This window comes from Rhizobium giardinii bv. giardinii H152 (assembly GCF_000379605.1).
GTDB classification, from domain to species: Bacteria; Pseudomonadota; Alphaproteobacteria; order Rhizobiales; family Rhizobiaceae; genus Pararhizobium; species Pararhizobium giardinii.
The window spans coordinates 448,632-505,200 of record NZ_KB902578.1 but is presented as its reverse complement, the minus strand read 5'-3'; the positions used below and the strand labels follow the sequence as shown (position 1 = coordinate 505,200).

53 protein-coding genes (2 of these 53 only partly in view) are annotated in these 56,569 nt (G+C 61.9%); 22 read left to right on the top strand and 31 right to left on the bottom strand.

What is annotated here, in order from left to right; genetic code table 11:
- The 5 genes from A3AY_RS0102535 to A3AY_RS0102515 all read left to right on the top strand — a co-directional run.
- Window positions 1-1,351, top strand: partial view of a type I polyketide synthase gene (locus tag A3AY_RS0102535; RefSeq protein WP_018324108.1) — the 3' end only. Its footprint begins 6,239 nt before the window's first position; 1,351 of the gene's 7,590 nt are visible here — the last part of the coding sequence; its start codon lies beyond the left edge, outside the window; it ends in the stop codon at window positions 1,349-1,351.
- A complete protein-coding gene (locus A3AY_RS0102530) occupies window positions 1,348-2,763 on the top strand; it encodes an aminotransferase class I/II-fold pyridoxal phosphate-dependent enzyme (RefSeq protein WP_018324107.1) in 1,416 nt (471 codons plus the stop codon). The genes A3AY_RS0102535 and A3AY_RS0102530 overlap by 4 nt, the downstream gene beginning before the upstream one ends.
- A 52-nt stretch (window positions 2,764-2,815) precedes the next feature.
- Complete coding sequence (locus A3AY_RS0102525) at window positions 2,816-3,616, top strand: SDR family oxidoreductase (protein WP_018324106.1); 801 nt, start codon at window positions 2,816-2,818, stop codon at window positions 3,614-3,616.
- Between the two features lie 122 nt (window positions 3,617-3,738).
- Window positions 3,739-5,319: an LTA synthase family protein gene (locus tag A3AY_RS0102520; RefSeq protein WP_018324105.1), complete on the top strand. Its 1,581-nt coding sequence runs from the start codon at window positions 3,739-3,741 to the stop codon at window positions 5,317-5,319.
- 31 nt (window positions 5,320-5,350) lie between these two features.
- A complete protein-coding gene (locus A3AY_RS0102515) occupies window positions 5,351-6,646 on the top strand; it encodes a capsule biosynthesis protein (protein WP_018324104.1) in 1,296 nt (431 codons plus the stop codon).
- Between the two features lie 53 nt (window positions 6,647-6,699).
- Here the strand turns inward: A3AY_RS0102515 and A3AY_RS0102510 are convergent, their stop codons facing one another.
- The 10 genes from A3AY_RS0102510 to A3AY_RS0102460 all read right to left on the bottom strand — a co-directional run bounded on the left by A3AY_RS0102510 (window position 6,700) and on the right by A3AY_RS0102460 (window position 18,204).
- Complete coding sequence (locus tag A3AY_RS0102510; protein WP_018324103.1) at window positions 6,700-7,998, bottom strand: capsular polysaccharide export protein, LipB/KpsS family; 1,299 nt, start codon at window positions 7,996-7,998, stop codon at window positions 6,700-6,702.
- A gap of 153 nt (window positions 7,999-8,151) precedes the next feature.
- Complete coding sequence (locus tag A3AY_RS0102505; RefSeq protein ID WP_162709225.1) at window positions 8,152-9,165, bottom strand: KpsF/GutQ family sugar-phosphate isomerase; 1,014 nt, start codon at window positions 9,163-9,165, stop codon at window positions 8,152-8,154.
- Window positions 9,166-9,301: 136 nt separating this feature from the next.
- Window positions 9,302-9,766 carry an RrF2 family transcriptional regulator gene (locus A3AY_RS0102500; protein WP_018324101.1) on the bottom strand — a complete coding sequence of 155 codons (465 nt, stop codon included), beginning with the start codon at window positions 9,764-9,766 and terminating at the stop codon, window positions 9,302-9,304.
- 151 nt (window positions 9,767-9,917) lie between these two features.
- A complete protein-coding gene (locus tag A3AY_RS0102495) occupies window positions 9,918-10,148 on the bottom strand; it encodes a hypothetical protein (protein ID WP_018324100.1) in 231 nt (76 codons plus the stop codon).
- A gap of 497 nt (window positions 10,149-10,645) precedes the next feature.
- Complete coding sequence (gene secD, locus A3AY_RS0102485; protein WP_018324098.1) at window positions 10,646-13,177, bottom strand: protein translocase subunit SecD; 2,532 nt, start codon at window positions 13,175-13,177, stop codon at window positions 10,646-10,648.
- 106 nt (window positions 13,178-13,283) lie between these two features.
- A complete protein-coding gene (locus tag A3AY_RS34380) occupies window positions 13,284-13,712 on the bottom strand; it encodes a hypothetical protein (RefSeq protein WP_018324097.1) in 429 nt (142 codons plus the stop codon).
- A gap of 134 nt (window positions 13,713-13,846) precedes the next feature.
- Window positions 13,847-15,445, bottom strand: coding sequence for a 5-guanidino-2-oxopentanoate decarboxylase (locus A3AY_RS0102475; protein WP_040668076.1), 1,599 nt, complete (start codon window positions 15,443-15,445; stop codon window positions 13,847-13,849).
- An 8-nt stretch (window positions 15,446-15,453) separates the two neighbouring features.
- On the bottom strand, window positions 15,454-16,644 hold the full coding sequence (locus A3AY_RS0102470) for a pyridoxal phosphate-dependent aminotransferase (protein WP_018324095.1): 1,191 nt from the start codon (window positions 16,642-16,644) through the stop codon (window positions 15,454-15,456).
- Window positions 16,645-16,663: 19 nt separating this feature from the next.
- Complete coding sequence (locus A3AY_RS0102465) at window positions 16,664-17,329, bottom strand: TetR family transcriptional regulator C-terminal domain-containing protein (protein ID WP_018324094.1); 666 nt, start codon at window positions 17,327-17,329, stop codon at window positions 16,664-16,666.
- Complete coding sequence (locus A3AY_RS0102460; protein ID WP_018324093.1) at window positions 17,326-18,204, bottom strand: dimethylarginine dimethylaminohydrolase family protein; 879 nt, start codon at window positions 18,202-18,204, stop codon at window positions 17,326-17,328. Before A3AY_RS0102460 ends, A3AY_RS0102465 begins: the two co-directional genes overlap by 4 nt.
- Window positions 18,205-18,415: 211 nt before the next feature.
- On the opposite strand from A3AY_RS0102460, the gene A3AY_RS0102455 reads away from it, so the two are divergent.
- The 5 genes from A3AY_RS0102455 to A3AY_RS0102435 all read left to right on the top strand — a co-directional run bounded on the left by A3AY_RS0102455 (window position 18,416) and on the right by A3AY_RS0102435 (window position 22,897).
- A complete protein-coding gene (locus A3AY_RS0102455) occupies window positions 18,416-19,189 on the top strand; it encodes an ABC transporter ATP-binding protein (protein WP_018324092.1) in 774 nt (257 codons plus the stop codon).
- 26 nt (window positions 19,190-19,215) lie between these two features.
- On the top strand, window positions 19,216-19,998 hold the full coding sequence (locus tag A3AY_RS0102450) for a transporter substrate-binding domain-containing protein (RefSeq protein ID WP_018324091.1): 783 nt from the start codon (window positions 19,216-19,218) through the stop codon (window positions 19,996-19,998).
- 166 nt (window positions 19,999-20,164) lie between these two features.
- Complete coding sequence (locus A3AY_RS0102445) at window positions 20,165-20,890, top strand: ABC transporter permease (protein WP_018324090.1); 726 nt, start codon at window positions 20,165-20,167, stop codon at window positions 20,888-20,890.
- Window positions 20,887-21,726 (top strand): ABC transporter permease, encoded by an 840-nt coding sequence (locus A3AY_RS0102440; protein WP_018324089.1) that lies wholly within the window; start codon window positions 20,887-20,889, stop codon window positions 21,724-21,726. The genes A3AY_RS0102445 and A3AY_RS0102440 overlap by 4 nt, the downstream gene beginning before the upstream one ends.
- 1 nt (window position 21,727) lies before the next feature.
- Window positions 21,728-22,897, top strand: a complete 1,170-nt coding sequence (locus A3AY_RS0102435; RefSeq protein ID WP_018324088.1) for a M20 aminoacylase family protein — start codon at window positions 21,728-21,730, stop codon at window positions 22,895-22,897.
- Window positions 22,898-22,996: 99 nt separating this feature from the next.
- On the opposite strand, the gene A3AY_RS36945 is transcribed toward A3AY_RS0102435, so the two are convergent.
- A complete protein-coding gene (locus tag A3AY_RS36945; protein ID WP_018324087.1) occupies window positions 22,997-23,563 on the bottom strand; it encodes a transglutaminase-like cysteine peptidase in 567 nt (188 codons plus the stop codon).
- 452 nt (window positions 23,564-24,015) lie between these two features.
- Between A3AY_RS36945 and A3AY_RS0102425 the strand changes: the two genes are divergently transcribed.
- From A3AY_RS0102425 to A3AY_RS0102395, 6 genes are all read left to right on the top strand, one after another.
- A complete protein-coding gene (locus A3AY_RS0102425; protein WP_018324086.1) occupies window positions 24,016-25,446 on the top strand; it encodes a cytochrome ubiquinol oxidase subunit I in 1,431 nt (476 codons plus the stop codon).
- Complete coding sequence (gene cydB, locus A3AY_RS0102420; RefSeq protein WP_018324085.1) at window positions 25,436-26,440, top strand: cytochrome d ubiquinol oxidase subunit II; 1,005 nt, start codon at window positions 25,436-25,438, stop codon at window positions 26,438-26,440. Before A3AY_RS0102425 ends, cydB begins: the two co-directional genes overlap by 11 nt.
- A gap of 308 nt (window positions 26,441-26,748) precedes the next feature.
- A complete protein-coding gene (locus A3AY_RS0102410) occupies window positions 26,749-27,876 on the top strand; it encodes a hypothetical protein (protein ID WP_018324083.1) in 1,128 nt (375 codons plus the stop codon).
- Window positions 27,873-29,024 carry a DegT/DnrJ/EryC1/StrS family aminotransferase gene (locus A3AY_RS0102405; protein ID WP_018324082.1) on the top strand — a complete coding sequence of 384 codons (1,152 nt, stop codon included), beginning with the start codon at window positions 27,873-27,875 and terminating at the stop codon, window positions 29,022-29,024. Before A3AY_RS0102410 ends, A3AY_RS0102405 begins: the two co-directional genes overlap by 4 nt.
- A gap of 69 nt (window positions 29,025-29,093) precedes the next feature.
- A complete protein-coding gene (locus tag A3AY_RS0102400; RefSeq protein ID WP_018324081.1) occupies window positions 29,094-29,846 on the top strand; it encodes a cephalosporin hydroxylase family protein in 753 nt (250 codons plus the stop codon).
- A complete protein-coding gene (locus A3AY_RS0102395; RefSeq protein WP_018324080.1) occupies window positions 29,831-30,370 on the top strand; it encodes a GNAT family N-acetyltransferase in 540 nt (179 codons plus the stop codon). The genes A3AY_RS0102400 and A3AY_RS0102395 overlap by 16 nt, the downstream gene beginning before the upstream one ends.
- A gap of 51 nt (window positions 30,371-30,421) precedes the next feature.
- Here the strand turns inward: A3AY_RS0102395 and A3AY_RS0102390 are convergent, their stop codons facing one another.
- From A3AY_RS0102390 to A3AY_RS0102375, 4 genes are all read right to left on the bottom strand, one after another.
- Window positions 30,422-31,138 carry a WbqC family protein gene (locus A3AY_RS0102390; RefSeq protein WP_040668069.1) on the bottom strand — a complete coding sequence of 239 codons (717 nt, stop codon included), beginning with the start codon at window positions 31,136-31,138 and terminating at the stop codon, window positions 30,422-30,424.
- 117 nt (window positions 31,139-31,255) lie between these two features.
- On the bottom strand, window positions 31,256-32,413 hold the full coding sequence (locus A3AY_RS0102385; RefSeq protein ID WP_018324078.1) for a class I SAM-dependent methyltransferase: 1,158 nt from the start codon (window positions 32,411-32,413) through the stop codon (window positions 31,256-31,258).
- Complete coding sequence (locus A3AY_RS0102380) at window positions 32,410-33,270, bottom strand: phytanoyl-CoA dioxygenase family protein (protein ID WP_040668067.1); 861 nt, start codon at window positions 33,268-33,270, stop codon at window positions 32,410-32,412. The genes A3AY_RS0102385 and A3AY_RS0102380 overlap by 4 nt, the downstream gene beginning before the upstream one ends.
- Window positions 33,271-33,353: 83 nt before the next feature.
- Complete coding sequence (locus tag A3AY_RS0102375) at window positions 33,354-34,571, bottom strand: glycosyltransferase family 2 protein (protein WP_018324076.1); 1,218 nt, start codon at window positions 34,569-34,571, stop codon at window positions 33,354-33,356.
- A gap of 171 nt (window positions 34,572-34,742) precedes the next feature.
- Between A3AY_RS0102375 and A3AY_RS0102370 the strand changes: the two genes are divergently transcribed.
- Window positions 34,743-35,048, top strand: a complete 306-nt coding sequence (locus tag A3AY_RS0102370) for a chorismate mutase family protein (RefSeq protein WP_018324075.1) — start codon at window positions 34,743-34,745, stop codon at window positions 35,046-35,048.
- A gap of 96 nt (window positions 35,049-35,144) precedes the next feature.
- Here A3AY_RS0102370 and A3AY_RS0102365 read toward each other — a convergent pair whose 3' ends face one another.
- The 7 genes from A3AY_RS0102365 to mscL form a co-directional block, all read right to left on the bottom strand.
- Window positions 35,145-36,374 (bottom strand): class I SAM-dependent methyltransferase, encoded by a 1,230-nt coding sequence (locus A3AY_RS0102365; RefSeq protein WP_026203034.1) that lies wholly within the window; start codon window positions 36,372-36,374, stop codon window positions 35,145-35,147.
- Window positions 36,371-36,934: a dTDP-4-dehydrorhamnose 3,5-epimerase family protein gene (locus tag A3AY_RS0102360; protein ID WP_018324073.1), complete on the bottom strand. Its 564-nt coding sequence runs from the start codon at window positions 36,932-36,934 to the stop codon at window positions 36,371-36,373. Before A3AY_RS0102360 ends, A3AY_RS0102365 begins: the two co-directional genes overlap by 4 nt.
- Window positions 36,931-38,010 (bottom strand): CDP-glucose 4,6-dehydratase, encoded by a 1,080-nt coding sequence (gene rfbG / locus A3AY_RS34370; RefSeq protein ID WP_051108277.1) that lies wholly within the window; start codon window positions 38,008-38,010, stop codon window positions 36,931-36,933. Before rfbG ends, A3AY_RS0102360 begins: the two co-directional genes overlap by 4 nt.
- A 5-nt stretch (window positions 38,011-38,015) precedes the next feature.
- The gene (rfbF, locus tag A3AY_RS0102350; RefSeq protein ID WP_018324071.1) at window positions 38,016-38,786 is read right to left on the bottom strand and encodes a glucose-1-phosphate cytidylyltransferase; all 771 of its coding nucleotides are present in this window, start codon (window positions 38,784-38,786) and stop codon (window positions 38,016-38,018) included.
- 315 nt (window positions 38,787-39,101) lie between these two features.
- Window positions 39,102-40,094 (bottom strand): UDP-glucose 4-epimerase GalE, encoded by a 993-nt coding sequence (gene galE / locus A3AY_RS0102345; RefSeq protein WP_018324070.1) that lies wholly within the window; start codon window positions 40,092-40,094, stop codon window positions 39,102-39,104.
- 94 nt (window positions 40,095-40,188) lie between these two features.
- The gene (locus A3AY_RS0102340; protein WP_018324069.1) at window positions 40,189-41,355 is read right to left on the bottom strand and encodes a pyridoxal phosphate-dependent aminotransferase; all 1,167 of its coding nucleotides are present in this window, start codon (window positions 41,353-41,355) and stop codon (window positions 40,189-40,191) included.
- Between the two features lie 97 nt (window positions 41,356-41,452).
- Window positions 41,453-41,878, bottom strand: coding sequence for a large conductance mechanosensitive channel protein MscL (gene mscL, locus A3AY_RS0102335; RefSeq protein WP_018324068.1), 426 nt, complete (start codon window positions 41,876-41,878; stop codon window positions 41,453-41,455).
- Between the two features lie 241 nt (window positions 41,879-42,119).
- On the opposite strand from mscL, the gene A3AY_RS0102330 reads away from it, so the two are divergent.
- Complete coding sequence (locus tag A3AY_RS0102330) at window positions 42,120-45,614, top strand: PAS domain-containing hybrid sensor histidine kinase/response regulator (protein ID WP_018324067.1); 3,495 nt, start codon at window positions 42,120-42,122, stop codon at window positions 45,612-45,614.
- Window positions 45,615-45,774: 160 nt separating this feature from the next.
- Here the strand turns inward: A3AY_RS0102330 and A3AY_RS0102325 are convergent, their stop codons facing one another.
- Window positions 45,775-46,422: a response regulator transcription factor gene (locus tag A3AY_RS0102325; RefSeq protein WP_018324066.1), complete on the bottom strand. Its 648-nt coding sequence runs from the start codon at window positions 46,420-46,422 to the stop codon at window positions 45,775-45,777.
- 80 nt (window positions 46,423-46,502) lie between these two features.
- Window positions 46,503-46,928, bottom strand: a complete 426-nt coding sequence (locus tag A3AY_RS0102320; RefSeq protein ID WP_018324065.1) for a hypothetical protein — start codon at window positions 46,926-46,928, stop codon at window positions 46,503-46,505.
- 114 nt (window positions 46,929-47,042) lie between these two features.
- Between A3AY_RS0102320 and A3AY_RS0102315 the strand changes: the two genes are divergently transcribed.
- Entirely contained in the window at window positions 47,043-47,390 is a 348-nt protein-coding gene (locus tag A3AY_RS0102315; RefSeq protein ID WP_018324064.1) for a DUF952 domain-containing protein, read from the top strand.
- Entirely contained in the window at window positions 47,387-48,475 is a 1,089-nt protein-coding gene (locus A3AY_RS0102310; RefSeq protein WP_018324063.1) for a quinone-dependent dihydroorotate dehydrogenase, read from the top strand. Before A3AY_RS0102315 ends, A3AY_RS0102310 begins: the two co-directional genes overlap by 4 nt.
- Here A3AY_RS0102310 and A3AY_RS0102305 read toward each other — a convergent pair.
- The 3 genes from A3AY_RS0102305 to A3AY_RS0102295 are packed head-to-tail and all read right to left on the bottom strand — an operon-like array spanning window position 48,451 to window position 50,629.
- Complete coding sequence (locus tag A3AY_RS0102305; protein ID WP_018324062.1) at window positions 48,451-49,818, bottom strand: MATE family efflux transporter; 1,368 nt, start codon at window positions 49,816-49,818, stop codon at window positions 48,451-48,453. The genes A3AY_RS0102310 and A3AY_RS0102305 overlap by 25 nt on opposite strands.
- Window positions 49,819-49,857: 39 nt before the next feature.
- On the bottom strand, window positions 49,858-50,361 hold the full coding sequence (locus tag A3AY_RS0102300; protein ID WP_018324061.1) for a CAP domain-containing protein: 504 nt from the start codon (window positions 50,359-50,361) through the stop codon (window positions 49,858-49,860).
- 1 nt (window position 50,362) lies between these two features.
- Complete coding sequence (locus A3AY_RS0102295) at window positions 50,363-50,629, bottom strand: DUF6460 domain-containing protein (protein WP_018324060.1); 267 nt, start codon at window positions 50,627-50,629, stop codon at window positions 50,363-50,365.
- Window positions 50,630-50,792: 163 nt separating this feature from the next.
- Here A3AY_RS0102295 and A3AY_RS0102290 point away from each other — a divergent pair, with 163 nt between their 5' ends.
- The gene (locus tag A3AY_RS0102290; protein WP_018324059.1) at window positions 50,793-51,737 is read left to right on the top strand and encodes a class I SAM-dependent DNA methyltransferase; all 945 of its coding nucleotides are present in this window, start codon (window positions 50,793-50,795) and stop codon (window positions 51,735-51,737) included.
- A 203-nt stretch (window positions 51,738-51,940) separates the two neighbouring features.
- Window positions 51,941-52,573: a YitT family protein gene (locus tag A3AY_RS0102285; RefSeq protein ID WP_018324058.1), complete on the top strand. Its 633-nt coding sequence runs from the start codon at window positions 51,941-51,943 to the stop codon at window positions 52,571-52,573.
- Window positions 52,574-52,645: 72 nt separating this feature from the next.
- Here A3AY_RS0102285 and A3AY_RS0102280 read toward each other — a convergent pair whose 3' ends face one another.
- The 4 genes from A3AY_RS0102280 to A3AY_RS0102265 all read right to left on the bottom strand — a co-directional run.
- Window positions 52,646-54,856 carry an FAD-dependent oxidoreductase gene (locus tag A3AY_RS0102280; protein ID WP_026203032.1) on the bottom strand — a complete coding sequence of 737 codons (2,211 nt, stop codon included), beginning with the start codon at window positions 54,854-54,856 and terminating at the stop codon, window positions 52,646-52,648.
- A gap of 35 nt (window positions 54,857-54,891) precedes the next feature.
- Window positions 54,892-55,107: a hypothetical protein gene (locus tag A3AY_RS0102275; RefSeq protein ID WP_018324056.1), complete on the bottom strand. Its 216-nt coding sequence runs from the start codon at window positions 55,105-55,107 to the stop codon at window positions 54,892-54,894.
- A gap of 10 nt (window positions 55,108-55,117) precedes the next feature.
- Window positions 55,118-56,326, bottom strand: coding sequence for an acetyl-CoA C-acetyltransferase (locus A3AY_RS0102270; protein ID WP_018324055.1), 1,209 nt, complete (start codon window positions 56,324-56,326; stop codon window positions 55,118-55,120).
- Window positions 56,327-56,522: 196 nt separating this feature from the next.
- On the bottom strand, window positions 56,523-56,569 hold the end of the coding sequence (locus A3AY_RS0102265) for an acyl-CoA dehydrogenase C-terminal domain-containing protein (protein WP_018324054.1). The gene runs 1,750 nt beyond the window's last position; the window shows 47 of its 1,797 coding nt (coding positions 1,751-1,797); the start codon falls outside the window, past its right edge — the gene reads right to left on this strand; its stop codon occupies window positions 56,523-56,525.

Genomic DNA, 56,569 nt, shown 5'->3' with positions numbered 1-56,569 from the left:
GCCCTACCGCGCCTTCGGTTTCGACGAGATCGGCAACGCCTTCCGCCTGATGCAGAACGCCGGCCATATCGGCAAGATCGTCGTCCTGCCCCCCGTAGCAGGACGCGACGAGATCGCCAACCGGTCGGCTCGCCGCATGTCGGTCGACAGCCAAGGTGTTCATCTGGTCGTCGGTGGCATCGGCGGCTTCGGTCTTGCCGCCGCAAACTGGCTGGTGGACAAGGGCGCGCGCAATATCGCGCTCGCCACGCGCCGCGGCGTTGCGGATATCGAAACGCTTGAAGCGATCAAGCGCTGGGAGAACAAGGGCGTTTCGGCGACCGTTCACGCCTGCGACGTCACCGAAGAGGCAGCCGCCGACGAACTGCTCAAGACGCTGCGGCAGATCGGCCCCCTAAAGACCGTCGTTCACGCGGCGATGGTGCTGGATGACGCGCTGATCAACAATCTCAGCCGGGAACGTAACCGCCCGGTCATCGACGTGAAGGTCAAGGGCGCCGCAGTTCTCGACAAGCTGACGCGCGCCGATAGGCTTGAACATTTCATCCTGTTCTCGTCGGCTACGACGTTGGTCGGCAATCCCGGGCAGGCCAATTACGTGGCTGCCAACGGCTATCTCGAAGGCCTGGCTCGCGCGCGTCGGCTTGAAGGCCTGCCGGGCTTGGCCATCGGCTTCGGTGCGATCGCCGACAAGGGCTATCTGGCGCAGAACACTGACGTCAACGATCTCCTGTCCAAGCGCATCGGCAAGACGGCGTTGAAGGCGCAGGCCGCACTCGACCAGGTCGAGAGCTACATCCGCTCTGATCCGGGCACGGTCGATGCGGCTGTCGCCATGATCTCGGAGCTCGATTGGGCGGCCGCGCGCAACCTGCCGGTCGTTCGCAATACCCTGTTCGAAGTCATCCTGCGCACAGCCGACCAGCATTCTGCTGGGGGCGACGGCCAGACGATGGATCTCGTCGCGATGATCGAAGGCAAATCGCCGCAGGAAGCCGAAGACATCCTTTATGATCTGGTGGCTGGCGAAATCGCTGCTATCCTTCGCGTCTCGAAGGATACGATCTCCCGGTCCAAGGTCCTCAAGGAAATCGGCCTCGACAGTCTGATGGCCGTGGAACTCGGCATCAGCTTCCAGCAGAACACCGGCTTCGACATGCCGCTGAGCGGTGTGGCCGATAACACGACCGTCGGCGACGTCGCGCGCAAGCTCTATGACAAGGTCAGCAAGCGCGATCACGGCGGCGAAGACGATAGCGAGCCGGTAGACAACAAGATCGTCAGCGATCTCGCGCAACGCCACACCGGCAACGGTACCGGCACTGGCACGGAGAAGGCAGCGAGCCAATGAGCAAGGACGAGGAACGTCACAGCGTTTCGAAGATGAGCAGCAGCCTGAAGGAAAATCTGCTGGACCGGATGCGCAACACGCACCAGTCTTCGGAAAAAAACCGCATGGCTCGCTCGGAGCGCGACATTCCTCCGCCGGTTCGGCGCAAGCAGACCAGATTCGAGGACCTGCCGGAATACAAGCAGGTCCTGACGCAGAAGGCTGCGAGCGAACAGCTCGGCATCGCCAACCCGTTCTACCGGGCGCATCAGACGGCAGCGGGAGCGACGACGGTGATTGACGGCCGCAAGCTGATCAACTTCGCCTCTTACGACTATCTCGGCCTCAACCGGCATCCCCACGTGCTGTCGCAGGCGCGCGACACGATCAATGCCTTCGGCATCTCCGCATCGGCGAGCCGGCTGGTGGCAGGCGAGCGTCCGGCCCACGCCGAACTGGAGGAGCGCATCGCCGCCTTCTACGGCGTGGAGGCATCGGTCTGCTTCGTCAGCGGCTACCTCACCAATGTCGCGGCGATCAGCTGCCTGATGGGCCCGAATGACCTCGTGGTCCATGACGAGTTCATCCACAACAGCGCGCTTGCCGGCATCAAACTGTCGGGCGCCACCCGACGGCTGTTCAAGCACAATGATGCCAGCGACCTCGAACATGTGCTGCGCACCGTCGCGGGTGACTATCGCCACATCCTGGTGATCGTCGAAGGCATCTACTCGATGGACGGCGACATCGCCAATCTGCCGGCGATCATGAAGCTGAAGGCGGAATACGGTTTCTGGCTGATGGTCGACGAAGCCCATTCGCTCGGCATTCTCGGCCGCCGCGGCCGCGGCACGTTTGAACATTTCGGTATCGACCCCCGCGAAGTCGATATCTGGATGGGCACGCTTTCCAAGACGACATCGAGCTGCGGCGGCTATATCGCCGGAAGTGCAGCGCTCGCTGCCGTTCTCAAGGCGAGCGCCGGCGGCTTCGTCTACAGCGTCGGGCTTGCTCCCGTCCTGACCGCCTCCGCGATCGCAAGTCTCGACATTCTGGAAAGCGAGCCAGAACGTGCGGCCGCATTGAAACGCAACGGCGCGCTGTTCCTGAAGCTCGCGCAGGAAGCCGGTCTCGATACCGGCCTCAGCGGCGGCTTTTCCGTCGTACCGGTTCTCGTTGGTGATTCGTTGCGCGCCGTGCAGCTTTCCAACGATCTCCACGCCGCCGGCGTCAACGCGCTGCCGATCATTCACCCGGCCGTACCGGAAGGCATGGCGCGCCTGCGCTTCTTCATCACCAGCGAACATACCGAGGAGCAGATTCGCCAAACGGTGACACTGACGGCGGAGAAGCTGAAGGATCTCACCGAGCGGAATTTCGGCCTCGCGTCGATCGATATCCAGCAGATGATGAAGATGCTCGCCTCACGCTGAGCTGGCGAAACGAAAAACAACTACCGAAATTTTCCCGAGCCGGTCTTGCAGCATGACTCATGTGATCATTACAGGCGGTTCCAGCGGGATTGGCCTCACTCTCGCTCGGATCTACGCGTCCAGAGGTGCGCGCATATCCCTTCTCGCACGCACGATATCGGCACTGGAAGCGGCACAAGCCGAACTCAGCAAGAGCGGCAATGCCGACGCAATCCGCATCGAAAGCGCTGATGTCGCCGACGAAGGCCAGACCGCAGCTGCAATCGCCCGCTGCGAAGAAGCGTTTGGCCCCTGCGATATCCTCATCGCCTGCGCCGGCATCGTTGAACCGGGGCTGTTTGACGTGGTTTCGACGGCTGCCTTCGAACGCCAGATCCGGACCAACCTGTTCGGCAGCATCCATGCGGTGCGCTCGGTCTATGCCGGCATGAAGCAGCGCCGCACCGGCAGGATCATGCTGGTCTCCTCAGGCGCCGGCCTGATCGGCATCTATGGTTATTCCGGCTATTCCGCCTCGAAATTCGCCCTGCATGGCTTTGCAGAGGCTCTTCGTTCGGAAGCCCGTCCACACGGCGTGAAAATCTCCGTCTGTTTTCCGCCGGATACGGAAACGCCGCAGTTCGCCCGCGAATTGGAGCACCGCCCGCTTGAGGCGGCGGTGATCATGGGGCGTGTTGCTCCATGGACAGCGGATGCGGTGGCGCGTAGCATCGCACGCGCCATCGACAAAGGCCGTTTCGAGGTATTCTTCGGCTGGACGCTCTTGGCCCTCGGCCGCTTCGGCTCGACGGTGAAGCCCTTCCTCAACTGGTGGTTCGACCGCGCCATCCTGCGTATCAGCCGCCGCCAGTGAACAGGGCCGAGCCTGCTTGTGTATGGCGGAAATAGGATTTAAGTGTCGGTTGTCGCAGCGGGGTAAGCCTGCGGCGAGCAATAGATCGTGAAGGTATCCGTTTGGCGTCGACGTCGTTCCATATGCATGACTACCCGCTGACGCTGACCGTTTTCTGCTACGCCCTCTCTTGCGTGGTCATCCTGTTCACCGACAGATTTGCGCTTCCCAAACGCCAGCGCAAGAAGAACCGCCCGCTCTTCAGCCGCAGGCGTGCGGCAATGGATGTCCTCGCGCGGCTTCCAATCATTGCCCTGGTCTTTGCCGGGTTCTTTGCGATTTCCTGGCGCCCACTTTATGCCGGCGCCGGAACCATGAGCTTCTTCGTCATCTTCACAGGCATTTCGCGTGCGAAGTTCAAATTCATTCGCGAGCCCCTGGTCTTTTCCGACATCGCGCTGGTCGCCGACGTCTTCAAATACAAGTCGATCTTCTATGCGAACTCGCTGAACATCGTGTTCTGGACGGTCGCCTTCCTCTATGTGTTCGGCGTCTCTGGACTCTATATGTATTTCGAGCCGAGCCTTCTGCCGTCGAACGGCAAGCTCTTCTGGATCATCGTCATGATCCTCGTTGCGGATCTGCCGTGGCTCCTCCTGTTCTACGGCCCGGTCAACCGGCCGGTCGCGGACTTTGTTCAGCACCTGGTCGGCAAGCCGAACGTCAAGGTCAGCACCGTCCGCTTCGGCACCTTTGCTTCGGTAGTGTTTCACTTCATCATCTGGCTTGGCCGCCGGCGCGAAAAGATCATTGCAGACCTTTCCGAACGCTTTTTTGCCGCCGTCCAGGACTTGATCGGACATGACGCTGACAACAAGGCGCCGCTCATTGTCGTCTGGCAGTCGGAATCCTTCATCGACATGCGGCACTGCGGCGTCGACCACGTCAAACTGCCGACCATCGACCGCCTGCAGAAGCTCGCCGTGCAATGGGGCCGCCTTTCGACCGTTTTCGAAGGGGGATATACGCTACGAACGGAGTTCGCCGTGCTGAGCGGGCTCGTGCCCGACGATCTTCACATCGATGCCAGCTACCCCTATCTGCGGGCGAGTCACTATACGAACGTCGTCTGGCCGACGAAACTGAAGAATGCCGGCTGGGGCACGCATTTCATGCATCCCTACGACCGGACGTTTTTCCTGCGCCACAAGGCAATGCCGCAGCTTGGCTTCGAGAAGATGACCATGCTCGATGAATTCGATCATGACCCGGCACGGGATGGCCCCTATGTCTCGGACGCGGCACTGACACGCAAAGTCATCAAGGATGTCGAGAAACAGGATGACGCCAAGGGGAGATTTCTCTTCGTCGCCTCAATGGCAAATCACGGACCGTGGGAGCCCAACCGTGTCGAAGGGAAGACCGATCCGGTCGATATCTATCTGGAAATCCTCCAGCAGTCGGACAAGGCGCTCGGCGAGCTGGTGGATCATCTGAATGAGCTTGACCGGCCCGTATGGCTGGTTTTTTACGGCGACCATGCGCCGCTACTCAAATCCTTTGCCGATCCCTTCCGCGATCCTCGCACGGACTATTTCATCGTTCCCCTGGCTGCGGCCCGCAAGCCGCATCACAGCCCCGCACCCTCCCGCGACGAGGAGCCATGGAAGCTACTGGAGGCCATGCTCCGGCACGCCAAGCTCCACAAGGACGAGTTGCAATAGTGCCGGCGCGCTGTGTTGAAAGTCGCTGACGATGGGTTCGCAACAATTGTCGAGGCGTGTCTTCCTTTTCCTGCAAGGGCCATCATCGCCGATCTTTGCGAAGATCGCGGCGTGGCTGGAAGCAAGCGGACATCTCTGCTTGCGGATCAATCTCAATCCCGGCGACCAGATCTTCTGGCGGCGGAAGGGCAGTTACAACTACCGCGGCCGCGGCGGCGAGGCCTGGCGCTCCTATGCGGGTTCGTTCATGGACCGTCACGCGATCACGGACCTCATCCTGCTGGGCGAGGAGAGGCCCTATCATCAGCTTGCAATCGCAGCGGCAAGGGAACGCAACATTGCGGTGTCGGTCATCGAGATGGGCTACCTGCGGCCCGACTGGCTGACCCTCGAACGCGGCGGCATGTCATCCAACTCGCATTTTCCGGTCGATGCACAGCAGATCATCGAGGCGGCCCGCACCCTGCCCGAGCCGGATTGGAAACGACATTATGCGCAGAGCTTCCTTGCCGAAGCGAGTTATGACCTTCTCTACAATCTGCCGAACGTTTTCCTGTGGTTCCTCTTCCCGCATTATCGCCGCCACGCTCTCTTCCATCCGCTTGCCGAATATGCCGGCTGGGTAATGCGCCTTGCGGGCAGCGGCCGGCGCGAGAGGGAAGCAAGCCAGCTTGTCGATCGTTGTCTGGAAAGTGAAGCACCCTTCTTCATCTATCCGCTGCAGTTGCAAACTGATTTTCAGCTGCGCGCGCACTCGCCCTATAACGACCAGCGCGAGGCCATCGGCCAGATCCTGATATCCTTTGCCCGCCACGCAGCGCCCGATACCCAACTCCTGGTCAAGATACATCCACTCGATAACGGCCTCATCAACTGGCGAAAGCATGTGGCCGATCTGGCGGCCAGGCTCGACGTCGGGGAACGCGTTCACGTGCTCGACGGGGGTAACCTCAATGCGCTGCTGGAGAGAGCGCAGGGAACCGTTACAGTCAATTCCACCGTCGGCCTGCATGCCCTGCAGCTCGGAAAGCCCGTGAAAGTGCTTGGGGCCGCCGTATTCGATATCGCCGGGCTAAGCGACCAGGCGCCGCTCGAGCAATTCTGGCGCTCGCCCGAGCCACCGGAAGCCTCACTGCAGTCAGCATTTTTCCGCCTGCTTGCGGCGTCAATCCAGGTCCGGGGCAATTTCTATTCAGCCGCTGGGACCGATGCCGGTGCAGCGGCGATCGCCGAACGGCTGCACAACCGGTCACTCAACCAGCCCGGCGCTTTCATCGATCCGCCGCCGAGAAAAAAACCGGCGAAAATCGCACCTCCCCGGCACTGACGGTGCTCGACCAACCACATGTCACGCGCAAGCACGGCGCAGGACACCAGCGGTCATTTGTCGAAGGGATACAGAATCCGCCCGACCAATCTGAATTTCGGATTAGACAATTCCCGAAAGAACAGGATCGGATCTTCCCTGAAGTCCCGCGCATCGCGCGCGTGACCGATCCTGGCAATCACCGGTGACAAGAGCGGCGTCAGCAGATGGCGCCAGCCAAGAACACCATAAGGCCCCCAGGGTCGCCACCGTGGCCCGGACAAGCACGGTTCGGAAAGAACCTCGCCAGCTGAAAAATATCCCAGAATCCGCTCGACGGTTTCCTCGAAGGAAACCTCCCTGCCCGTGCGAGGATCGAAATAACGCGGGTAGAGGAGATAGGCGCCGGCAAATAATGCCTCGATCGAAAGCCGCCGTCCGCGCCGTGCATTGGGCTGGCGATCGTCCGTCAGCCCCCAGCCGGCATAAAAAGGGCATCCGTATGCGGTGACCTTTATCCCTCGCAACAGCGCCTCGAAGCCCGCGAGCGAGGTGATCGTATAGACATGATCGATTGTTTCGAAGGCCTGCGCCATGCCCAGGGGCTGGGCGAGGATATCACAGACATGCCGTACATCTTCCGGATTCGACTGCGCCAGGCGAACACGGTTCAGGATGTCAGGATGCGGCTTGTAGATGATCTGGGCGCCGGGATTTTCCTGCGCTGCGAGACGGACGAGATCGTTATTGGTTATCGGCGGCAGGCAGCCGTATTGGATAGAGGCGTCGTCCTCGACCTGGCCGATCACCAGCACCCGCTTGCCGGTCTTTGGACCATACAGATTCTCGATGTCCGTTTTCGTCCCGCTATTGTACTTGCTGACGCCCGTTTCAAGGAGAAGACGAATGCCCGCCGCTGCGCGCCGCAGAAGATCGGGAGAGCTGTCGAAGTCGTGAGTGGCGAGCAGCCGCTCCAGATCTGACGGTGTCCGGCAATCGAAATAGGCTGTTCCCGCGTCGAGTGCCAACGACAGCGGCGGCGTGCGGCTGGCATTGGCCTCAACCGAACGAATGAACCCGTCCTCGATGACAACGACAGGGATACCGTGTTCTTCCGCAAAGGCCCGCAAGCCCTTCGGCACCTTGAGGCCCCAGACAAAAATCTGCGGGCTGGCCGCCTGCAGGATCCGTGCTGCCCACTCCCTCCGGAAGTCTTTTTCCCGCACGTGCATGGGAACGAAGGTGAAATCGCGATCCGGGAAATAACGCTGGAAAACGCCCCGCTTCCACTCCTGGATTTGAAAGGCAAAGGTTTTAACTGCATCGCGTGGAGCAATCGACGCCTCCGGCGGCGGACCGATTGCCCGGTCCACCGGTCCAGGAGGGAAGGATTGAAGCCGTTCAGACAAAGATATCTGCTCGCAAATTATCCCCATTCCATATGGAGAACGGCGCTCTCATGTTGGCCGCCGTTGACCAAACCAAAGAGGCCGGCACGAAAGATCCGCCCCGGCTCCACGCACCACTTACGCGACGCCGGCGCGCAGCAAATCGTGGACGTTCAATATGCCGCGCGGGACCCCGAGGTCATCGACCAGAAACAACACCGTGACCTTCTGCGCCTGCATGAATTCCATCGCCGCGCTGGCCAGAGCGCTGCCCTTGATGACCCGCGGATGATGCGACATTACCGTATCGACCGTTTCGAGCAGTAGATCGTGAGACATATGCCGGCGCAAGTCGCCGTCGGTGATCACGCCGACCAGTTTTCCTGCTTCGTCGGTGATGCCAACGACACCAAACCCCTTGGATGACATCTGGATTACCGCGTCACCCATGGGACTGCCGAGCGGCAGGAGGGGGATCGCCTCGCCCGTATGCGCAAGCTCCTGCACCAGAAGCAGTTGCGAACCCAGTTTGCCGCCCGGATGAAAAGTCTTGAAGTCCTGCGCCGAAAAGCCACGGCGCTCGAGAAGCGCAATTGCCAGCGCATCGCCGACAGCCAGTTGCAGCATAGCCGACGTCGTCGGCGCCAGCCCGTGCGGGCAGGCTTCCTGTACCTTCGGCAGTGTGATCGCAACGCTGGAATTACGCGCCAGCAGGCTTTCGGAATTGGATGTTACCGACACGATTGGAACGTTGAAGCGCTTGGCATAGGTCAGCATATTGCCAAGCTCGACAGTCTCGCCCGACCAGGAAAGCAGAATGAGCAGGTCTTCCGACGTGATCATGCCGAGATCGCCGTGGCTCGCTTCCGTCGGGTGCACGAAATAGGCCGAGGTTCCGGTAGAAGCCATCGTCGCAGCGATCTTGCGGCCGATATGCCCGCTTTTCCCGACTCCGGATACGACGACACGGCCGTTGCGACGGGCGATCAGTTCAACGGCGTCGACCAGCGAGCGCGCAAGGACCTGGTCGGCAGCAAAGCAAGCGGCAAGCGCATTGATACCATCTACGGCAGTGGCGATGGACCGTCCGATCGATTCGGCGACAGCGCGTTCTTTCGGACTAGTCACGTCAACTTGCCTGAGACCCATCATCAACGCTCCAAGACTGAAAAGTAAGCATCGCTTATAGCGAGAGCGCTCTCAGATCAAATCAAATTGGCCAAATCATGCCCTTTTCCGGCAATTTCGCCAGGATAAGCGGCAAACCGAGGCACGTTGACTTTCAGCCTCAGCTTGCGCGCTTCGCAACGAGCTCATCTTCCGGGAGAATCGGTTGCCCCGGATTGTGAATGAAATCTTCCAGCGTCATCGTGTCGAGAATATCGGCGATGGCATCTCGGACCGTGGTCATCGACCGGCGGACCTCGCATGTATCCGGATCACGACAGTCGTCGCAGACTTCATAAGCTGTGCGGCTGGCACAGCGGATCGGAGCCAGCGGGCCATCCAGCGTGCGTACGACCTGTCCAATGCGAATATCGGAAGCGGGGCGCGACAGCGAGTAACCGCCGCCCGGTCCCTTCTTTGAGCGCAGAATACCTGCGTTCCTGAGCTCCAGCAGAATGGTATCGAGAAACTTCTTCGGGATATTGTTGCGGCTTGCAATTTCGGTAATGAAGGCGGTCTCGCCCGGATCGAGCCGGGCCAGATCGACCAAGGCTTTCAATCCGTACTTTCCCTTTTTCGTCAGCATCACGGTTCGCTCTGTTCACAGACAGGCGCTGAAACCGGCGCCTGTCTGCTGATTGTCATCACATAATCCGGCATACCACATGAGAAGCCGTGCCAATATACCGATTTAGTGAAAAGACGGCCAATCTGCGGTTTTCACGCAGATTTATTCCTCAGGCGACGGCATAGGCGCCCGATATGCCGGAAGACTGTGATACGGGCTGGCGCCCGCGCTGCGCGGCCATCAGACTGCGGACCGCTGCCCTTGCCTCGTCGGCCGAGCGGAAGTGCCGCGAATCGAGATCCCAGACATGGTATTTCACGGCGACGAACTTCAGCCGGCCAGCGTCCGGAACGACGACACCTACGGCTTCTCCGCCGAATTCTATAACCTGCTTGTTCATGGAATAACGCTCCTTCCGCGCTAAGGCGCGGATCATTCAAAATCGTGCACAAATTCAAAGAAGGACTGCTTGGATTCACATTCGCCAGAAGGGGCGAATGCAAAGGTCTTTCGTTGCGCGACAATAGGAACGCGTGCCGTGGAAGACGGCGATGCGGGCATTGGCAAACATGGCTCTCTCCTTCGGCTAGGACCCGGTTGGCGTTTTCCGGGGCAAGTTACAGACGACCGCTTCGGTTCAACCGACAGCGGATGATCAAAAAGTAGAATAGACCACCAATTTAGTCAATTACAATTGGTGAGTTTCGGAAAATAATACTCTTTCGTTCGCAATTTCCATAACATGCAGCAGATTATGTTCAAAAACTGCAGCCTTGAAGGATGGAAATCTAACGTCGGAGCATTCCTCTCGTCCATTCGTGGAGACTATGTAGGTGCCCGGTGGGACAAAAAAAGGGCAGCCGGGGCCGCCCTTTTGATCTTTTCGATTAAAAGCGATCAACTCTTCGCAGTTTCGATCCCTGGCGAGCGCGTCGCTTCGCGATCCTTCCACCAGCGGCTGAGGAAGAGCAGGATCGGGCCGCCGATATAGATCGACGAGGTGGTTGCGACGATCACGCCGAAGATCATCGGCCAGGCGAAGCTCTTGACGGCGTCGCCGCCCCAGATCGCCATCGGCACCAGCGACAGCGCCGTCGCCATCGAGGTGAAGATGCATCGCGCGATCACCTGGTTGATCGACATGTCGATCAGCTCGGAGAACGGCATCGACTTGTACTTGCGCAGGTTTTCACGCATGCGGTCGTAGACCACCACTTTGTCGTTCACCGAATAGCCGATCATCGTCAGAAGAGCGGCGATGGCCGTCAGGTTGAAGTCGATCCCGGTCAACGCGAAAAAGCCGATCGTCTTGGTGATGTCGAGAAGCAGCACCGCGATGGCGCCGACGGCAAAGTGCCATTCGAACCGCCACCAGATGTAGAACAGGATCGCCAGCATCGCGAGTGCGACGGCGAGGAAGCCCGAGCGGGCGAGTTCCGCCGAGATCGTCGGGCCGACGACTTCGGTGCGTTCGAAGCTCGCATCCGGCACGACCTTGGCGACCGTATCCTTGATCTTGTTGAGCGCAACCGTCTGCTCCTGCTCGCCGCCCGGCTGACGCTGGACGCGGATCAGGACCGATTGCCCCTGGCCGAATTCCTGCAGGGCCACCTCACCGATGTTCAGCCCTTCGAGCTCGTGACGCAGGGTTGCCAGTTCCAGCTTGCTCTTGGACGTCGTCTCCACCTGGATGCCACCGGAGAAGTCGATGCCGTAGTTGAGGCCAGGCGTGAAGAACAGGACGACCGAGCTCAGCGACAGGAAGGCCGACATGCCGATGGCGACGTAGCGGCCCTTCATGAAGGAAATCTTCGGCAGATGCGGCACGCCGCCGAACAGCGACGGGATCTCGAGCTTCTTCATCTTCCGGCGCACGACGACTTCGCGCATCAGCAGGCGAACAACGGTCACCGACGTGAACATCGAGATGACGATGCCGAGCATCATCGTGACGGCAAAGCCGCGGACCGGGCCGGTGCCGAACATGAAGAGCAGGATGGTACCCGAAAGCGTCGTGACGTTACTGTCGATGATGGTCGCATAGGCCTTGTTGAAGCCGATATCGAGCGCCTTCATCGCCCCCGCCCCGCCTTCCGTTTCCTCTCGGATACGGGCGTTGATCAGGATGTTGGCGTCAACCGCCATACCGATACCCAGGATGATACCGGCGATACCGGGCAGCGTCAGCGTCGAGCCGAGCATGCCGAGCACGCCGATCGTCAGGATGGTGTGCAGCAGCAGACCGACATTGGCGATCATCCCCCAGGCGCCATAAAGGACGACCATCAGCGAGACGACGAGGGCAAAGCCGGCCAGACCGGTATAAATGCCCATGCGGATCGAATCCGAGCCGAGGTTCGGACCGACGGAGCGCTCTTCGATGATGGTGAGCGGTGCCGGCAGGGCGCCGGAGCGCAACAGAGCCGAAAGAACGGTTGCTTCCTGGGCAGTGAAATTGCCGCTGATCTGGCCCTGGCCGCCCGGGATCGGTTCGTTGATGCGCGGCGCCGTCAGGACCTTGCCGTCAAGCACGATCGCGAAAGGCAGGCCGACATTGTCGCGGGTGATTTCGGCGAACTGCCGCGCACCCTGGCTGTCGAAGGTGAAGGAAACGATCGGTTCGTTGGTCTGCTGGTTGAATCCGGCCTTGGCATCGGCAAGACGCTCGCCGGAAATGGCGACACGGCTTTCAACCGCATATTTGGCGCCGTCGTTGGCGCCCGGCAGGATGTCGACGCCGCGCGGCGGCGTCGTCGTGTTCGGATCGACCGAGGTGTCGACCATATGGAAGCTCATCTGCGCGGTCGAGCCGAGAAGCTGGCGAAGGCGGGTCGGGTCCTGCAGGCCGGGCAGTTGGACCAGAATACGGTCGGAACCGACGCGCTGGATCAGCGGTTCGGCGACACCGACCTGGTCTACACGGCGGCGGATGATCTCGAGGCTCTGGTCGACGGCCGCGGTCATGCGTTCGCTGAGACCAGCCTCCGTCAGTTTCACCGTGATCGTGTCGTCGGCCGTCGCGACCTCGATATCGGAACTCGCCGTGCCGAAGCCGAGAGTGCCGACCGGTATAGCCAGTTCCTGGATCTTCGGCAGAACTTTGTCGCGATCCGCCTGATCGGCGATCTTGACGGCGATCGAGTCGCCGGCGATGCGGGCCGAAGAGGTCGGCACCCGCTCGGCACGAAGCGCGCCGCGGATATCGTCGAGCAGCGTGTTCAGCCGCGCCTTGCGCAGGCCGGCCGCATCGACTTCGAGAACCAGATGCGAGCCGCCCTTCAGGTCAAGGCCGAGCGTAACCGGGTTGACCGGCAGGAAGGCGGCATATTGCTGTTGCACAGCTACCGGCAAGACGTTTGGAAGCGCCGCGAGTATCCCGAAGAGGATAATCGCGACATAGGCCAGGACGGCCCATTTCGAAGTGCGCATGTTGAGTTTCCATTATAGCCCGCGTCCCTCCGGCAAGGCCCGGGACAACAGGGTGATGAATAAAAAGAAGACGCGCTGACGCGCAAACTGCCTGCGAGGGCAGCAATCAGGCGCTGAACGCCGGGGGGCCGCGAACGCGGGTCGCGAGGCCCAGTGTCCCAGGTATCGCCGCGCCGGTAAAAGCGATGATGGGCATGCTGCCGTAAGCTGCGGCTGAAACGAAGGCCGGCGTCGGCAAGACAAACGGCCCGGGCCCGCCGGGTGACGCCTTGCCGTCCGATCGATCCGCCATGAACCGAAGGTCGGCGACGGGAAAAGCACGTATCACCTGCCGCGACAGCGTCGTGTCGGACGTGCCGCTTTCGGGAATCGAGAAATTGCCGGCGCTCTGCTGCGCGGAAAAGCGTGATGAGAATATCTGTGCCGAGGCGACGAATTGCATGGCAAGTGCGGCCGCCAGAATCCAGAGCACCGCAAAAAGCTTGCCTGCCTGGCTGCGATCGATCCTGTTGCTGTTCGTGCCCATCAAGGACATCGTCCTTTCCGTTGGCGGCAGGTTTTCACTGCAAATCGCCGGACCGCGCGCCGATTCAGCGCGCAAGCGGGCTTAAAAACCACCAGACGTGGCCAAAGTCAAATCTTACCACCCGGTGCCGCGATTGAACATCCTCACGCCGTCACACCCGCCGTTCGCGTCTGATGTATTTCGATCAACGACGGACCGCCGCGTTTGCGTGCCTCGACCAGCGCTGCGACAAGATCGCCGGCCTTGGAAAGCCGCACGGCCGGCACGCCATAGGCCCCGGCCGCAAGCAGGAAATCCGGCGCCGACGGCCTGACGCCCTCGGGCGTGATCCCGGCCTCGACCATGTAGCTTTCGATCTCCTGATAGCCGTCATTGTTCCAGACGAGGAAGATCACATCGGCACCGGCATCCGCCGCCGAACCGAGTTCGGCCAGCGAAAACTGGATGCCGCCGTCACCGACGAGACAGACGACGGGTCTTCCGGGATCAGCCACGGCAGCGCCAACAGATGCCGGCGGCGCATAGCCGAGCGCACCGAAGCCGGTCGCCGAGTTGAACCAGGATTTGGCGCGCGGCGCATCGCAATAGAGATTGCCGGCATAGACGGCCTGGGTCGAATCGCCGACGATCGTGCAGTCCGGCAGGGCGTGATAGATGGCATCGATGACGGCCATCTCCGTGCGCATCTTCGCCGTCAGTTCGGCCAACGCCGCCTTGCGTGTTGCCGCCGCCCGCTCCTTGCCCTTGACGGCAGGCTTCGCCGTCAGGAACACCAGCATGCCGGCCGTCGCAGCCTTTGCGCCCGACAGGATCGACAGCGCCGCATGCGGGCCGCGCGCCAGCTGGGCGGCGTCGATATCGGTCCTGATCAGATTGCCGAGGATCGGAAAGCCGCCGTCGGCATACATGTCGTAGTCGGTCTGGCCCATTTCGGTGCCGAGCGCGATCACCAGATCCGCGTCGGAAATCAGCGATCGCACGGCCTTCAGGCTCGGGCTCGCCGGCACCCGCAGCGAATGGCCCGCCAGCATGCCGCGCGCATTGACGGTCATGACCACCGGCGCACCAATGCGTTCGGCCAGTTCCTTTATCTCCGCCTCCGCCGTGATCGCGCCACCGCCGCAGATGATGACAGGGCGCTGCGCATCACCGCACAGGATGGCCGCCTTCTGCAGGGTCTCGGCGTCGGCCCGCGGCCGAGTGGCAGTCGCCTTGCGCAGAGCAGGGATCGCAATCGAAGCGCTCATCACGTCGGTCGGGATTTCGATATGCACCGGCCCCGGGCGGCCAGAGGTGAGGATGGCAAAGGCGCGCTCGACGACGGACGCGAGATCAGCCGGATTGAGCAACGTCTGCGAATAGAGCGCCAGCGTCTTGATCATGCCGTGCTGGTCCGGCAACTCGTGCAGCAGGCCGCGGCCGTGGCCGAGCGAATCCCGCCGGTTGACACCGGAGATCACCAGCATCGGAATGGAATCCTGTCGCGCCTGCGCCATCGCCGTGATGGTGTTGGTGAGCCCCGGCCCGGTGATGACCAGGGCAACGCCCGGCTTGCCGCTGACGCGCGCATAACCGTCTGCCATGAAGCCCGCACCCTGCTCGTGGCGCGGCGTCACATGGCGGATCTTCGAGGCGGCAAGGCCGCGATAGAGCTCGACGGTGTGCACGCCCGGAATGCCGAAAACGACTTCGACCCCATTGGCTTCGAGCAGATCGACCAGCACCTCGCCGACAGTCCTCATCGTTTCGGTCACGCGCGGCGCTCCCTGGGCGAAAGAAGGCGGATCGCCAGCCTTGTGATGCGTCCGCAGGCTTTATCGATCGCCGTATCCGGTACCGTCAGGCTGACCCGGATGAAGTATGTTGCCTCCTTGCCGAAGGACGCTCCCGGCATGACCGCCACATGCTCTTCCTCGAGCAGCCTCCAGGCGAAGGCATCACCCGTCAGGCCGGTGCCGGCCACATCGACGAGGATGAACATGCCGGCTTCCGGCGGCAGCGGCACGATCCCGGGCACGTTCTGAAGTCCCTGCACGATCCGGTCGGCCCGCGCCTTGTAGGCGGTACGCATGGCGGCAGCCGTGCCGATCTCGTGGGTCAGCGCATAGGCCGTCATGTCGGCAATGAAGGGCTGGACGCCGAACAACATGGTTTCGGACACCGGCAGCAGCCGATTGGCGAAGTCCGCCGGGCCGATCGCCCAGCCGCTGCGGAAGCCCGGTGCGGCGTGCGATTTTGAAATCGACGAAACGACGATCGTCCGTTCGGCAAGGTCCGGATTGTCGAAGGGCGAGGCAAACGTGCCGCTGAGGATCAATTCCTCATAGACCTCGTCGCAGACGATCCAGAGGTCGTGCCTGCGGCAGACGTCGCCAATGGCTGCGATCTCCTCAACCGTCAGCACCGCGCCCGTCGGATTGTGCGGGGTGTTGAGCAGAAGCACCCGGCAGGCCGGGGTCACCGCCTTTTCGAGATCGGCCGCCTGCATGTGGAAACCGTGCTCGGGCTTCAGCGGCACCGTGACGCGGTGCGCGCCCGTCGACTGGATAACACCGTCATAGGTGGCATAGAGCGGATCGCCGACCAGCACGCCGTCACCCGCTTCGACGAGGCCGAGCATCACGGCAAACAGCGCCGTCTGCGTGCCGGGAAAACACAGCACGTTTTCCGCCGTCACGTCCGGGCGCCGCCTGGCGTAGCGTGCCGTCAACGCGCTAACCACCGATGGCTCGCCGCGACCGTTGGAATAGCGATAGCGTCCCGCATTCATCGCCCGCTGCGCCTCGGCAAGCAACGATGCATCCGGCGGCATGTCGGGCTCGCCGATGGTCAGCTGAATGATTTCGGTTCCGCTCGCCTGCATCTGCCGTGCGTGGATATGCAGCGCCCATTTCTCCGAGCCGAGATCGGCCAGACGGTCGGTGATCGATGAGTAACGCATGGCTGTCTCCTGCCCCAAATCAAGCTGTTGTCGCGTCGCCGGCCCGTTCCAGCACGGTTTTTGTCTCGTCGTCCGGGCCGAGCGGCAGGCCGAGCAGCGCCTCGATCGACGACAGCGCGATTGCCACCAGTTCGGCTTCCTCGAAGAGTTCGCCCGCAAGGCATCCCTCAAGCCACAGCCCGTCTATCATGCCGTTGATGGCAATCGCATGGCGGCGGCAGTCCGCTTCACCGGCCGGCCTTCCTTCCGCTTCGAGAAAATCGCGGATCAGCCCCTGCAGGTCGTTGCGAAAGCCAAGATAGCCGTCGCGGTGGATCGCGGCGAGTTCCGGGTCCACCCGCACCTGGCTGATGAAGGACGCCCATAGCGACAGGCTGTGACTGTCGGCGACCGGCGCGGTGAGATTGAGCGTGATGAATTTTCTCAGCCGCGTTCTCGGATCACCGGCAATGTCCGCCGCCTTGGCCGCGAATGTCGTCAGCATGAAGCGATAGGCCTCGGCCACCATCTGATCCTTCGAATCAAAATAGTGACGGACCAGCCCCGCCGTCACGCCTGCCCGGATGGCGATCGCGCGCACCGTCGCGGCCCTGAGCCCAAGCGCGGCGATCGTATCGAGCGTCGCCCGGATCAGTTCCTGCCGGCGCTCTCCCTCCGGCGCGCGATGGAACGTCCGGCGGTTCATGCAGCCCGCCTGAGGACCGGCCTTGTCAGGCAGGTCGGGCCGCCCTCGCAGGCGATGCAGAGCGCGTCGGCCTCGAAGGTCTCGACCTTGCAGCCTGCGGCTTCCATCGCCGCCTTGGTCTTGGGGAAACCCGCAACCATGATCACCTCGTTCGGACGGACCGGCAGCACGTTGAGGCTGAGCCCGTTGCTGGCATGGAATTCGTCGGCCGGCGCCTGGATCAGGGTGATGCCCCACTCCTTCAGCAACTGGTAGAAGGATGCCGGCAGCAGCGGCGCAAAGACCAGTGCCAGGTCGCGCGACAGCGGGCTCATCACCGACATCAGATGCAGGCAGGCTTCCTCGCCGTGCCAGAGCGGCAGGTCGTAGCCGAGAACGGTAATGCCGTGCGGCTCGAGCATTTCCGAGAGTTGGGCAATGCCCTCCTCGTTGGTGCGCACGCCGCGGCCGACGATCAGCGTCTCGGCATCGAGCCAGATGCAATCGCCGCCTTCGACCGTGCCGGGAGATTCGATGCGGCCGAGGATCGGAATGCCGGCCTTCTTGTAGGCTGCCTCGTGCAGCGCCGTTTCCTTTTCACGCAACGGCTTGCCCATGCGCAGCAGGATGGCGCCATGATCCGACATCAGCGACGGATCATGGGTGAACATCGCGTCCGCAAGCCCATCACCCTTGTCCTCCAGCCAGAGGATTTCAGCACCGGACTTTTCCACCAGGCTTGCGAATTCATGATACTGGCGCACCGCCTTCTCGCCATCGAATGTCGGACCATAGTGCCACTTCACCGGATCGGCAGAAGCAAGGCTCGCACCCGGCCGACGCATCAGCACGCGCATCAGATTGGCCGACATCTCCTGCGAACCATAAGCCGTCATCGTCTACTCCTCTTGGAATTTTGATCATGTGGCGGGGCTGCCAGAAAATGCAGCGTCGGAGTTATTATACGGTTGAATAATTTCCGCACAAGTGCCACGATGGCCTCCATGGAACAGCGTGACAGGCAAAAATGCCGCACGAAAAGAAAATCAGGGGAACTGTTTTCATGCGTTCGACACCGGCTCTCTGCCTCATCGGGGCAGATTTTTCATGACGAAACCAGCCCAGGCGATTGCGGTTACAAACCTCCACAAACGCTTCGGGCCGCTCGAGGTGCTCAAGGGTGTTTCACTGACGGCACATGAGGGCGATGTCATCGCCATCATCGGTGGCAGCGGTTCGGGCAAGTCGACCTTCCTGCGCTGTATCAACATGCTCGAATTGCCGACATCCGGCTCGGTGACGATCCATGGCGAAACCATCGCCATGAAGAAGGACGGCCATGGTGGCCTCATGCCGTCGGACCGCAAACAGGTCCAGCGGCTGCGCACCCAGCTCGGCATGGTCTTCCAGAGCTTCAATCTCTGGCAGCACATGACCATCCTCCAGAACGTCATCGAGGTTCCGGTCCACGTGCTCGGCAAATCGAAGGACGAGGCGATCGAAACGGCCGAGGCGCTTCTGCGCCGCGTTGGCCTGTTCGAGAAGCGCGATGCCTATCCGGCCTTCCTGTCCGGCGGCCAGCAGCAGCGCGCGGCGATCGCGCGGGCCTTGGCGATCCAGCCGCTCGTCATGCTGTTCGACGAGCCGACCTCGGCGCTCGATCCGCAGCTGGTCGGCGAAGTGCTGACCGTCATCGGCGACTTGGCCCGGGAAAAGCGCACGATGATCCTCGTCACCCATGAAATGAAGTTCGCGCGCAATGTCGCCAATCACATCGTCTTTCTGGCCGATGGCGTCATCGAGGAACAGGGATCGCCGGACGAAATCTTCGGCAATCCCCGGTCGGAACGCCTGAAAAAGTTCATCAGCTCAATCCACTAGTGCCTAACAACCATAAGGGAAACAGCATGCAACAGATGCTCAAGACCATCGCATTATCGCTCGCTCTCGGCATCGCTGCCGCCGGTGCCGCTTCGGCCGAACCCGTGAAGGTCGGCTTTGCCGCCGAGCCCTATCCGCCCTTTACCTCGCCTGATGCCTCCGGCAACTGGGAAGGCTGGGAAGTGGAATTCCAGAAAGCGGTCTGCGCCGAGGCCAAGCTCGACTGCGTGATCACGCCCGTCGCCTGGGACGGCATCATTCCAGCACTGACCTCGAAGAAGATCGACATCATCATCGGCTCGATGTCGATCACCGAGGAGCGTCTGAAGACCATCGATTTCTCTGACAAATATTACAACACCCCGACCGGTGTCATCGGCGCCAAGGGCGAAACCTTCGAGGCGACGCCGGAAGGTCTGAAGGGCAAGACGATCGGCGTCCAGGTCTCGACCGTCCATCAGGACTACGCCAACAAGTATTTCGGCGAGAACGGCGCGACGGTGAAGGAATACCAGACGCAGGACGAAGCCAACAACGACCTTGCCGCCGGCCGCATCGATGCCGTGCAGGCCGACGCGATCGCGCTCGATGCCTTCCTCAAGAGCGACCAGGGCCAGGACTGCTGCGACATGAAAGGCAACGTCAAGGACGATCCGGCCATTCTCGGCGCCGGTGTCGGCATCGGATTGCGCAAGGGTGAGGGCGAGTTGAAGGGCAAGCTCAACGCCGCGATCAAGGCGATCCGCGAAAACGGCACCTACAACACCTTCTCCAAAAAGTATTTCGATTTCGACATCTACGGCGGGTAACAGAGCTCAGTGACGGTTGTTAACGCGGGCCCCTCATCCGGCCTGCCGGCCACCTTCTCCCCGTAAACGGGACGCAGGGACAACCCGCAAACGCCGACATCCCCTCTCCCCGCCTGCGGGGAGAGGACTAGGGTGAGGGCAAACACGTGCGCGAAGATTGAGGTCAATGGCAGTCGACTCGTTCATAAACTGGGGTCTTCTCGCGCTCGAACCGCCCGGCTGGGGCGGCGTGCTGCTGCGGGGCCTGTTGAATTCGATCCAGATCGCCATCGGCGGCTACGCGTTTGGCCTCGCCCTCGGCGTCTGCGGCGCCTTCGGCAAGCTCTATGGCGGGCCAATCCTGCGCGATCTTATGGAATGCTACACGACGATCGTCCGGGCCGTGCCTGAACTCGTCCTCATACTCCTGCTCTATTACGCCGGCACCGACGCCCTCAATCACGTGCTCAACCTGGTCGGCATCGGCACCGTCGATATCAGCGGCCTTGCCGCCGGCATCTTCGTCATCGGCGTCGTTCAGGGCGCCTATTCCACCGAAGTCCTGCGCGGCGCGATCAAGGCCGTGCCGGCCGGACAGATCGAAGCCGCCCGCGCCTATGGCATGTCGCCATTCAAGGTCATGACGCGCGTCACCCTGCCGGCCATGCTGCCCTATGCGATCCCCGGTCTTTCCAATCTCTGGCTGATCGCCACCAAGGATACCGCCTTGCTTGCCGTCGTCGGCTTCTCAGAACTGACGCTCGTCACCCGACAGGCGGCAGGCGCCACAAAGGCCTATGTCCTGTTCTTCTGTGCCGCCGGTGCCCTCTACCTGGCGCTGACGCTTGTTTCGAATGTCTTCATAAAAATCATCGAGCGCCATTCCCGGCGTGGTTTCGTGGAGCAGGCATGACCGACGCCACGCCTCCCGATGTCACCACCCATGCCATGGCGATCCTGCCGGAAGACCTGCCGACCGCCGGCAGCTTCTTCAAGCCGCACCGCATCGTGCTTCTCCTCATTGCCGCTGCCCTCGTCTTCTGCGTCGTCTGGTTCATGCGCTGGGACTGGCTGCCGCAATATCTGCCGCGGCTCGGCCATGGCATTGTCGTCACCCTCGCCATGCTGTTCAGCACTTCGATCCTCGGCTTCCTGCTCGCCGTGCCGCTCGGGCTGGTGCAGGTGACCGGTCCCTGGCCATTGAAGACGCTGGCCAGCGGCTTCTGCACGATCATTCGGGGCACGCCGCTGCTTCTGCAGCTCTGGCTTCTCTATTACGGCCTCGGCTCGCTGTTCCCGCAGTTTCCGGCGATCCGCCATTCCTTCCTCTGGCCCTATTTGCGTGAATCCTGGCCCTACGGCGTCGCCGCCCTGACGATCTCCTTTGCGGCTTACGAAGGCGAAGTCATGCGCGGCGCCTTTGCCGGAGTGCCCTCCGGCGAGCTCGAAGCCGCCCGTGCCTACGGCATGAGCCGCTGGACGCTGTTTCGCCGCATCTGGCTGCCACGCGCCATCCACCGCGCCCTGCCGACGCTGAACGGCGAGACCGTATTACAGTTGAAGGCTACGCCACTCGTTGCCACCATTACGGTTATCGACGTCTACGCCGTCATCTCCAAGGTGCGGCAGGACACCTACATCACCTATGAGCCGCTTCTGCTTCTTGCGCTGATCTACATGTGCCTGACCGGCATTCTTGTCGTCGCTTTCCGCCACCTTGAAAACCGCATACCGACCCGTGGTGCCTGACATGACCTTGAACGTTACCCTCGCCAACTCCATGCCGGAGCTGGTCGCCATCCGCCACGATCTGCACGCCCATCCGGAACTGGGGCTGGAGGAAGTTCGCACCTCGAATTTCGTCGCGACCTGTCTGGAGGGGCTCGGCTACACCGTCACGCGCGGCCTTGCCAAGACCGGGCTGGTCGCCACGCTGAAGAACGGCGCCAGCAACCGATCGATCGGTATCCGCGCCGATATGGACGCCCTGCCGATCTTCGAGGAAACCGGGCTCGACTATGCCTCGAAAACCCCGGGCCTCATGCATGCCTGCGGCCATGACGGGCACACGGCCATGCTGCTTGGCGCGGCGCGCGCCATTGCCGAGCGCAAGAATTTCGACGGCACCGTGCGTCTCATCTTCCAGCCGGCCGAGGAGAATTTCGGCGGCGCCAAGCTCATGATGGACGACGGCCTGTTTGAAAAATTCCCCTGCGACGCCGTCTTCGCGCTTCACAACGATCCCGGCCTGCCCTTCGGCCACTTCGCCTTCCGCGCAGGCCCGGTCATGGCGGCCGTCGATGAATGCAAGATCACGGTTCACGGCCGCGGCGGCCACGGCGCCGAACCGCAAGACACCGCCGACCCGATCGTCTGCGGCGCCTCGATCGTCATGGCGCTGCAATCGATCGTCTCGCGCAATATCCACCCGATGGATCCATCCGTCGTCACCGTCGGCTCCTTCCACAGCGGCTCGGCCAGCAACATCATTCCCGCACGCGCCGAGATCGTCATCGGCATCCGCTCCTTCGATCCGAAGGTGCGCGACGAACTGGAACGCCGCATTCACCTCGTCGCCGAAAACCAGGCAACGAGCTTCGGCATGACCGCGACAGTCGATTACCAGCGCAGCTACGACGCGACGATCAACCACAAGGCAGAGACCGATTTCGTCCGTGACCTTGCCCTGCGCTTCGCCGGTGCCGACAAGGTCATCGAGCTCCCCCGCCCCTATATGGGCAGCGAGGACTTCGCCTACATGCTGCAGGCAAGACCGGGCAGCTATTTCTACCTCGGCTCGGCGACATCCACCAACGAAAAGCCGCTGCATCACCCAGCCTATAATTTCAACGACGACCTGCTGCCGATCGGCGCCGCCTTCTGGACCGAACTGGCAGAAGCCTATCTCACCCGCACATAAGACGAAAAAGGCCGCAGGAAGGGACATTCCTGCGGCAAGTCGGGACAGTCTTGGGCAAAAATCAGGATCGAAGCTGCTGCTTGCTCAGCGGGACAGCTGTCAGTCGAAGAAGCGGACCGGGCGCAACCCGGCGAAGCTGTAGCCGGTGTCGCGGCGCTTCATCACCGACGCCTGGCGGTGATCGAGAACGAACTCGCCGGACGACGTCGCGACGATCAGCACGGAATGGCTGCGGCGCTCCGGCGTCGAGACGCTGGCGACGCGCATGGCGCCCGCCGGCAGGCCGGCACGGATCAGCTGGCTGCGCTTCATCATCGCATGATCGTCGCCGGCGCCCGGCAGCGGATTGAAAGAGAGGAATTCGCGGCGCGCGCGGATATCCGGCATGACGCGGTTGACGGTCCGGTTGACCGAAGCCAGCACCGTGCGCAGCTTGCTCGTATAGGCAACGACGCTGCGGCCCGAGGCGCGGCAGTCATTGCCGTATTGCAGGCAGAAGAGCTGGCTGGAAAGCGTTGCCCGCTCGCTGAACTCGATGGTGCGCACCGGCATGGAAGCGCTGATGGAGCGAGCGGCGGAGGAAATGCTCATGGCTTGCGACGGCGCCACGGCCGCTCCGGCGATGCCGACCGACATGAGGATCGCAATGGAGATTCGTTTCAACATGACCCTGTCCCTGGTTTTGTTCCTCGCCTGTCCCTGTCCGGACAGCGTCGGTCTTATGTGCCGGATTCATTCCGGGCGGCGGGGAAGCGCATCATGCAGCGGAACCGTTTGGCGGGTTTCGTTCTCCGATAGGACGACCATAGGGATGACAGTTTGCGGGCCGCTTAAGCCGATATCTACAATTTTACGCAACTCGCATTTTTAAGAAAATCAGATTCAAAACACGCGTGTAGTTGATGAAAATGTGAACGATCGCCGCAGGCAAATGACGGAGGCAACTATGCCGCAGGCGAGAGATTGTCGCAGTGTGACACTATGGTTGCAGCCCTGTCATTGACCTTTCGCACCGCTGCCGCAGATTATGTCTCAAGGGTTCAGGCGCCGCGCATATCCGCCAGGCCAGAGCGGGCCGAGAGGCAAGTGACGGCGACCACCCTCGAAAGGATTGTGCCGTGTTCGACAGCTTTGACGCGACGTTGCTCGCTCGTATCCAGTTTGCCTTCACCGTGTCGTTTCACATCATCTTCCCGGCCTTCTCCATCGGCCTTGCGAGCTATCTCGCGGTGCTCGAAGCGTTGTGGCTGTGGAAGAAGGACCAGGTCTACATGGACCTGTTCAATTTCTGGAAGACGATCTTCGCGGTCGCCTTCGGCATGGGCGTCGTCTCGGGCATCGTCATGTCTTACCAGTTCGGCACCAACTGGAGCGTCTTTTCCGACAAGGCAGGGCCCGTCATCGGGCCGCTGATGGGCTACGAGGTGCTGACGGCCTTCTTCCTCGAAGCCGGCTTCCTCGGCGTAATGCTCTTCGGCCTGCATCGGGTCGGTCCGAGGCTGCATTTCCTTGCCACCTTCATGGTCGCCTTCGGCACGCTGATCTCGGCCACCTGGATCCTTGCCGTGAACTCGTGGATGCAGACGCCTGCAGGCTTCGGCGTGAACGAGGCTGGGCAGTTCATTCCGATCGACTGGTGGAAGGTCATCTTCAACCCATCCTTCCCCTACCGCCTCGTCCACATGGTGCTTGCCGCCTATCTCACCACCGCCTTCGTCGTCGGCGCAGTCGGGGCCTGGCACCTCCTCAAAAACACGGCACCCCGCCGCTCGCGCACCATGTTCTCGATGGCCATGTGGATGGCGACGATCGTCGCCCCGATCCAGATTCTCGCCGGCGACTTCCACGGCCTCAACACGCTGGAACACCAGCCGGCCAAGGTGATGGCGATGGAAGGCCACTACCAGAGCCATCTGCAAGGCGCGCCGCTGATCCTGTTCGGCCTGCCCAATTCGGCCGAAAAGCGGGTCGATTATGCGATCGAGATCCCGAAGCTCTCCAGCCTGATCCTGAAGCACGACCTGGATGCGCCGCTTTCCGGCCTCGACACCATCCCGGAGAACCTCCATCCGCCGGTCGCCGTGGTCTTCTGGTCCTTCCGCGTCATGGTCGGCCTCGGTTTCGCCATGCTCGGCATCGGCCTCTGGAGCCTGTGGTGTCGGTCCAAAGGCACGCTCGACAGTAGCGACCGGCTGCATCGCGCCGCCGTCTTGATGGGCCCTTCCGGGTTCGTTGCCGTGCTCGCCGGCTGGATCACCACCGAGGTCGGCCGCCAGCCCTATACGATCTACGGCCAGTTGCTCACGGCCAATTCGATCTCGCCGATCGCAGCACCCGCCGTCGCCGCCTCGCTGATCGCCTTCATCATCGTCTACTTCCTCGTCTTCGGCGCCGGCACCTTCTACATCCTGCGGCTGATGAAGCGCCTGCCGCGCGATCCGATGCCCGATCTCGAAGACGGGCCGATCAGGACTTCAGGCATCATGCCCGGCCCCGCTGCCGGCGCACATGCTGGAAGTGCGCATAGGAGCACGCATCATGGCCATTGATCTTCCGTTCATCTGGGCCGCCATCATCGCCTTTGCCGTGCTCGCCTATGTCATCCTCGACGGCTTCGATCTCGGTATCGGCATCCTCTTTCCGTTCTTTCCGGAAAAGCGCGACCGCGACGTGATGATGAATTCCGTCGCTCCCGTCTGGGACGGCAACGAGACCTGGCTGGTGCTGGGCGGCGGTGGCCTGCTGGCGGTCTTTCCGCTGGCCTATTCGATCATCCTGCCGGCGCTGTACGCACCGATCATCGCGATGCTGCTCGGCCTGATCTTCCGCGGCGTCGCCTTCGAATATCGCTGGCGCACCAAGCGCGGTGAATTCCTGTGGAACTGGGCCTTTGCCGGCGGTTCGGCGCTCGCGGCGTTCTCGCAAGGCATCGCCCTCGGTGCGCTCGTTCAGGGCATCCCGGTCGTCAACCGCGCCTATGCCGGCAGCTGGTGGGACTGGCTGACGCCGTTTTCCATCGCCACAGGCTTCGCAATCCTGATCGGATATGCCCTGCTCGGCTCGACCTGGCTGATCATGAAGACCACCGGCGCCCTTGCCGAAAAGGCCCGGAGGATTGCGCTGCGCACCTGCTTTGCCACCATCGCCGCCATGGGCATCGTCAGCCTCTGGACGCCGTTCCTCAAGCCGCAATATCTGGAGCGCTGGTTCGGCTGGCCGACGGCCATATTCAGCGTCATCGTGCCGGCACTGGTGCTGGGGTGCTTCGCTCTGCTCGTGACGGGCATCCGCGGCAAGCGTGACGCCCAACCCTTCCTTGCAGCACTCGGCCTGTTCGTGCTCGGTTACGCCGGCATCGGCATCAGCTTCTATCCCTTCATGGTGCCGCCGTCGGTCACCATCTGGGATGCGGCGGCGCCCGACGCGAGCCTTTCCTTCCTGCTCGTCGGCGCCCTCGTACTGGTGCCGATCATCCTGATCTACACTGTCTATGCCTATTGGGTCTTCCGCGGAAAGGTCGATCCCGAGGAGGGTTACCACTGATGACCGAGAACGGCCTGCCGAAAAAACTGCTGTGGTTCGTCGGCCTCTGGCTGCTCGGCGTCGCCACGGTCAGCATCGTCGGCTTCGCCATCAAGCTCACGCTCGGCGCGTGAGGCGCCGACTGCAAAGCCTCGCTCAAGTTTCCTGCGCTACCTCTCGATCACACGTCAGCAGGCAATGGCTTCCAGCGGGAGACAGGACCGCACCCTCCTCCGCGCAGAAGTCACTTGCCTGCTGATGTGACCATTTCCGGATTGGCTGCTCGCGGCGGCAGTCCGGCACGGACCGCCACAGGCACGAGGCAAGCCATGACCAAACTCTCAATCTGCATCCCCGTGGAAACCGCCGCGCAGGATGCCCTGCCGCTCGTGACCGCCATTCTGGAAAATCGCAGCGCGGACATTGAAATCGTCCTGGCAAAACCGGCGGATATTGCGCTTTCCGATGCGCTTCTCGGCGCGGTGGCCAGCGATGGACGCGTCAGGATCGCCGATACGGGTCGAGAGACGACCCGCCAGCTTCTGTGGCGCCACGCGGTCGCTGCGACGGCGGGCGACTGGGTGACGCTGGTCAATCCCGGCGATATGCTCGAAAGCGACCTGTCCGTCATGGTCACCTTTCTCGAAACAAGCTCGCCGGGCACGGATGCTCTTGCCTGGAACGCCTTTCAGATCGATCCCCATGCGGAACCGGGCAAGGCGAGCTCGGTCGCGATCCCGACAAGCTATCACATCAGTACCCTCGACAAGACGGCTATGCTGAAGGCTTTCTTCACCTGGGAAGGCAGCCTGAACAGCCCGAAGATGCCGTTCGGCCTCTTTCACGCCGCCATTCGCCGCCCGCTGGTGGATACCATCCTGCAGCAGCCCGAACCGCAGGACTGGTCCACGCCGGTGCCGCAATATGAATGGGCTGCCAAAGTCCTGCTGTTCGCCAACGAGCTGGCCTTCAGCGCCAGGCCGATGTCGGTGATCAGCACGACGCCTTTCATCCCCCGACCTCCGCTGCACCCCTGGAACTTCCCGTTTCATGCCGGCCTTGGCCTCACCGGTGCCGTGGCCGAAGCGCAGTTTCATGTGTTGCGCGAACTCGGTACCCCTTGGACCGGCGGCGGCCAGGCATTCGTGCGGGCACTGGTGATCGATTGCATGATGGAGACCGACCGGGCTTCCTACACGAACAAGGGCAATGCCTATTTCGCTGCGCTGACGGAGTTCGAGGGCGGCCATCTGGCGCCGCTCTTTCGTCCGGAATTCCACGAAGTGCGGGCAAAGGATACACGGCGCGGCCTGCATAACGGCGCGCTGCTGATTGACCGCTTCGTTGGCGGAGCCCAGACACCGGCAGAATTCTACGCGATCGCCAAGAAGATGATGGCTCCCATCGGTCTGATCTGCGGTGGCGCTTTGCGCGACAAAGACGGCAAAGCTGCATGAGCACTAAGAAACCGAGAATTTGCTACACCAAGCCCTCGATCACCGAGCTTGAGGTCGCCTACGCTGCCGACGCAGCCGCCAACGGCTGGGGCGATCGCTGCTATGACTATATCGTCCGGTTCGAAGACGGCTTTCGCAAGCATCTCAATGTCAGCCACGCGATCGCCACGTCGAGCTGCACCGGTGCCATGCATATGGGCCTTGCAGCTCTCGGCATCGGCCCGGGCGACCAGGTGATCCTCGCCGACACCAACTGGATCGCCACGGCAGCACCCATCGTTCATCTCGGCGCAACGCCGGTTTTCGTCGATATCCTGGCCGACAGCTGGTGTATCGATCCGGCAGATGCGGAACGCCATGTCACGTCCAAGACCAAGGCGATCATCGCTACCCATATTTACGGCAACCTCTGCGACATGGACCGCCTGCTCGATATCGGCCGCCGCCACGGCATCCCGATTATCGAGGATGCCGCCGAAGCGATCGGCTCGGTCTGGCACGATCGCCGCGCCGGATCGATGGGCCTATTCGGCACCTTCTCGTTTCACGGCACCAAGACGCTGACAACCGGCGAAGGCGGCATGTTCGTCACAAGCGACACCGGTCTCTTCGAAAAGGTCCTGACGCTCAGCAATCACGGCCGGGCCCGTGGCCAGATGAAGCAGTTCTGGCCCGACGAACTCGGCTTCAAGTACAAGATGTCCAACATCCAGGCTGCTCTCGGCTACGGCCAGCTGGAGCGCATTGAAGGCCTCATTGCCCGTAAACGGGAAATCCTGGCAAGCTATGCCGGGAAGCTCGCAGCCTGTCACGGCATCAGCCTGAACCCCGAGACAGCGGGCACGGTGAACGGTGCCTGGATGCCGACCGCGGTCTTCGACCGCGACATGGGCATTACCCGCGACATGCTGCGGCAGGCTTTCAGCGAAGCCGATATAGACGCCCGCATCTTCTTCCATCCGCTGTCCAGCTTGCCGATGTTCGCCGAAAAACGCGGTAACCGGAACGCCTGGGACATCCCGGAACGCGCCATCAATCTGCCGAGCTATCACGATATGACCGAGGACGAGATCGGCCGCGTGACCGATGTAATCCTCAGTCTGATCGACAGCCGTGCCGGCGAACCGCCCCTGGCGAAATCCGCTTGAAACAACGGCGCTTAGCCCGCCGCATCCACCGGCGAAACGCCATCCCGAAAGACAAAGGCGCACCATCACATGACAGTCAAAGACGATCGCCAGGAATTCGAAGCGCACAAGCAGGAAATGTGCCTGGCGCTTGGCAGGGACAACGACGCATTTCGCCAGTCCGTCGAGACCATCGTTGCGCTCGACAAATACGACTATTCCTATCTCTGGTCCTTTCTCGGCGTGCCGATCATCCAGATGCCGGCCGACGTCATGGCGACGCAGGAAGTCATCTGGGCAACGAAACCGGACGTCATCATCGAAACCGGCGTCGCACGCGGCGGCTCGATGATCATGATGGCGGCCATGCTGCAGCTGATCGGCAAGGGCAAGGTGGTCGGTGTCGATATCGAAATCCGCGCCCATAATCGCGAGGCAATCGAAACACACCCGATGTCGCCGTTGATCGAACTGATCGAAGGTCCGTCGACCGCGGCTGAAACGCTGACAAAGGTGAAGGCTTCCATTCCCCCAGGCGCCTCCGTCATGGTCGTTCTCGACAGCGATCACAGCCGCGATCACGTGCTCGACGAGCTGCGCCACTACGGCCCGCTGGTGACCGAGGGGCAGTTCCTCGTCGTTGCCGACACACTGCTCGGGCGTGTGGAAGCGGCGCAAACACCGACGAAGCGCTCCAAGATCTGGCATCCCGGTGACGAGCCACTCACCGCATTGAATACGTATCTTGGCGAAACCGACCGCTTCCAGCCTGATGATGTCATCAATGGCAAATTGGTCTTCTCCAGTTCCCCTGGGGGATACGTGCGATGCATCCGCAAATGATCGGGAGGCCAGCGGGTAGCGACGATCTTATCGTGCTTCGCCAGCCACTGGATACCGACTTCGATGTACTCGCCAGCATTCGCCGAGATCCCACGATCCAGGCGATGCTGATGGCGATCCCGGATGCGACCGACGACAATGCGGTGAAAAGCTGGATCGAGCGGCGGCGCAGCGACGGCGCATTCCGGGTTGTCGCTGACGCCACGACCCATGAGGCTCTTGGGTTTGTTCAAGTCAGCCAGATTCACCGCCGCAATCGTCACGGCTATGGCGGGCTCGCCCTGTTAGGCGGCGCACGCGGACGCGGGGGCGGCCATGCCACCGTGGCACTTTTGATGAAGCTTGCATCCGACGAGTTGGGTTTGTCAAAGCTTCTGCTGGAAGTCCGGGAAGACAATCTTGTCGCGCTCAAGGTCTACCGCGCAGCCGGATTTCGGCTCGTCGGCATCCTGGAAAACCATTTCCGCGATCGCGACGGCGAAACACACAATGTCCTGCTGTTGGAGCGGCTTCTGATTGGATAGCGGGCATGAGACCCGTTAACCTCCCAAATACTTGCCTCAGCAGACTTGCACTTACTGGATGAACTCTTTCCAACCGATCGTCCCCGAATGGATCATTCGTGCGCCCCCAACACCACAATTGGCCACCAGGTCCAACGCGGTCACATAGGGAGTGAAGTCGCCGTTCAATTGCGGGTAGGGTGTCCGCTCATACTGCATGTATTCGACGGAAATGCCCTTCTCTTCGAACAGGGCATGGTTCAGATAATTCCGTGCACCATGGCCGGTAATGTAGACCGTGCCCTCTAGATGCGAAACGATTTCGCAGACACGCTCGCTGCTTGAGCCCGGGACGGGCAAAGAGGTCGAACAGACGAAAGTTGGACGATCGAGGCCGAAATAGGCGGCAAGCGCGAGCATGGACTGGCGCGAGATATCGGCGACCGTTGCCGCTGCCTGGGTAAAGACGCGGTCCACCAGCGCCAGCATTTCGTCGCGGAAGGGCGCTTTCAGATAGGCTTGTCGCAGGATTTCCCGATGCTTGCCGCGCCAGTCGGTCCTGTCGTCCAGCATGACCTCGTCAATGCGCTGGCCGAAATGGTAGTCGCGCAGCGGCAGCGTCATCCAGTTGACGCCGTTGACACCCTTGACCTGGACCCGGTTGCTGAAGCTGCCCTTGGAATACTGCACGTCGTCATAGTGCACGAAGACATCCGCGAGCCGGATCTGCTCAAGCAGGCCCACCCAGGGAAAGTACATCGATTGCGAGATGACGATATTGCGGCTCATGATCCATTCAAGCGTTGCCAAAGGCCGCGCAAGCACCGCCACGGGCGCCTCTCTGCGGACATTAGAAGGATCGAAACTACAGGCGGAGCCTTTCCCGAGGCTGGCTACTGCCTGTCGTCAGCCCTCGATCCAGACAAGTTCCAGTCCGGGCCGGTGCAGCGCAGCCTGCCCTGCAATTGCCGCGCGAGCCTTCAGCGGATTGAGCCCGACGAAGACGACATCGACGTCTTCGTCGAGATTCGCCGGTGAAAGGACGGGGCGATTGAAATGCGTCGATCCCTGCAGTTTCGGGTTCTGGTCGAGAAAGACCCTGAAGTCGACATTCGCCTCGATGCGGCTGCAGATCCAGCTGCCGTAGAAGCCGGAGCCGTATACGGCAGCGCGCTTGCCGGAAAACTGCCTTGCCGCGCCATCGAGCTTTTTCGTGGCCTGTTTCCAGAAGGCGCAGATCTCCTTGGCCTTGTCGGCCGCCGCCGTTATTTCCCCGCGATCTTCCTCAATCACCACCGGTGCTTCGGACCGCATGGCGACCGCGAAGAACGCGCCGGGGAATGCCGTGCTGTCGATCGTCTCCAGCGCAAACCCCGACAAGGCAAGCGCGCGTTTCAGCGATGCGGTGCTAAAATGATTGAGGTGATCGGCGACAGTCATGTCGCCGGGATTTGCGGCAACATCCGGCATCGAGAGAAGAACGCGGCCGCCCGGTGCTAGAAGCGCGTGCAGCGTCTTCAGAAAGGCAACCGGCTCGGCGACATGTTCGATGACGAAATGGCTGATGATCGCCTGGAAACGCCCGGACCACGCTTCGGGGACAGAATAGGTCAACTGATTTTCCGGCGTAACCCAGCCGGTCCATGCCGGCATGTAATCGCGGCTGACGTCGAAGACATGTGGCTTGAGGTCCGGCCGTGCCGCACACATCTTGCGCAGCGTCGTTGCCTTGCCGGCACCATAGTCGAGAATGGCAGCACCCTGCGGCAGATCCATCAGGCGCAATCCGATCGTCGCCTGATGATCGGTGCGGTAGATCGGGCTGCCATCCGCCGCCACGGCAAAAATCTGGTCGTGATCGTCGGATTCGAGCGAAATCCGGTAGGTCGTATCGTAGAACGTCTCGATATCGGGCAGGTCGGCGCATTGGGCGTGGCCGCAATCCTCGCAGACGAAAACCAGAGTTGGGATATCGATGAAGGCCATCATCGAGGTCAGCGCGGGCGCCGAGGCTTCATACGCGACTTTTACGATTGGCGATGCGCAGACACGGCAGGTCGTCATGCCTCGACCTCGCCATCCGTTACCAGTTCGGGCAGCACCTTGCTGAAATCGACGCCGGCGGCAAAGGAGCCGACCCAGCCGATGCGGGTGCCGAGCGGATCGGCGAAATTGAAGTAACGGAACTGGACGCTCCAGCGCGGCATCGCCGAGACATTGTGCCCGCCCTGGTGCATGGTGAGGAAATCCATGAGGATGAGGTCGCCCGGCTGGGTGAGCGGCGCCACCGTCTCGTATTTCGCCAGCCGCGCATCGCAATTGTCCATGAAGAGCGCATAGGCACCGGTCTTGCCGAGGCCCGCATCGTCGCGATAGACCGGGATCAGCCCCTCGGCATGCGAACCCTCGGCAATCTGCACCGGTCCCATGTCCGGCGTCACCGGCAGAAGCGGGGTCCAGAAGACGATACCGTCGAGGCTGCGAAGCTGGCCGGGAAACTCCTGGTGCCACTGGGCTCGGAACTTTTCCTCGCCCGGATTGTCGATGCGGATGCCGTAGCCGCCGGCGGCAATGCCGGGGATAGAGCCGGGGCGCATGTGCTGGAACACCGTCTGGTTCACCGTCTTGGTGACAAGCTGCATGAAGGCCGGGATCTGCTTGACGGCATCATAGACCTCGCCCCCCCAGGCGCGGTTCTTGGCGATCAGCGCCGGATAGGCCTTGGTCATTGCATTCCAGGACGTGTCCGTCGGGGCATCGACATTATATTTCCGGCACATCAGTTCCAGGATGACGCGGATGCCTTCCTGGATCGGCGCGACGTCGCGCTGCGCATCGTAGAACTGCGGCAGCATCGTATAGCCCTTGGTGATGAAATCTTCCTTCGCCGAAGCGGGAATGAGTACTTCATTCTGAATCATGCTTTGCATCCTTCTCGCTGTCGGTACCAGGTCTGCCGTGGAGCGGGGCTTCCCGCAAATCTCCCAACCGGTCGTGCCTGGCCTCAGGCGGACTTGAAGTGCTCGTTGAAGTTCAGGTTCAGCGCTTCCTGACGCTCCAGCATCTGATTGACCAGATGGTAAAGTTCTGCCGGCGTCTCTACGCCGCCGATCTCCTCGTCGAGATAGAGATGGTTGTTGGAAACGCCGGTGAAGAACAGCGATCCCGTTGGCTCGACATAGTCAACTGGCTTGAAATGTTTCAGATATTTTCCGCCCTTCCATTTCCCGAAAGCGGCACGGTAGCCTGCGACAGTCCTGTCGAAGTCCTGACGACTTCCCATGATGCCACAGCTCATGCCGCAGGCTTCGGCAAAATTTGCCTCCCAGCCCGCCATCGGGCTGTAGCCGTATTGTGACAGGAACCAATGCTGCGTCTGCGCGATGCAGGCGGCCAGTCCCAAGGCCGAAGGAAAGGGGAAATGCTTCATGTGCGGGTCTTCATCAATGTTGCGCCCGGTCTCGATCATGAAAACCGCGTGCTGATCCTTGACCTTGTCGGTCAGCTTGATTTTCGCCGAATTGCTTTCCGCGCAGGAGCCGAGAACCGAGAAGGGGCGCTCCGAATAAAACATATGCTCGGCCGTCACGAGCACCTTGCAGACGTTCTCGAAATCGACGACCGGATATTCGCAGTACTTTCCACCGAACTTCGCCTTGATCTTGTCCATCACGCGCTTGGAGACCGCGCCGTGATAAAAGCCGAAGGCCATGTTGGGGGTCGCCGTGTTTCCTTTCCAAGAGAAGAACTCCTGATACAGCCACGCCCGTGGCAGCCTATGCACGTCGGTGCCAAGCGGTGCGGAAACGTTGCAGTGGTTCGGACGATTGCCGGGCCAGTTGTAGGTTAGGCGGCTCCAGACGAATACGTCGACGACGTTGTGCTCCACCTGCGAGCGGCTGATAAGGTCCACCACATTGGCATCGACGTAGTCATCGTCGCCGATCATGCAGATGAATTCGCCAGTGGCCACCTCGACGCAGCGATCCCAGTTGTCCACCATCGAAAACACCCGGTCACCCGACGGGAGATATTTGACGCGCGGATCGGCAACAACGTCTTCCATGAAGCTGTTCATGATCGAAGGGTCGTCGGAATTATCGGCGAAGATATATTCGATATCCGTTCTGAGATTCATCAGCAGGCTTCGGATCGTTTCCTGGAAATACCGCTGGCGGTTACGCGAGGGCACACAAATCGTCAGTTTCGGCTGGGCGAACATGAAATTTCTCCGTTTGCCGCACACTAGAGGCGAGGGCTTTCGCGAGGCTTGCCCGCGACCGTTTGGCCCGGCATCGGGTTTTCAGCTTTTCAGGAGCCGGATGGCTTGATAAGCAGCGTCGAGAACGGCCTGCCCCAAGTGGCCCGCAAGACATGACCCCGGAGACCCCATATGCAGAAAAGTCCGGCAGATTGCACCTCGATGGCGGATATCCGCGCCGAGATCGACCGGCTGGACAAGGCGTTGATGAGCCTGTTTGCCGAGCGCTGGGCTTATATCGACCGGGCGGCCGAGATCAAGAAACCTGTCGGACTGAAGGCAGACATTCCCGCGCGTGTGAATGAGGTTCGGCGCAACGCGCGAAAAAACGCCGAGAAAGCCGGCCTCGACCCCGACTTCTACGAGGATATCTGGGCGCGGCTGATCCAGCATTCGATCGAGCACGAGCAGGTCGTGCTCGGGGAAATCGAAAGATGAAAATCGGCGGTCAGCCGATCTCGGCAATCGGCGTATCTTTCTTGGTCACCGGCATATCCACGGCAACCTGAGGCAGGACGCTGTTCGCATCCTGCGCTAGGGATGCACCTGCAGCGTCGGAACCGCCGTCACGAACTTGCCACCCCAGTCGCTGATATACGAAAGCTGCTGTTTGATTTCGGTCTGTAGGTTCCATGGCAGGATAACCACCCTTTCCGGTTTTTCGGCTTTCAGGACGTCCTCCGTGACAACCGGAATGCGGCTGCCGGGGAGCAGCGTTCCCTGCTTGGCCGGGTTCTTGTCGACGACGAACTGGAGGAGATCGGGTTTAACGCCGGCGAAGTTGAGGAGCGTGTTGCCCTTCGCCGCGGCACCGTAGGCCGCCACTTTCAGGCCCGCGCGCCTGCTGTCGATGAGGAACTCAAGGAAGCCGTCGCGCACGGTCTGCGCCGCCTCCTGAAAATTCGCATAGAAGGCATCCTCGAGCATGCCGGCCGCGCGCTCGGCATCCAGCGTTCTGGCGACGGCTGCCGTTTTCGCATGTTTGCCTGTATCGCTGCGCTGCGCGAACACGCGCAGGCTGCCGCCATGCCAGGGCGTCGTCTCGACGTCGAAGACGGAAAGACCGTTTGCCTCGAACACGCGCGTCACGGCCGTCAGCGACAGATAGGAATAGTGCTCGTGATAGGCCGTATCGAACTGCGCCTCGCGCACCATATTGAGCAGGTGCGGGAACTCGAACGTGGCAACGCCGTTCGCCTTCAAGAGACGCGCGAAACCTGCGACGAAATCGTTGATGTCGGGCACATGGGCCAGCACGTTGTTGGCCGCCATCAGATCGGCGGAACGCCCCTGTGCCGCCAGTTTATCGGCGAGGTCGGCGCCAAAGAATGCCTCGACGATGTCGATGCCCTTTTGCCGGGCAGCCGCTGCAGTACTTGCGGTCGGCTCGATGCCGAGACAGCCAAGGCCGCGCTGCCTGGCATATTGCAGCAGATAGCCATCATTGGCCGCGACTTCGACGACATGCGAAGCCTCCGTCAGGCCGAAACGGGCCTGCATATCGGCGACATACTGCTCGGCATGGGCAAGCCAGGAGGTCGAGAAGGAGCTGAAATAGGCGTAGCTCGACGAGAAGAACGTCTCACGATCGGCGAAGTCTTCCGTCTGCACCAGCCGGCATTCCCGGCAGCAGCGGATCACCAGCGGATACCAGAGTTCCGGCATGTGGCGGTTGGCAAGATCGACATAGGAATTTGACGGCGGCGCGGTGCCGAGATCGAGGAATGGCACCATATGCGTCGATCCGCAGTGACGGCATCTCATGCGGCAACTCCGCGATAGTCCGGTGACAGCCAGGGATGCGCTGCATCGCGCGGCGATAGATTGATCACCCGCAACGGCCAGTCGATACCAAGCGCCGGATCTTGCGGGTTGAGCCCGCTTTCTGCCGCAGCGGTGTGGGGATGCGAATGGGCATAGATCATCCGGACCTCATCGGTCAGCGCCTGGAAACCGTGGGCGAACCCTTGGGGAATGAGCAGAGAACAGGCGTTGTCTTCGGAAAGCTCGACGGCGAAATGCTGCAGAAAGGTCGGCGAATCCTCGCGGATGTCGACGGCGACATCGAGGATGCGGCCGCGCGTGCAGGTCACCAGCTTGATTTCCGCATGCGGGGGGCACTGGAAATGCATGCCGCGCACCGTTCCCTTGAAAGTCGTGCCGGTCTCGTTGAGCTGCGCAACGCGTCCCTGCCAGCCGAAAGCCGCAAGATCGTCCTCGCAGAACAGCCGCGAGAGGAACCCGCGCTCGTCCGCCATCTTCCTGCGGGTCAGAACCAGCAGCCCGTGGAGAGGCGTTGTGACCGCCTCGAACCGCCCGCTCATCCCGCCGCCCTCAAAGGCTCGTCTCGAACAGCCAAGCCGGCGAAATCGCGGATATCGGCAAGGCAGAGTTCAAGCGCCGCCCGGCCATCGCCCTGCGCGCGGTACCACTCCATCGTCCGCTTGACCGTTTCAGCCAGCCGCCAGCGCGGCTGGTAGCCGAGTTCGGCGCGCGCCTTGGCACTGTCGAGCACCAGATAACCTGCCTCGTGCGGACCGTCCGTCCCGTCGCCGAGCATCGTTGCGCCGCCACCGAAATGGCGCTCCGCCATCTTCAGCACCGCGCCGACCGAGGCGGCTTCACCGTGATCCGGGCCGAAATTATAGCTCTCGACACCATCCGGCGCCTGCCACAGCCGTTCTGCGAGGCCCATGTAACCGCCGAGCGGTTCAAGCACGTGCTGCCAGGGCCGCACCGCCCGCGGACGGCGCACCTGCAATGTCTCGCCGCTTTGCCAGGCCCTGACCGCATCGGGAATCAGCCGGTCCTCTGCCCAGTCGCCGCCGCCGATGACGTTGCCGGCGCGCGCCGTGGCAAGGCCGACCCTGCGGCTCGAGAAGAAGGAGGCCCGATAGCTTGCCGCGACGATCTCGGCCGCCGCCTTGCTGGCGCTATAGGGATCGTGGCCGCCGAGCGGATCGCTCTCCATGAAGGCAAGCCCCGTCTCGGCATTGTGGTAGACCTTGTCGGTGGTCACGACCACGATCGAGCGCACATCCTCCGACAGGCGCAAGGCGTCGAGCAGATTGACCGTGCCGAGCACGTTGACGTGATAGGTTTCCGCCGGATTGCGATAACCGGCCCTGACCAGCGCCTGTGCTGCGAGATGAAAGACGATCTGCGGCTTTGTCTTCAGAACATGATGGGTGACGGCGTCGCGATCGCGGATATCGATGATGCCGGGCCCATCGATCGCACCGCCGAGCAGCAGGTGCAGCGAGGGTTCCGTCGGCGGCGCCAGCGATAGGCCGGCGACATCCGCCCCGAGTTCACGCAGCCACAGCGTCAGCCAACTGCCCTTGAAGCCGGTATGCCCGGTAACCAGTACGCGCTTTCCGCGCCAGAATTCATTTCTCATCGGCGTCACCACGTCTTCCACGGCGGGGCGCCGCTCTGCCACAGGCTTTCAAGATGGTTTTTGTCGCGCAGCGTATCCATCGGCTGCCAGAAGCCTTCATGGAAATAGGCCTGCAACTCGCCGTCCTTGGCCAGTCCCATCAGGGGTTCTCCCTCCCAGCTTGAATGATCCGCTTCGATCCGGTCTATGCAGCGTGGCGAAAGAACGAAAAAGCCGCCGTTGATGAAGCCGCCCTCGCCTTCCGGTTTTTCGACGAAGCCCTGGACCTCCGTGCCGTCCAGCTGCAGCGCGCCGTAGCGCGCAGGCGGCCGCACGGCCGTCACCGTCGCCTGCTTGCCGTGGCTTTTGTGAAAGGCGATCGTCTTGCCGATATCGACGTTGCTGACGCCATCGCCGTAGGTGAAGCAGAAGGCTTCCTCGTCCTTGAGATAAGAGGCAACCCGCTTGAGGCGTCCGCCCGTCATAGAGTTCTCGCCCGTATCAATCAGCGTCACGCGCCAGTTCTCGGCGCTCTGGCGATGGAACTCGATACTGTTCTGCGACAGGTCGAAAGTAATGTCCGACATGTGCAGGCCATAATTGGCGAAGTATTCCTTGATCATGTAGCCCTTGAAGCCGCAGCAGATGATGAAATCGCGTACGCCGTGGGCATAGTAGAGCTTCATGATGTGCCAGAGGATCGGCCGGCCGCCGATCTCGATCATCGGCTTCGGCCGCAGATGCGTTTCCTCGGCAATGCGCGATCCCAGACCGCCAGCAAGAATGACCGCTTTCATCGGCTCCTCCGGCTGGTCGCGAATGCAGTCGCCGGCAGCGCCATGACTTGGCGGAGAGCAAACGGCTCTGCCGCGGGCCGGGATCGCATCGTTTCCAGCCCGTGCGCCGCCTTCGACGGCACAGCCGATCGCCTTGCCGTCATACGGATTCTAAGGCAGGGAAATTCCATGGTGCTCCGGGTCCAGTCAGTCTTTGCTGACAAGCACCCTAGAAGCTGAAACTGTCGTCAAACTGGAGAGGCCGCGCGGGCGGATGCCGGCCTCCCTGTCTTGCGGGCCGAATGCCGGGCCAAAAAGACATCAGCCTGTTGGATTTCAGTGGGCGTTCTTCCGCATCAGGTGCTGTTCCCAATCGAGCGCACTGCGGATGATGCCGTTCAGATCATCATATTCCGGAACCCATCCGAGCTCCTGCCTGGCGAGCGCCGGATTGGCGACGATCATCGCAGGATCCCCCGCCCGGCGCTCCGCGAAGGTGACCGGAAAGTCGCTCCCATGCACCTTGCGCACGGCATCGAGCACTTCAAGCACCGAGAAGCCATGGCCATAGCCGCAATTGGCGGCGAGCGAACCGCCGCCGGCGCGCATGCGCTGCAACGCCTTCAGATGCGCCTGCACCAGATCCCAGACATGAATGTAGTCGCGAACGCAGGTTCCGTCCGGCGTGGGATAGTCGGTGCCGAAGACGCTCATCGATTGGCGCTTGCCGAGCGCGGTCGCGCAAGCGACCTTGATCAGATGCGTCGCCAGGGCTGAGGACTGGCCGCTGCGTCCCTTCGGATCGGCCCCCGCGACGTTGAAATAACGCAGCGCCGTATAGGTGAAGTCATGCGCATTGGCCGTGTCGCGCAGCATGATCTCGGTCATCAGCTTCGACGAACCGTAGGGCGATTCCGGCTTCAGGCTGACGCTCTCCGTCACCGGTTCCAGAACCTCGGGCGTGCCGTAGACCGCTGCCGTCGAGGAGAACACGAAATGGGGGATGCCGGCCTCGACGGCGCTGGCAATCAAGCTGCGCGACTTGACCGTATTGTTCTCGTAGTAGCCGAGCGGATCGGCGACCGATTCCGGCACGACGATCGAACCGGCGAAATGGATGATGGAATCGATCTCGTTTTCCGAGAAGATCTGCCGCATCAGGACGGTGTCGGCGATATCGCCTTCGTAGAAGCGCGCTTCGGGCGCGATCGCCCAGCGAAACCCGGTGGAAAGACGATCGATGACGACGACCTGTTCACCGGCGTCGAGCAGCGCCCAGACCATGTGGCTGCCGATATAACCGCCACCACCCGTTACCAAAACCGCCATTGCGTACTCCCGCACTGTTGAAATCAGCGGGATATGACCCGTTCACGGCGCGATACACAAGGATTTTGTGCAGTGCCGAACAGTCAAATATCACTCAAAGAGAGGCGATATAGCCGGCCAGCCGCGCCGCAGCCGTTGCGATCTGGCCGGGGTCGCGCAGGAAACAGGCGCGCATGAACAGGGCCCCACCCTCGCCGAATGCCGTGCCCGGTGCAAGGCCGACACCCGTCTTGTCGACGATGTCGAGCGCTGTGCGGCGCGCATCGGTGACCCCATCGATTTTCAGGAAGGCATAGATCGCACCATCCGGCTTCAAGGTCTGGACGCGGTTCGTCGCGATCAGCGCATCGCACAGCAAATCGCGCGAGCGGGACGCCTTGGCGATGTTTTCGGCAATGAAGTCATCGCCCCGGTCGAGTGCGGCGACCGCACCCGCCTGCATGAACTGCGCTACGCCGGACGTCGAATACTGGATAAGATTTTCCAGCACCTGGCCGATTTCCGCCGGCGCAACGATCCAGCCGACGCGCCAGCCGGTCATCGACCAGTTCTTGGAAAAGGAATTGACGAAGAGAATGCGGTCGCCGTCTTCCATGATGTCGAGAAAGGACGGCGCCCTGCCGTCACCGAAATGATAGAGCGCATAGATTTCGTCCGCGATGATCCAGAGACCATTCCGGCGCGCCAGATCAAGAATCGCTCTCAGATCGTCATGCGATGCGGTCCAGCCGGTGGGATTGGACGGCGTGTTGACGAACAGCGCCCGTGTTTTCGGCGTGATCGCATCTTCGAGCTTGGCGATGTCGAGCTGCCATTTGCCGTGTTCGAAGTTGAGCGGCACCGCAATCGCCCGCGCTCCGGAAAGCTCCGCACTTGCCGCGAAATTCGGCCAGGCAGGCGAGAGGAAGACCACATCGTCGCCTGGCGAGGTAACGGCCTCGATCGCAAGCTTGATGGCCTGCATGCCCGACCCCGTCACATAGAAATTGTCCGGCGCAAGCGTCTTCTGGAAATGGCGCTGATAGTAGCGCACCAGCGCCTCGCGCAGCGGCGGGATGCCGCGCTGCCAGGTGTAGAAGGTCTCGCCAGCCTTCAACGATTCCTGCGTCGCCTGTGCGATGAAGTCCGGAGTCGGCAGATCTCCCTCGCCGACCCACAGCGGGATTAGCCCTTCGCGCCCGCGCGCATAATTCACCAGCTCGACGATGCCGCTTTCGGGTGCTGCGAGCGATCGGGGGCTGAGGCTGGCGAGAATGGTCATCGGCGGGCTCCTGTTTTCCCGCCGCTTCTAGCGGTTTTTCAGATCACGATCACGCGATATTCGCTGACGAATTTATCGATTTTGGTGATGTGTCGCCTCACGCTCGCTGCTTCAGCAAATCACGGATTTCCGTCAATAGCTGCACATCGACCGGTGGCGGCGCTGCGGGCTCCTCATTCTTCTGCTTTTCCAGTGTGGCGCGCATCCTGTTAACTGCCTTGACCAGCAGGAAGATGATCCAGGCGAGAATCAGGAAATTCAGCACCACGGTGAGGAAGTTGCCATAGGCGAAGACCGCGCCCTGCTCGCGGGCCGCGGCAAGCGAGGTGGCGTTCACGGCGCTGGAAAGCGGAATGAAAAAGTTGGAGAAATCAAGCCCGCCGGTGATGGCACCGATGATCGGCATGATGATGTCGTTGACCAGCGAGTTGACGATCAGGGTGAAAGCCCCACCGATGATAATACCGACGGCTAGGTCCATGACATTGCCCCTGGCGATAAACGCCTTGAACTCATTCAGCATTGCTCTCTCCTTATTTCCTTTGAAACCGGCTGGCTTTGCCTGTCCCTGCATCGCCGGCCAGCGCGGGCGATGCTACTTGAAATTACACCCAAGTAAATCGCGCCTCGAAAAAGGAAAGTGAAACCCACCGGTTTCACGCCGTCTGAAAAACAGAAGTCCGTTCTTTGACTTAAGGTTTAGACGCGCCTGATTTTCTTCCCCGCCGTCTTGTCCTATGCTGATGCAAGGACAAGGAGGAGGCATGCTTTCGGGCTCGATCATCTTCGCGGCCGCCTTCGCCTATCTGCTGCTTTTGTTTGCAGTGGCAAGTTACGGCGATCGCAAGGCGCGCAACGCGCCTGCCGGCAAGGGCAGGCCGCTCGTCTATGCCCTCAGCCTCGCGATCTACTGCACCTCATGGACCTATTTCGGCGGCGTCGGTCTCGCTGCCGAGCGTGGGCTGGAATTCACCGGCATCTATATCGGCCCGATCCTGATGTTCACGCTCGGCCTGCCGGTGATCCGCCGCATCATCGCGCTTGCCAAGTCGGAACGGCTCACCTCGGTCGCCGACTTCGTCGCCGCGCGCTACGGCAAGAACCCGGTGGTTGCCGCCATCGTCGCGCTGATCTCGCTGATCGGCGCCATCCCCTACATCGCCCTGCAATTGAAGGCCGTTTCCAGCTCGGTGTCGGCGATGGTCGATACCAGCGGCTATGGCATCGGCGCCGGCCAGAACTTCATCGACCTGCCGCTGCTCGTCACCCTGTTCCTCGCCTGTTTCGCCATCGTTTTCGGCACGCGACATACGGATGCCACCGAACACCAGGATGGTCTCATCCTGGCGATTGCGATGGAATCGGTGGTGAAGCTCCTGGCGCTGGTGACCGCCGGCCTTTACGTCGTGTTCTTCCTGTTCGACGGGCCGAGCGATCTCTGGGCCAAGGCGCTCGCCAACCACCAGGTGATGAACGCGCTGCACTATCAGACACCGCTGCCGCGCTGGATCCTGCTGGTCGTGCTTTCGGCCTTCGCCATCATCATGCTGCCGCGGCAGTTTCACGTCACCGTCGTCGAGAACCGCACCGAGAAGGACCTGCGCACTGCCGGCATCCTCTTCCCGGTCTATCTGATCGCCATCAATCTCTTCGTGCTGCCGATCGCCATCGCCGGCATCCTGACCTTTGCCGGCGGCGGCGAGGCGGACCTCTATCTCCTGACACTGCCGCTCGCCGCCGACATGCCGGCGCTGACGCTGATCACTTTCATCGGCGGCTTTTCCGCGGCCACCGCCATGGTCATCGTCGCCTCGGTCGCGCTGTCGATCATGATTTCCAACGACATCGTCATGCCGGTGTTCTTGAGGCGCAACCTGATGGGCCGCGGCAGCTCTCGGGATGTGACGGGCACGCTGCTCAACGTCCGGCGCACGGCAATCTTCGCCGTCCTCCTGCTTGGCTACGGCTATTACCGCTCCGCCGACATGAGCGCCGGCCTTGCATCCCTCGGCCTTCTCTCTTTCGCTGCCATTTCGCAGATGGCCCCAGCACTGTTCGGCGGCCTCCTCTGGCGCCAGGCCAACGCCCGCGGCGCGATCGCCGGCATGACGCTCGGCTTCCTCGTCTGGGCCTACCTGCTCTTCCTGCCGAGCCTCGGCGGACCGGACAATTCACATGTCGCGGCCACCGTACTCGGCTTCCTCTTCCCCTTCACCGCGATCTTTTCCGGCCCCGCCGCCGATCCGCTGGTCAATGCCTGCGCGCTCAGCCTGCTGGTCAACGGGGTCGCCTATGTCATCGGCTCGCTGACGCGGGCGCCAAAACCGCTGGAGCGGCTGCAAGCCGGCGTCTTCATCCGCCGTAAATCACGCTCGGAGAAAGCGTTTCGTGGCCGCAAGACCAAGATCACCGTGCTCGACCTGAAGACCACGATTGCCCGATATCTCGGCGACGAGCGCATGCGGCGCTCCTTCCAGACCTATGAGCGCCAATCCGGCCGCTGGCTGGAGGACCATCAGCCGGCCGACATGGCACTCGTTCACTTCTCCGAGCAACTTCTCGGCAGTGCTATCGGCTCCTCTTCCGCGCGGCTCGTGCTGTCGCTGGTGCTGCAGCGCATGGACGATACCTCTTCCGACACCGCCTGGCTGCTCGATCAGGCATCGGAAGCGCTGCAGTACAATCAGGACATGCTGCAGACGGCGCTCTCGCAGATGGACCAGGGAATCGCCGTCTTCGACAGTTCCAACAACCTGATCATCTGGAACCGCCGCTTCCGCCAATTGCTCGATCTGCCGGAAAGCGCCGGCCAGGTCGGCTTTCCGCTGGCCGAAATCGTCTCGATGCTGAGCAAGCGCGGCGATATCCGCAAGGAGGACGAAAAGGCGCTGGTCGCCAACTTCCTGACGCTCGACAAGCCCTTCCTGCTCGAACTTTCCGGCGGCGAACGCATCATCGAAGTGCGCACCAATGCCATGCCGGACAAGGGCATCGTCACCACCTATACCGATATCACCCAGCGCGTCGCCGCCGACATGGCTTTGAAGCAGGCGAACGAAACGCTGGAACTGCGCGTTGCCGAGCGCACCGGTGAACTCACCCGCGTCAACCGCGAGGTGGCCGAAGCCCGTGCTGCCGCGGAGGAGGCCAATATCGGCAAGACCCGCTTCTTCGCCGCCGCCGGCCATGACATCCTGCAGCCTCTCAACGCCGCGCGGCTTTATTCGTCGTCGCTGGTCGAGCGTCTCGGTGATTCTGAAAACAGCGTGCTCGTCCAGAACATCGATTCCTCGCTGGAATCGGTCGAATCCATCCTCGGCGCCGTGCTCGATATTTCCCGCCTGGACACGGGCGCGATGAAGCCACGCCTGCAAACCGTGCCCCTGAATGACCTCCTTCGCCGGATTGAAACCGACTTCGCCCCCGTAGCCCGGGCCGCCAATCTCAAGCTCACCGTCATGCCGACATCGCTGTCGGTGCGCACCGACCCCAACCTCCTGCGCCGCCTCATCCAGAACCTCGTATCAAATGCCATCAAATATACGCCGAAAGGCAAGGTCCTGGTCGGCGTGCGCCGCGAGGGCGGCAACGCCGTCGTCCAGGTGCTCGATTCCGGCATCGGCATTCCTGCGTCGAAGTTTCGTACGGTCTTCAAGGAATTCGCCCGGCTCGACGAGGGCGCCAAGACGGCGTCCGGCCTCGGGCTCGGCCTGTCGATCGTCGACCGCATTTCCCGCGTCCTCAATCACGCCGTCGATCTGCAATCCAAGCCCGGCGCGGGCACGCGCTTCCGCGTGACCATGCCGATCGACCGCACCACCGGTACCATCAAGACCGCCGCCACGGCATCGGTTGGAACCGCCGAACCGCTCCATGGCCTGCGTGTCCTGTGCATCGACAACGAGGCGCAGATCGTCGAAGGCATGAAACTGTTGCTCGAGGGCTGGGGCTGCACGGTCACCACCGCGCTGTCGCTTGCTGCCTGGCAGGCCGATCCAACCAATCTCTCCCAGCATCCGGATGCAATCATCGCCGACTATCACCTCGACAAGGCGACCGGCATCGACGCAATCCGGGCGATCCGCGACCATTTCGCCATTGCCATCCCTGCCCTGCTCGTCACCGCCGACCGCTCGCCGGAAGTCCGCGCCACCGCCGAGCGAGATAGCGTGGCGCTGCAGAACAAGCCGGTTCGCCCGGCCTCGATGCGAGCCTGGCTGACGCAGCTTTCGGTATCGATGAAGGCGGCAGCTGAGTGAGTGGGGCGCGCGAACTCCAGCCACCGTTTGCTTAAGCCCATCTCACCGGATCGCACCAGCTGGCATGGTGCACGCTGCTTCGCTTCCACGCGGAGAACTCTATCCCACTCACCTAAAAGTTGAACGTATTTCGAATCTCGACCGAAACTTAGTCCGCGCCTCAAGCCGCCACAGCCGCGATCTTTCCCAGCTGGATCACCGCCTGCGTGCGGCTATCGACATTGAGCTTGAGCAAGATTGCCGAGACATGTGCCTTGATCGTCGCCTCGGAGACGCCCAGTTCGTAGGCGATCTGCTTGTTGAGCAACCCTTCGGCCAGCATACCAAGGACGCGCGATTGCTGCGGCGTCAGCGTCTGCAGCCGATGCAGAAGATCCGCCACTTCCGGCTCATGCTCCATGCCGCGCTGGAAGCCCGGCGGCGTGAAGATGTCGCCGGCCATGACCGTTTCGATGCCATGGCGGATTTCCTCGACGCCGGCGGATTTCGACAGGAAGCCGGAGGCCCCGAGTTCAAGCGCGCGCTGGATCGTCGCCGGATCGTCATGGGCGGAGACGATCATCACCGGCAGGCTCTGGAATTCGGCGCGAAGGGCGATCAGGCCCGACAGGCCGCTGACACCCGGCATGGTGAGATCGAGCAGCATGAGGTCGGCGGAGACATTGTCGATCGCCGCCTGCCGCGCCGCGGTGAAATCGCCGGCCTCGATGATGGTCGGATTGCCGGCCATGCCGGTTAGCGCCTGGCGCATGGCGCCGCGAAACAGCGGGTGGTCGTCCGCAATGATGATGGTCAAGCCTGACGTCATGACGCTCCCTCCCAAGAGCTCCGCGCGGTGGCCAAATCCTCCTATTCGCCGCCGCGCCTCATGGATCGTCCGGGATCCGGTCAGGTCTTCTGAGGCACGCTCTCGGTGCCGTCGGACTCGCGTTCCAGATCCTTCACAATTCCCATGAAACTGCGCATCATTCTTTCCATGATGCTCATCGTCTGGTCAATCTCTTCCTTCGTGGGAAGCCGTGGTTTCAGTGCGGTTTGCCCCTCGCCGACCGCTTTTTCCAGAATTTCGATGCGTTTGGCCAGGAGATCGAGCTCCAGCTCGAAGGCGGTGCGTTCGTCGGCCGCCATGCGGCAGACGAGATCGCCATCCTTTTCCTGACACAGCGACACCTCGCCCGTCTGCGTATCGAGCCGGGCAATGCCCGTGTCGGTCTTCTGCATCGCATAGCGCCCGGGCGCCGGCTCCTGGGCAAACGCGGCGATCGCTGCTAGGACCCCGCCCAGAGCCAGGACCGGCATCAGTAACCTGTTCATCGCAATCTCCCTATCAGCCGAAAATCCGGGATCGAACCCGCTTGCCGGTGGACTTTCGCACAGGATTGCGGCAATCCCGCAAAACACAGTGTCCAATCTCCAGGAAACGGCGGCATGAGCAGCATTATCTACAAAATTGTCCCGGCGACTCTATGGCAGGATGCGCTCAACAGCGGAGAATTCAAGGGCGCATCGATCGACCTGACGGATGGCTACATTCATTTGTCGACGGCCGAGCAGGCACCGGGAACCGCTGCCCGCTATTTTGCCGGACAGGAAGGCCTTCTGCTTGTTGCCATCGATGCCGAAAAGCTCGGCGACAAGCTGATCTATGAGGCCTCGCCCAGCGGTACATTGTTTCCGCATCTCTATGCCCCGCTGTCCCTCGATGCGGTCCTTTGGGCAAAACCGCTGCCGCTCGGGGCCGATGGCGCCCATCTCTTTCCGGAGCTTGACCGATGATCGATGCCTTCCAGTCGCTCGCCCGCCGCGGCCTCTTCCTGCTTGATCCGGAAGCCGCCCACGGACTTTCGGTCAAGGCGCTGAAAACCGGCCTCGTGCCCGCCTGCGCAGCACCCGCCGATCCGCGGCTGACGCAGACCGTCGCCGGCCTCACCTTCGCCAATCCGCTCGGCATGGCGGCCGGCTACGACAAGAATGCCGAAGTTCCGGAGGCACTTTTGCGGCTCGGTTTCGGCTTCACCGAGATCGGCACCGTAACGCCGAAGCCGCAGGCCGGTAACGACAAGCCGCGCATCTTCCGTCTGGTCGAGGATGACGCGGTCATCAATCGTCTCGGCTTCAACAATGAAGGTCATCAGGGCGCGCTGACCCGGCTTCGTGGCTGCTCTCGCGATGCGATGATCGGCGTCAACATCGGCGCCAACAAGGACAGTGCCGACCGCATCGCCGATTACGTCGCCGGCATTCGCGCCTTCTACGGCGTCGCCCGCTATTTCACCGCCAATATCTCCTCCCCCAACACGCCCGGCCTGCGCGACCTGCAGGCACGCGAAAGCCTAGCAGCACTTCTGTCGGCCGTGCTCGCCGCCCGCGACGAGGAGGCCGCAAAAACGGGAAGACGCCTGCCGGTGTTCCTCAAGATCGCGCCGGATCTCACGGAAGAAGCCATGGACGACATTGCGGCGGAAGCCCTGTCGCACGCTCTCGACGGGCTGATCGTCTCCAACACGACGCTTTCGCGCGACGGCCTCAGGGATCAGCGCCAGGCGAAGGAAAGCGGCGGTCTTTCCGGCAAGCCGCTGTTTGAAAAATCCACCGTCGTGCTTGCCAAGATGCGCCAGCGCGTCGGCCCGGATCTGCCGATCATCGGCGTTGGCGGCGTCTCCTCGGCGGAAACGGCGGCGGAAAAAATCCGCGCTGGCGCTAACCTCGTCCAGCTCTATTCCTGCATGGTCTATGAAGGCCCTTCGCTGCCGGGCAGGATCGTCCGCGGCCTGTCAGACCTCTGCGACCGCGACAAACTCTCGTCGATCGCTGATATCCGTGGCAGCCGGACGGATCACTGGGCGGCCAGGAACGTCTGAGCCGTGCGGCGCGGCACCAGCGCTATCAGGAAAAGGCCGCGAAACAGCAGGAACAGGTTGAGCGACGCCCAGAGCCCGTGATTGCCGAAGACCGGCACCAGCAGACAGAGGGCAACGATGTAGCCGGCGAAGGCTGCGAGCATCATGTTGCGCATGTCGCGCGACCAGGTGGCGCCGATGAAGACGCCGTCCATCAGGAAGGCCAGCGCCCCGGTCATCGCCGTGATCGCCGCCCACGGCATATAGACATAGGCTTCCGCCCGCACATCTTCCGCCGTCGTCAACAGGTCGACCAGGCTGTCACCGAAAAGCAAAAAGACGGTGGTGGTGAAGCCGGCCAGCGCGAGCGACCAGATCGCCGTCATCCTCAGCGCCCTGTCGAAGGCCGGCCGGAAGCGGGCGCCGATCGCACGGCCCGTGAGCTGCTCGGCGGCATTGGCGAGCCCGTCGAGATAATAGCCGGCGACAAGGAAGATCGTCATCAGCACGGCATTGGCCGCCAGCGTCAAAGGACCAAGGGACGTACCGATGCGCGTCATCAGGGCAAATGCGCCGAGAAGCACGAAGGAGCGGATCATGATGTCGCGGTTGAGCCCGAACAGCGGCTTCAGGCGTTCGCGGGCAACGACTGAGGCCCAGCTCGGCGAAACCGTGCGGTCGAAGCGGCCATAAACGACCGCGAATCCGACGATCGCACCGACCACCTCGCCCGTCACCGTCCCCAGCGCCACGCCCATCACGCCCCAGCCCAGGTAAAGCCCGAGAAAGATGCACAAGACGATGTTGATGCCGTTGATCAGCGTCTGCAGCATCAGTCCCGTCGTCCCCTGCCCGCGCCCGAGCACGTAGCCGAGGATAGTGTAGTTGGCGAGCGCTGCGGGACCGGAAAGGATGCGGCAGAGGAAATAGGTGCTTGTCACCGCCGCCACCTCCGGCCCGGGCGCCATCAGCCACAGTCCGGCCGCCAGGAGCAGCCGCGACAACAATACGATGGCGGTGCCGCAGACCACAGCGATGATCAGGGAACGCCAGAAAACCGCCTGCTCTTCCGCCCTATCGCCGCGCCCGAAAGCCTGGGCGACAAGGCCGGTTGTGGCGGCGCGCAGGAAATTGAAGGTGGTGAACAGAAGGTCGAAGAGGATGGCACCGACCGCCAGACCGGCAAGCAGCGTCGCCTGGCCCATATGTCCGACGACGGCCGTATCGACCAGCCCGAGCAGCGGCGTCGTCAGGAAGCCGAGCGTCATCGGCACCGCGATCGACAGGATCAGCCGGTTGGTAACCAGAAAGGGGCCTGCCCCCTGGCTGTTTTCGCTGATATCGGTCGTCTGCGCTGCCGTCATGCTTTGTCCTCAAGACCAGCCGCGAAACCCGGAATCACATCAGGCGGTCGAAAGCACCATGGCCCAATAGGGCTGGTTTCCGGAAGTGGGATTCCGCATCACCGCGACGCCGAGGCCGCTGTAGGTCGGCCCCAGCATGTTTTCCAGATGCTTGGGCGAACGGTACCAGGCCGCATAGGCCTTTTCGGCGTTGTCCTGGCCCATGGCGATGTTTTCGGCCGCCGGCAGGGCAACACCCTGTCCTTTCATGCGATCGAGGAAGCTGTCGCCCATACCGATCATATGCGCCATCTTGCCGGCCTTGGCCATGCGGTCCGCCTGCGACAAGGCCGCCCGTGCGGCCGCCGGGTCGCGTGCGAGCGGCTTGAGGCCCTTCTGATTTCTGAGGTCGTTGACATAGCCGAGCGTCGCATCCGTCTGGTCGCTGCCATTGCCGCTTGGGGCCACCTTGGGCGTACCGCAACTGGCGAGAAAGCCGAGCGAAAGAAAAGCTCCAGACCGCAGAAGAGTGCGCCGGGAGGCGAGGAAGTCCTGATCGTTCATGTTACCGCCGGTAGTTCAAAATGCGCAGGATGATAAAGACCGGAATGACCACGGCCGCACCGAGCAGCAGATAGTCTCCGAGGCGGCCGAGCGCCGCGAAGCCGGAATGCCAAAGGTCTAGAATGAAGTCTCGGACCGTGTAGAGTATGCCATAGGGCGTCCAGCCGAACACCGCCATGACGAAGCCGACGATAACCGACACCACCAAAAGCTTGACGATCACCCGGCCGGGCGAATCGCCCAGAAACTTGTTCACTCCATCGGCCATGGCCCATGATTCTCCTGTTTTGCCTGACATAAGCTGCCACGGGGCCGCTCGCAAGCCGTGAAGATTGGCGATACCCCTTGCCGAGCCAATCGCCGCTTGCCATTTTTACCTGTGCACGCGACAAGCGGTCAAAGCCCAAGGGCACAATCGAGGCGCAGAAACCATGAACCTCAACCAGCTTTCCTCCGGCGACCTGATTGCCGACCGCCGCGCCGAATATGCGCATATGCTTGCCGAAAGCGGCGACCACACCGGTGCCGCCGACCTGATGTCCCAGGCGCTGGAGCTTGTCCCCGATTGGGCGGCCGGCTGGTTCCGCCTCGCGGACTATCAGGAGAAATCCGGCCGCAAAGAGGCGGCGGTCGCCGCGCTGAAGAAAGTTCTCGAGCTCAACCCTGACGACATTTTCGGCGCCGGCCTGAAGCTTGCCCTCCTCGGCGGCGCTGAAACGCCGGAGCAGCCGTCCAGCCTCTATGTGGCGCAACTGTTCGACGACTATGCCGACCGCTTCGACAAGGCGCTGGTCGAGAAGCTCCACTATACCGTTCCGAAAAAACTCGCCACCCTGATTGCGGCCCAAGCGGGCAACCAGCGCTTCGCCCACGTCATCGATCTCGGCTGCGGCACCGGCCTGTTCGGCGAACGTATCCGCGACAAGGCGGATCACCTGGAAGGCTTCGATCTGTCGGCCAACATGCTGGCCAAGGCGGAAGAAAAAGGCATCTACGACCGGCTTGCGCAGGCCGACCTTTCCCTGCCGCCGGAAAGCTGCGGCCTGTTTGCCAAGGGGAAGGCCTCCGAAAACCGTGCCAACCTCGTCAGCGCTGCCGACGTGCTGATGTATCTCGGCAATCTCGACAGCGTTTTCGTCATCGCATCAAAGCTGATTGCCGATGACGGCCTGTTTGCCTTTTCCGTCGAGGACGGCGGCGACGAAGGCGACTTCGTGCTGCGCGAATCCCTGCGCTACGCGCATTCTGAACGTTACATCCGGCAGCTCTGCAAGCGCTTTGGGCTCGACATACTCGACATTCACAAAACCACCATTCGCAATGATGGCGGAAAACCCGTCTCCGGCATTCTTTTCCTTACGAAAAAATCGGCCTGAACGAACTTTTCTTGCGTAGTGGAATTAGGTCAGCATTTCTTACATATTTTGCTTGATTGAAACCGCAAGAATCCCGATAATTGCTGCATTGCACACAGGCTCTGCTGTCGAACAAACGCTGCGTACTCGTGGTCATTCATTCCAATCACCGCCCGTCCGGATCCGCGCGGGCACTTATCCTTGCAGCCCTCGGAGATCGCGCCATGAGCCTTATCAATGCGCTCGGCTTCTGGAACACCAACGCAACACGCCACACCCCGATCGAGGATGTGCAGGGCATCTTCTCCGGCAGCCTTGTGGCAGCACTTGGCCTCTATGTGCTTGCCAGCGCCGGGCTTCTGACGGGCAGCACCGCCGGCGTCGCCTTCCTCCTGCACTATGCGCTGGGCATCAATTTCGGCCTCGCCTTCTTCCTGCTCAACCTGCCGTTCTTCTATCTCTCGTGGAAGCGCCTCGGCATGGCCTTCACGCTGAAGACCTTCATCGCCATCGGCATCACCTCGCTGCTTACCAATGTCCAGAGCCAGGTGCTGCAGATCGCCAGCATCCACCCGGCTTGGGCAGCCCTTCTCGGCGGCCTGTTGCTCGGTTTCGGCGTGCTCGCGCTCTACCGCCATCGCGCCAGCCTCGGCGGCGTCGGCATTCTCGGCGTCTATCTGCAGGAGCGGTTCGGCATCCGCGCCGGTCTCGTCCAGCTTGCCATCGATCTTTGCGTGCTGGCCGCCGCCTTCTTCGTCACCCCGCCGCCGGTCGTCATCTATTCGGTGCTCGGCGCCGTCGTGCTCAACCTGTTCCTGACCATCAACCACCGCGCCGACCGCTATATCGCGCTTTGACGACTGGCCCGTTGGGATGCGTTGGACCGGAAGCGTGCGCCTCCGGTCCGCGGGGGAAACGTCCGAGCAGGCCTAAGCCGCCTCCCTTTTTCCGTACGGATCAAACCGCCCGTAGAACGTCTCGCCCTTGGCCGCCATATCCTTGAGCAGCGGCGTCGGCCGGAAATGCTCGCCGTAGCTTTCCGCCAGCTTTTCGCACAGCGCCACAAAGGCCTTCACGCCCATGCCGTCGATATAGCTCAGCGTGCCGCCGGTATAGGGGGCGAAGCCGAAGCCGAGTATTGAGCCGACGTCGGCTTCGCGCGGGTCGGTGACGATGCCTTCCTCCATGGTGCGGGCGGCTTCGAGCGCGATGGTCACGAGGAAACGCTGCTTGATGGTCAAGACGTCGAAGTTTTCGGCCGGCTTCGAGGGGTAGAGATCCTTCAGGCCCGGCCACAGGAACTTTTTCGCGGGCTTGGCGGGGTATTCGTAGAAGCCCTTGCCGTTCTTCCGGCCACGGCGGTCGAGGTCGTCGACCAGCGTATTGATCAGCGCCATGTGGCGGGGATCGACTGAGGCTTCGCCGAGGTCGGCGATCGAGGCCTTGAGGATCTTCTGGGAAAGGTCGACCGCCACCTCGTCGTTGAGCGACAGCGGGCCGACCGGCATTCCGGCCATCTTGGCGACATTCTCGATCATCGCCGCCGGCACGCCTTCGATCAGCATGTCATAGGCTTCGTGGATGTAGCGGAAGACGCAGCGGTTGACGTAGAAACCGCGCGTGTCGTTGACGACGATCGGCGTCTTCTTGATCGCGGCGACGAAATCAAGCGCTGTGGCGAGCGCCTTTTCGCCGGTTTCCTTGCCGAGGATGACTTCCGTCAACATCATCTTCTCGACTGGCGAGAAGAAGTGGATGCCGATGAACTGGGCCGGGCGCTTCGAATTCTTCGCAAGGCCGGTGATCGGCAGGGTCGACGTGTTGGAGGCGAAGATGGCATCCTCGGCAAGCACCGCCTCGACCTTCTCGATCACGTCCTTCTTCACCTGGCGGTCCTCGAACACGGCCTCGACGACGAGCTTGACGTCCTTCAGGTCGTTATAGTCGGCAGACGGAGTGATGCGGGCAAGCAGGGCGGTTGCCTCGTCATGCGTCAGTCGTCCCTTACCGATCGAATCCTTCACCAGGCCTTCCGAATGAGCCTTGCCCTTCTCCGCGGCTTCCATGTCGCGGTCGATCAGGGTGACCTCGATGCCGGCGGCGGCGGCGACATAGGCGATCGAGGCGCCCATGAAGCCGGCGCCGACGACGCCGATCTGCTTCAGCTCGGATTTTGGGATGCCGGCCGGACGGCGGGCGCCCTTGCCGAGCTCCTGCATCGAGATGAACAGCGAGCGGATCATCGAGAAGGCTTCGGTGGTCTGCAGGATCTCGGTGAAATAGCGCTGCTCGATCTTCAGGCCGGTATCGAAGGGAACCTGCAGGCCCTCATAGACGCATTTGAGGATCGCAAGACCGCCCGGATAATTGCCGGCGGTTTCGCGGCGCAGGATGGCGGAGGCGGCCGGCCAGAGCTGGGCTGCCGCCGGCGTCCAGATGCCACCGCCGGGAACCTTGTAGCCCTTCTCGTCCCAGGGCTGGACGGGCTTCAGGCCGTTCTTGATCATCGCCTTCGCCGCATTGATCAGTTCGGCCGGCTCGGCGATCTCGTGGATAAGGCCCATGGCCTTGGCGCGCTGCGGCGTGAGCGAGGAGCCAGTGGTCATCATCTGCAACGCGTCCTGGGCGTTGGTGAGGCGGGGAACGCGCTGCGTGCCCCCGGCGCCGGGAAAGATGCCGACCTTGACCTCGGGCAGGGCGATCTTGACCGATTTCGAATTGGCGGCGACGCGGCCGTGGCAGGCGAGCGACAGCTCGAAGGCGCCGCCCATGCAGGTGCCGTTGATGGCCGAGACCCAGGGCTTGCCTGAGGTTTCCAGCTTGCGGAACAGGCCGGTCATCTTGCCGGTCAGGTCGAACAGTTTTTGCGCCGCGTTTTCCGGATCGAGCTTTTTCTGTTCCTGCTGGAAGGTGAACATGCCCTTGATCATCGACAGGTCGGCGCCGCCGGAGAAGGTCGATTTTCCGGAGGTGAAGACGACGCCCTTGACGGCTTCGTCGGCCACGGTCTGGTCGACGATAGCGTCGAGTTCCTTCATGACCTCGGCCGTGAAGACGTTCATCGACTTGTCGGGCATGTTCCAGGTGACCAGCGCAATGCCGTCGGCGTCGGTTTCGATGGTGAAATTGGTGTAGCTCATGATGGGATTTTCCTCTCCCTTGAATTCGTTCATAGTCAAAAGATGCCAAGCGCCAGGCAAAACCCGCCGACAACGAGAATGAGGGCCACCAACAGAACGCGATTTTGCGCACGCAAGCGGCGGACATGTTCGTCCGTTCCGATCCGGGTGGAAGCCGCGTAGTCCGCCTTCATGTCCCTCTCCAGGTTATGATGGGCGAACTCCTCCTCGATTTCGTGGTTCAGGTCTTCGTAGACTTCGCGCCTCGGCATCTGTTTTGTCCTAGACCCGCTCGATAATCGTCGCGGTGCCCATGCCCGCGCCGATGCAAAGCGTCACAAGCGCGGTCTCAAGGCCGCGGCGTTCAAGCTCGTCGAGCACGGTGCCGAGGATCATCGCGCCTGTGGCGCCGAGCGGATGGCCCAGCGCGATGGCGCCGCCATTGACGTTGATCTTGTCATGCGGGATGTCGAAGGCCTGCATGTAGCGCAGCACGACGGCGGCAAACGCCTCGTTGAGCTCGAACAGGTCGATATCGGCAATGGTCATGCCGGCGCGCTTCAGCAGCTTCTCGGTGACATCGACCGGGCCGGTCAGCATCAGCGCCGGATCGGAGCCGATATTGGCAAAAGCCTTGATGCGGGCGCGGGGCTTGAGGCCCATGGATTCGCCACCGGCCTTCGAGCCGAGCAGCACGGCAGCTGAACCGTCGACGATGCCGGACGAATTGCCGGCGTGGTGGACGTAAGTGATCTTCTCGATTTCCGGATGCGCCTGGATGGCGACGGCCTCGAAGCCGCCCATCTCGCCAGGCATCTGGAAGGAGGGGTTAAGCTGGGCGAGGTTCTGCATCGTCGTTGTCGGACGCATGTGCTCGTCCTTGGCGAGGATGGTGATGCCGTTCTGGTCTTTCACGGGGATCACCGACTTGTCGAAATAGCCGTTGTCCCAGGAATGGCCGGCGCGCTTCTGGCTCTCGACCGCATAGGCGTCGACGTCATCGCGGGAGAAGCCATATTTGGTGGCGATCAGGTCGGCCGAGACGCCCTGCGGCATGAAATAGCCGGGGAAATTGACGGACGGGTCCATGTACCAGGCACCGCCGGACATGCCCATGCCGACGCGCGACATGCTTTCCACGCCACCGGCGATGACGATGTCATCGGCACCGTAGGCGATCTTGCCGGCTGCGAAATTGATGGCGTCGAGACCGGACGCGCAGAAGCGCGAAATCTGCATGCCTGGGGCCTTGTTGGAATAGCCGGCCTCGAAGGCGGCGGCCTTGGGGATGACGGCGCCGGCTTCGAACACCGGATCGACGCAGCCCATGATAATGTCGTCCACGGTGGAGGTGTCCAGCCCGTTGCGATCGCGGATCGCCTGCAGCACTCGTGCCGCCAGCCGAGGCGTCGGCACCTCATGCAGTGCTCCATCCTTCTTGCCCCGGCCGCGCGGCGTGCGCACGTGGTCGTAAACGAAGACTTCGGTCATTGGTTTTTCTCCCTATCGGCTATTGGCCGTGAATTCCTTGTTTTTCCTCCTCTCCCCAGCGGGGAGAAGAGCCGCGCAACGCGAGGCGATGAGGGGTCTCCGGCAAGGCCGGAGCCAGAAAAGCCGCGCCTTCGGCGCCCCCTCATCCGGCCCTTCGGGCCACCTTCTCCCCGCTGGCGAGAAGAGGCAAGCCCAATCAGAACGCCGCTGCATCCAGCGCCATCAGCGTATCGGCGCCGGCTT

Excerpts from the sequence above, each read along its gene's own strand:
- A3AY_RS0102530 (WP_018324107.1), top strand. The coding sequence starts at position 1,348 with ATGAGCAAGGACGAGGAACGTCACAGCGTTTCGAAGATGAGCAGCAGC.
- A3AY_RS0102525 (WP_018324106.1), top strand. The coding sequence starts at position 2,816 with ATGACTCATGTGATCATTACAGGCGGTTCCAGCGGGATTGGCCTCACT.
- A3AY_RS0102520 (WP_018324105.1), top strand. The coding sequence starts at position 3,739 with ATGCATGACTACCCGCTGACGCTGACCGTTTTCTGCTACGCCCTCTCT.
- A3AY_RS0102515 (WP_018324104.1), top strand. The coding sequence starts at position 5,351 with ATGGGTTCGCAACAATTGTCGAGGCGTGTCTTCCTTTTCCTGCAAGGG.
- A3AY_RS0102505 (WP_162709225.1), bottom strand. The coding sequence starts at position 9,165 with ATGATGGGTCTCAGGCAAGTTGACGTGACTAGTCCGAAAGAACGCGCT.
- A3AY_RS0102500 (WP_018324101.1), bottom strand. The coding sequence starts at position 9,766 with ATGCTGACGAAAAAGGGAAAGTACGGATTGAAAGCCTTGGTCGATCTG.
- A3AY_RS0102495 (WP_018324100.1), bottom strand. The coding sequence starts at position 10,148 with ATGAACAAGCAGGTTATAGAATTCGGCGGAGAAGCCGTAGGTGTCGTC.
- secD (WP_018324098.1), bottom strand. The coding sequence starts at position 13,177 with ATGCGCACTTCGAAATGGGCCGTCCTGGCCTATGTCGCGATTATCCTC.
- A3AY_RS34380 (WP_018324097.1), bottom strand. The coding sequence starts at position 13,712 with ATGTCCTTGATGGGCACGAACAGCAACAGGATCGATCGCAGCCAGGCA.
- A3AY_RS0102475 (WP_040668076.1), bottom strand. The coding sequence starts at position 15,445 with ATGAGGACTGTCGGCGAGGTGCTGGTCGATCTGCTCGAAGCCAATGGG.
- A3AY_RS0102470 (WP_018324095.1), bottom strand. The coding sequence starts at position 16,644 with ATGCGTTACTCATCGATCACCGACCGTCTGGCCGATCTCGGCTCGGAG.
- A3AY_RS0102465 (WP_018324094.1), bottom strand. The coding sequence starts at position 17,329 with ATGAACCGCCGGACGTTCCATCGCGCGCCGGAGGGAGAGCGCCGGCAG.
- A3AY_RS0102460 (WP_018324093.1), bottom strand. The coding sequence starts at position 18,204 with ATGACGGCTTATGGTTCGCAGGAGATGTCGGCCAATCTGATGCGCGTG.
- A3AY_RS0102455 (WP_018324092.1), top strand. The coding sequence starts at position 18,416 with ATGACGAAACCAGCCCAGGCGATTGCGGTTACAAACCTCCACAAACGC.
- A3AY_RS0102450 (WP_018324091.1), top strand. The coding sequence starts at position 19,216 with ATGCAACAGATGCTCAAGACCATCGCATTATCGCTCGCTCTCGGCATC.
- A3AY_RS0102445 (WP_018324090.1), top strand. The coding sequence starts at position 20,165 with ATGGCAGTCGACTCGTTCATAAACTGGGGTCTTCTCGCGCTCGAACCG.
- A3AY_RS0102440 (WP_018324089.1), top strand. The coding sequence starts at position 20,887 with ATGACCGACGCCACGCCTCCCGATGTCACCACCCATGCCATGGCGATC.
- A3AY_RS0102435 (WP_018324088.1), top strand. The coding sequence starts at position 21,728 with ATGACCTTGAACGTTACCCTCGCCAACTCCATGCCGGAGCTGGTCGCC.
- A3AY_RS36945 (WP_018324087.1), bottom strand. The coding sequence starts at position 23,563 with ATGTTGAAACGAATCTCCATTGCGATCCTCATGTCGGTCGGCATCGCC.
- cydB (WP_018324085.1), top strand. The coding sequence starts at position 25,436 with ATGGCCATTGATCTTCCGTTCATCTGGGCCGCCATCATCGCCTTTGCC.
- A3AY_RS0102410 (WP_018324083.1), top strand. The coding sequence starts at position 26,749 with ATGACCAAACTCTCAATCTGCATCCCCGTGGAAACCGCCGCGCAGGAT.
- A3AY_RS0102405 (WP_018324082.1), top strand. The coding sequence starts at position 27,873 with ATGAGCACTAAGAAACCGAGAATTTGCTACACCAAGCCCTCGATCACC.
- A3AY_RS0102400 (WP_018324081.1), top strand. The coding sequence starts at position 29,094 with ATGACAGTCAAAGACGATCGCCAGGAATTCGAAGCGCACAAGCAGGAA.
- A3AY_RS0102395 (WP_018324080.1), top strand. The coding sequence starts at position 29,831 with ATGCATCCGCAAATGATCGGGAGGCCAGCGGGTAGCGACGATCTTATC.
- A3AY_RS0102390 (WP_040668069.1), bottom strand. The coding sequence starts at position 31,138 with ATGAGCCGCAATATCGTCATCTCGCAATCGATGTACTTTCCCTGGGTG.
- A3AY_RS0102385 (WP_018324078.1), bottom strand. The coding sequence starts at position 32,413 with ATGACGACCTGCCGTGTCTGCGCATCGCCAATCGTAAAAGTCGCGTAT.
- A3AY_RS0102380 (WP_040668067.1), bottom strand. The coding sequence starts at position 33,270 with ATGATTCAGAATGAAGTACTCATTCCCGCTTCGGCGAAGGAAGATTTC.
- A3AY_RS0102375 (WP_018324076.1), bottom strand. The coding sequence starts at position 34,571 with ATGTTCGCCCAGCCGAAACTGACGATTTGTGTGCCCTCGCGTAACCGC.
- A3AY_RS0102370 (WP_018324075.1), top strand. The coding sequence starts at position 34,743 with ATGCAGAAAAGTCCGGCAGATTGCACCTCGATGGCGGATATCCGCGCC.
- A3AY_RS0102365 (WP_026203034.1), bottom strand. The coding sequence starts at position 36,374 with ATGAGATGCCGTCACTGCGGATCGACGCATATGGTGCCATTCCTCGAT.
- A3AY_RS0102360 (WP_018324073.1), bottom strand. The coding sequence starts at position 36,934 with ATGAGCGGGCGGTTCGAGGCGGTCACAACGCCTCTCCACGGGCTGCTG.
- rfbG (WP_051108277.1), bottom strand. The coding sequence starts at position 38,010 with ATGAGAAATGAATTCTGGCGCGGAAAGCGCGTACTGGTTACCGGGCAT.
- rfbF (WP_018324071.1), bottom strand. The coding sequence starts at position 38,786 with ATGAAAGCGGTCATTCTTGCTGGCGGTCTGGGATCGCGCATTGCCGAG.
- galE (WP_018324070.1), bottom strand. The coding sequence starts at position 40,094 with ATGGCGGTTTTGGTAACGGGTGGTGGCGGTTATATCGGCAGCCACATG.
- A3AY_RS0102340 (WP_018324069.1), bottom strand. The coding sequence starts at position 41,355 with ATGACCATTCTCGCCAGCCTCAGCCCCCGATCGCTCGCAGCACCCGAA.
- mscL (WP_018324068.1), bottom strand. The coding sequence starts at position 41,878 with ATGCTGAATGAGTTCAAGGCGTTTATCGCCAGGGGCAATGTCATGGAC.
- A3AY_RS0102330 (WP_018324067.1), top strand. The coding sequence starts at position 42,120 with ATGCTTTCGGGCTCGATCATCTTCGCGGCCGCCTTCGCCTATCTGCTG.
- A3AY_RS0102325 (WP_018324066.1), bottom strand. The coding sequence starts at position 46,422 with ATGACGTCAGGCTTGACCATCATCATTGCGGACGACCACCCGCTGTTT.
- A3AY_RS0102320 (WP_018324065.1), bottom strand. The coding sequence starts at position 46,928 with ATGAACAGGTTACTGATGCCGGTCCTGGCTCTGGGCGGGGTCCTAGCA.
- A3AY_RS0102315 (WP_018324064.1), top strand. The coding sequence starts at position 47,043 with ATGAGCAGCATTATCTACAAAATTGTCCCGGCGACTCTATGGCAGGAT.
- A3AY_RS0102310 (WP_018324063.1), top strand. The coding sequence starts at position 47,387 with ATGATCGATGCCTTCCAGTCGCTCGCCCGCCGCGGCCTCTTCCTGCTT.
- A3AY_RS0102305 (WP_018324062.1), bottom strand. The coding sequence starts at position 49,818 with ATGACGGCAGCGCAGACGACCGATATCAGCGAAAACAGCCAGGGGGCA.
- A3AY_RS0102300 (WP_018324061.1), bottom strand. The coding sequence starts at position 50,361 with ATGAACGATCAGGACTTCCTCGCCTCCCGGCGCACTCTTCTGCGGTCT.
- A3AY_RS0102295 (WP_018324060.1), bottom strand. The coding sequence starts at position 50,629 with ATGGCCGATGGAGTGAACAAGTTTCTGGGCGATTCGCCCGGCCGGGTG.
- A3AY_RS0102290 (WP_018324059.1), top strand. The coding sequence starts at position 50,793 with ATGAACCTCAACCAGCTTTCCTCCGGCGACCTGATTGCCGACCGCCGC.
- A3AY_RS0102285 (WP_018324058.1), top strand. The coding sequence starts at position 51,941 with ATGAGCCTTATCAATGCGCTCGGCTTCTGGAACACCAACGCAACACGC.
- A3AY_RS0102280 (WP_026203032.1), bottom strand. The coding sequence starts at position 54,856 with ATGAGCTACACCAATTTCACCATCGAAACCGACGCCGACGGCATTGCG.
- A3AY_RS0102275 (WP_018324056.1), bottom strand. The coding sequence starts at position 55,107 with ATGCCGAGGCGCGAAGTCTACGAAGACCTGAACCACGAAATCGAGGAG.
- A3AY_RS0102270 (WP_018324055.1), bottom strand. The coding sequence starts at position 56,326 with ATGACCGAAGTCTTCGTTTACGACCACGTGCGCACGCCGCGCGGCCGG.